This window comes from Mesorhizobium sp. CNPSo 4684 (genome assembly GCF_057784315.1).
In genome coordinates, this window is record NZ_JBWLUX010000011.1 from 1 (window position 1) to 57,531 (window position 57,531).

The following is a 57,531-nucleotide window of genomic DNA, read 5'->3' on the forward strand; positions in this document are numbered from 1 at the left end:
GCCGGTCAGCCACCCCACCACAAACCGAAGCCGCTCATCCATGATGCCAGTCTCTCGCCAAACCATCGCCGGTCCTCCCGGCGAGGGAGAAAACTGTCACCCATCTAATCGGTCCATTCTGTTACCCATCTATCCGGTTCGGACACCGGCACCTTCTCCCCGTATAGCGACGGGGAGAAGGGAGACGCTCTGGCAACACTCCCTCTCTTCGGTTAGCTTCGCCAAAATTCCTTGGCGGAAGGATGAACCTTTTTGGACCGATCGGCGACAGAGCAGACAGGAGCCAGGCGGCTCGACCGGCCATGACGGCAGCGACGGAGACTGATCGCGCGCTTGTCGACCGGGTCGCGAAGGGCGACCGTGCCGCTGTTCGGCTGCTGTTCATGCGTCACCACGCGCGGGTCTACCGCTTCGTGGCGCGCCAGACGGGATCGGAAATGATGGCCGACGATATCGCAAACGAGGTCTTTCTTGAGCTGTGGCGCCAGGCGCCCGGCTTCGAGGGACGCTCGGAAGTCTCGACCTGGCTGCTCGGCATCGCCCGCTTCAAGGCGCTGTCGGTGCTGCGCAAGAAAAAGGAAGACTGGATCGACGATGACGATGCGGCGCAGGTCCCTGACAGCGCCGACACGCCGGAAGTCGCGACCATGAAGGAAGACAAGGGCGCCGCCTTGCGGCGCTTTGTCGATGCCTTGCCGGAAGAACACCGCTCGGTGATCGACCTTGCCTATTACCACGGACAATCGGTGACGGAGATCGGCGAGGTGCTCAACATCCCGGTCGCCACCGTCAAGACCCGTATGTTCTACGCCCGCAAAAAACTCGGCGAAGCCCTCAAGGCCGCCGGTTACGATAGGGGGTGGCCATGAGCAATCCTGAAGATATGAGTGCCGCTGAAAAAATGTCGCGCCGCGACGAAATGGAAACGCTGCTGCCGTTCTACCTGAACGGCTCGCTGGAGGGCTCCGACCTCGAAGCCGTCGAGGAATGGCTGGCGACCGATCCGGCCGCGATGGCGGCGCTTAACGAAGCCGAGGCCGAATTCGCCGGCACCACCGCCGCCAATGAGGCGATCCGGCCACCGGCCGATGCGCTTAGCCGCTTTGCCAAGGCGCTCGACGCCGAGGCCGGGCCGTCACGCGCGCCGGCGGGCCGGTCGTGGCTGGCGCAGGCGCTCGATCGCTTCATGGCGGTGCCGGTCGGTGTCGCCTGGGCGGCGGCCGCTGTCTTGTTGGCGCTGGTGGTGGTGCAGTCCTACGTGTACACCAGCGGCAAGGGCAATGATTTCGAGATTGCCGGGGCCGAGGACGAGCTGGCGAAACTGCCGTTCGCGCTGGTCAAGTTCAAGCCGGAGGCCAGGATGTCCGACATCGCCGCCTTCCTCGACCGGAACGGGCTGAAGATCGCCGGCGGGCCGACCGCTTCGGGCGTCTTCCGCATTGCCCTCCCGGTCAAGACCGGAGCAGACTATACCAAGTTGCTCGGCCTTATTGCCGCCCAGCCTTTCGCTGAGACTGTGATCGAGGGAAGGAAACCGGTTGATGGCAGCTAAGGCGGTCATTCGATTTGCAGTCCTTGCGGCGGCGATGACAATCGCCGCCGTGCCCGCTTTAGCGCAGACCAACGACTCCAATGCCGGCCGCACAAAGACCGACTGCACCGACACGACCGGTGCGGCGGCAGCCGACTGCCCCAAGGACGACAGGGGTGGCGGAGCAGGCGGCGGCCAGGGCGCTGTTGTCCTTCCGGCGCTGATCGTCGACCTGTTTCCCAATCCGCCCGCTTCCGCGGCGCCGGTGCCGACGCCACGGCCGTCAGCGCCGCCTGCCGACACCCAGGCCGGACCGCCGGCCGGTGGGCCCATCGTTTCGCCGACCGATCTTGTCGCGACCGCGCCGCGGCGTGCCATCGCCGGCGCGTTCGTGCCCGAGGAGGTGCTGGTGACAGTCGATGGTGACGCCGGCGCCGTTCAGCAAATCGCCGCCTCCTTCGGCCTCGAAGTGCGCTCGCAGCGCCAGTCGCGGCTGCTCGGCACCACGCTGGTGCGCTTCGGCATTCCCGACGGCCGCCCGGTCGGCACCGTGCTGGCGCAGCTGGCCGCCGACGGCCGCACCCAGCGGCGCGAACCAAACCATATCTATTCGCTGCAGCAGGCGGCCGGCATCGTCAACTATGCCTTCGAGCGCATCCAGCTCGACAACAAGCAAGCCAGCGGCGAGAACGTGCGCGTCGCCGTCATCGACACCGGCATCGACGACACCAATCCGGCGCTGTCCGGCGTCATTGCCGACCAGTTCGACGCCATGCCGGAAGTTCCGATCGAAAAGCGCGACCATGGCACCTCGGTTGATGGGCTGATTGCCGGTGTCGGCGCGCTCGAAGGCATGGCGCCCGGGGCCAGGATCTATCATGCGCGCGCCTTCGAAGACGGCAGATCGACCATGGATGTCATCCTGTCGGCGCTCGACTGGGCGGCGGAGCAGAATGTCAGCATCATCAACATGAGCTTCGTCGGCCCCAAGAACGATTTGCTCGCCACCGCTTGCCGCAATGCGCGCGGGCTTGGCATCATCCTGGTTGCGGCGGCCGGCAACAACGGGCCGAAAGCGCCCTATGGCTACCCCGCCGCCTATCCCGGCGTCATCGCGGTGACCGCCACCGACGCCAAGGACGGGCTGATGCCGCAGGCCAATCGCGGCGCCTACGTCTTCATCTCGGCGCCCGGCGTTGAGATGGTGGCGCCGAGCGGCGCCGGCTCGGACGTGGTCACCGGCACCTCGTTTGCCGCCGCGATCGTCTCCGGCGCCATCGCCAATTTGATCCACGCCGCACCCGAGCGCTCGGCCGACGACATCGAAAAGGCGCTGGCCGCCACCGCCCGGGATCTCGGCCCGAAGGGCCGCGACAAGGATTTCGGCTATGGGCTGCTGGACATCAAAGCGGCCGAAGCGGCGAAATAGTGCGGTCACTTCACATGGCCAGTGCGCGCAGAGACATCTGGCGTGTCCTGTCGAGGTAGTCGGTCAGATGCGCGGTTAGTTCCCGCGCGTCGTCTTCGGCGCCGTGAATGAAGCTCGATTTCCGGCGACGCAGATACGGCAGTCCCACCACATAGACCCCTGGAACGTCAGCAACGCCTCGATCGTGCTTCAGATCGCCCTTGCGATCGAAGATCGGCAAATCCAGCCACGAAAAGTCCGGCCGAAAACCGGTGGCCCATAGCACCGTGCGAACGTCTTCGCCGAGTTTGAGCTTCAGTTGCGGCGCCGCGTCGATTGCCGTGGGGGCAAAGCGCTCGATGGGGCCGATGCCGGACGGTGCATTCGCCTCTGCCCATTCGTCGATCGATGCGAGCAGCCGGTTCATCTTCAGGTCGGCAAGCGCGCAGACGTTGCGAAGCGTTCCTGAAAACTGGGCTGTTGCGTCGCGAATGCCCATCAGGCGTCCGACGATTTTAACGCCTTGCCCCTGCAGGACATTGAGGTCGAGCGTGGCGCGGTCTGATGCGCCGACAAGCTGCGGCGACGGTACTCTTCGGGCGCGGTCGGGGTCGTCTGCGTCTTCGATGCGCTGGTCAAGCACACCCGTTGCAAGCATCCACCATTGAATATCGCGACCTCGATAGACGCGCGGCAGCCGGACGTGTTCGCCCACCGCGAGCGTGACAGGCCGGCCGCTCAGCTGGATCTCCTGCGCCAATTGCAGACCTGTCGCCGATGCCCCAACCACCAGCACCCCGCCAGGGACAAGCTGCTCGGGATTGCGGTAGGAGTGAGCCGAGAGCTGTTCGATGGCGGCTGGAATGGCCTCGGCCAGTCGCGGAACAACCGGCTTGTTGAAGGCACCCGTGGCGAGCACCACGGCTCGGCACAGCCAGCCCCCATTTTGGGTTTCCACCCGAAAGCCGTGGCTGCTCTGCTCAACTCTGTTGACTGCGGTGCGCGTTAGAACCGGTGCTGATGTGTATGTGGCGTAGTCGGAAATGAAATCGGCGATCTGCCCGGCGCTCATGTAGCCGTCCGGGTCGTCGCCCTGGTATGGGTAGTCGGGGAGCCGCGCCATCCAGTTGGGCGTGAGCAAGTGCAGCGAATCCCAGCGCTCCGTGCGCCAGCTATTCGCGACCTCGCCTCGCTCGAGAACCACATGTCTGAGCGAGTGCTGGCCCAGCAGATAGCTTATCGCCAGGCCTGAGTGACCGGCACCGATGATGACGACGTCAACGGTGCCGGCGATCCCGCGCGATGCGCTTTTGCTCATCAGGACTTGCTCGAGGTGACCGTTACATCGGTCGGGTTGGTGATCACGTCAAAGACGGCTGAGCGCTTCTGCGACTGCGCGACAAGAGCGGCTATGTCTTCCGCGCTGGCGTCCGCGTCGATGTCGTAGTGCACCTTGATGCCGTCGAAACCATTGCGCACGTCCGGATCGATGCCGAGGATGCCCTGGATATTCATGCCGGCTTCGAGCGTTGCCTTGACCGAGTGGAGCTGGATGTTGCGGTTTTGCGCGACAGCGGCGATGCCCGCGGTGAGGCAGCCGGCCAGTCCGACCAGCACAAATTCGACGGGTGTCGCACCCTTGTCCTCGGACGCAAAGATTTCCGGGTGATCGGACTCGAACTTGTAGGTCTGGCGATGCTGCTGTTCTGCGCCCAGGCCGAAGAATCCATCGACTGTGGCTCGGTTGTGGGTCCCTTTGACCCATTCACTCGTCGCGCGCCACTTGAAACGGGCGGCCTCGGGGGCATCCTTCAGCGCCTCGCGGGCGCCAAGCAGGGCGGCTACGTTGACACCATTTGTGGCGGTTTCCATGTGTTTGGTCATAGGTCGTACTCCTGTTGACAGGTGAGGGTCCGGCTTACAGCGGACGGAATGTCTTCCCACGGGCGTGTTGTACGCAGCATGGGAGTGAGCGTGGAATCGCCCGGCGAAGCGCTGTGCTGGCGTAACTCCTCCAGCCGAACTCCAGCGATCGCCGAGGCTGGGGTGGCGCCTCGTTCAGAGGATCCTGCCCCAGCTGTTTGATGAGAGCCTTTTTTGGCGCGGTGTAACCGGCCAGCCAATGTCCTTTTGAATTTCCAATGGCAGGCTGTTCAGAACGCGTTCGGACTTTCGTGCTTCACGGGCGTTTTTGATGGCCGCCCCGTAGCGCGCGACCGTTTCAAACATTGACATCTTCTTCTCCTGTAGAGCTTTCGGCGCCTCGGGATATACCCAAGGAGCCGCTCAACAGTCTGTTAAATGCTCCACATTTGTATCTGCAAGGTTGCACCAAAACCGACGTTCGGTAACAAAATCGCAAATGACCTACGCGAGGGATTTCGGCTACGGGTGGCCGGACACGAAGGCGTCGACGAAGAAGAAGTGGCGGATACGCGCGGCCAATTCAGAGGGCCGGACCCAACCGGACAGGACTTCCATCATAAAAGCGTGACAGCCGGAAGCGGCTGAGGTCGTGTCCGGTCTCGTTTCCCTGGATCATGTCGGCAACGACGCGACCTATGCCAGGCCCGATCCCGAAGCCGTGGCCGCTCATTCCCGTCGCGACGAAAAGGCCGCCGACTGCCTCTACCCGATCCACGACGGGGACGACGTCGGGCATGGCGTCGATCATGCCACCCCAGCTTGCCTTCAGGCGAACCGTCTCGAACTGCGGAAAGAGGTGCTTGAACTTGCGTTCTATCGAACGCTGACGGGCCCGTTCAGGGGCCGGGCTGAGCACACGCATTCTCTCGAAAGGGCTGCGCGAATCCGGCGCCCAATCGCGCGGCGTCGACCAGGCATCGGGGTAACCTGACGGCGCGAACGGAAAGTAGCGTGTTCCCAGCGGATTGTCCCTGAGGGCCGCAAGGTATTTGGTGGCGTGACGGAATGCGTCCGGCCCCACATAGTGCAAATGGCTGCCGCCCGCGGCGAGCGTGTAGCCGCCATCCTGCCGGCGCCTGAAAGCGATGTGTTCGTCAGTCGCCGCACCTGCATAGATCTCGGGCAAGGGCTCCGTTGCGGCGACGGTTACCCTGACGCTGAGCTGGGGGATGGAGACGCCATGTCTTCTCAGGAACAGAGACGACCAGGCGCCACCCGCAACCAGCACGGTGGAGGTCTCGATATACCCCGCCTCGGTCCATAACCCTCGGACCCTGCCGGCCGAGATCTCGAGGGTTCGCGCTGCGCAATTCTCGACGATTTTGACACCCTTTCGGACGGCAAGCCGGGCAAGTGCCGGCACCGCCAGCCAGGGCTCCGCACGCATGTCGGAGGGCGTCGTCATCGCGCCCTTGAATCTGCGCGACATGCCTTTGATGAGCTTCGCGGTTTCGTCACCGTCCAGGAGACGCGTGTCGAGCGCATGGATCGCGGCGATCTTCATGAACGCTTCGAAGCCGGCCATGTCCTTGTCCGAGTTTGCCAGATAGGTCACGCCTGCCTGGGTCAGGCCGATGTCTTCGCCGCATTCCTCAGCCAGCTGCCGCCACAGGCGAATAGCCTCGATGACGATGGGCACCTCGTCGGCGTCCCGTCCCTGCTTTCTGATCCAGCCCCAGTTGCGGGATGATTGCTCTGCCGCAACGCGTCCCTTTTCCAGCAGCGTCACCCCAATGTTGCGCTGCGCCAGGAAAAGCGCTGTCGTCACGCCGATAACACCGCCGCCAATGATTACCACCTCCGACGTCTTCGGCGGTGGGCCAGGATGCTGGATTGGATCCGCTTCGGAGAACGGGAAGGTGGGCAAATGGCGCATCCCTGTAGGCTGGTCGATGGCTTACGGTTGACACCCTGTAGAAGCCAAATCAAGGACAGACCCAGGCAGACCGTTGTCCCACGACAATTCAATCTATCTGCAGTCAACCTCCGCAAGGGGTCGAATTCGGCCCAACGGACTGATGGGATTGACCTCAGCTCGGCGCCCCCGCCACCGAGCCCCTGACCACCAGGTCGACCGGCCAGACCTCGCCTCGCGCGCCTTCTTCAAGGCCGGAAATGCGCGCCGCCAGCCGCTCGGCGATGCGGGCCCCGGCGAGGCGGATGGACGAGCGTGTCGTCGACAGCGGAACGGAAAAATTCTCCGGCTTCAGGCCGAACTCCTGCGCTGCCTGGCTTGCGGGTTGACGATATCGGCATGCCCTTCGCCGCTCATCATCGCCCACAGGTTCTTGGCCGCATGCCAGCCGATGGCCTGTGTTCCTTCAGTCGTCCAGGCGGCGACATGCGGTGTGCACAAGACGTTGGGTAGCGAAAACAGCGGATCGTCGGTCTTCGGCGGCTCCTGGTCGAACACGTCGAGAGCCGCACCCGCGATTTGGCCATTGGCCAGCGCTGCTCGCAGGGCCGTGTAGTCGATCAGCGATCCGCGCCCGGTATTCACGACGATAGCTGACGGTTTCATCTTCGCGAACGCGGCAGCGTTTAGGATGTGATGGTTATCCGGGCTCGGCGTTGCGTGCAGCGTCAGGAAGTCGGATTGCTCCACCAGGGTGGAGAAGTCAACGAGTTCGATGCCTGGAGGCGCTTTCTTCAGGAAGGGATCATAGGCAAGGATGCGAGCCTCCCAGCCGGACAGCCGTTGCGCCACGCCACGGCCGATGCGGCCTAGGCCGAGGATGCCGACGGTGGCGCCGCGCAGCGTCGCGCCATGTGTCAGGCCGCGCCACCCGCCACGCCGCATGAATTCAGGCGTCCACGTGCCAAGTTGTTTGGCAACCGCCAGCATCAGGGCGACCGCGTGCTCGCTGACCGTGAAGATCTGAAAATCGTTCGGCGTACTCGAAACCAGAATGCCGTGCTCGGTGGCGGCGTCGATGTCGATGCTGTCGACGCCAATGCCATATTTTGAAATGTAGCGCAGATCCGGAAGCGCCTGCATCACGCGCCTGGTGATGCGGGTGCCGCTTGCCCCCATCAAGGCGACACAGCCATGTGCCTTGGCAATCAGCTCATCCTCGGTGAAGCGCTTGAACGGCATTTCCCAGAGCGCATTGCCGAAAATGACGTTGACCCCACGCTCGCGCAGCCAGTCTAGCGAGGCGTCAGTCGGGTCGTAGCGTTCAAATGCGAGAACCCTGGGCAAGCCTTGAGCGCTCATGATGGTGGCGATCTCCTCGAATACCTTCGAATTGTCCCGACGGAACAGTTCTTGCCGATTTCAATCCGCTTCGAAGCGCCGTCCGGGCTGGTTGGTACGTCGGCCGCGGAAGATGCGCTGGCAGGTGTTGGACAGATGCGTGCGCAGTCGCCGCGTTGCCGGGCAGCGGCTTGAGTGCTCAACCGCGATCGCTGCCGGAGGGGCGCAACGCATCTTAAGCATGCTTCTTTCCCAGGGCATATCGGACCCACGACCTAAGCCTCGCACACGACCGTCCAAAAAAATAGCGCAGCAGAGATCCTGCATTCACTTTTCCTGGCTATAGCGGGAATATCTCCGCCTCAGTTGGCGGTGTTGGTCGAGGCGCGAAGTACGCGGTCGGTGCCGTCGAGCGCGATCTGGTCGCCCAACTCCCATCGCGCCAGGAGCAGGAGTGCATCGCGTCCGCTTTCCGGGACGCAAGTATGTCTGCTCAACGGCTGATGTTAAGCGCGTGGGGGCCATTCGCGTCGTGGAAGACGGACGTAGGCTTTGGGTCGAGTTCGATCGCTACAGGTGATTGAGTTCTGCCCCCTAACCCGGCGCGCCTGCCACCGAGCCCCTGACCACCAGGTCGACCGGCCAGATTTCGCCGCGCGCCCCCTCTTCCAGCCCCGATATGCGCGCCGCCAGCCGCTCGGCGATGCGGGCCCCGGCGAGGCGGATCGACGAGCGTGTCGTCGACAGCGGAACGGAAAAATTCTCGGGCTTCAGCCATGGGAAGACGTCGTCATGGGCGATCAGCGACAGGTCGCCGGGAATGGTCAGGCCAAGGTCGCGCACCGCGCGCACGACGCCGAGCGACATGATCAGGCTGGAGCAGGCGATCGCGGTTGGCGGTTCGCTCTGTTCGAGCAGGCGCCGCGCGGCGCGATAGCCGTTCTCCTCGGTCATCGTCACCGAGCAGACGTGACGCTCGCCGAGTGTCAGGCCGCTGGCGGCCAGCGCGCGACGCATGCCGCGCTCGCGGTGAATGGCGAAGGTCTCGCGGTCGTCGCCATTGATCAGCGCCAGCCGGCGATGGCCGAGCTGCACCAGCAGCCGGGCCGCCTCGTGGAAGGCGCCCTCATTGTCGATGTCGGTGAACGGATAGTCGAAATCGAAGCCGTCGCTGCGGCCATGGACGATGAAGGGAATGCCCAGCGTGTTGACCAGCGCCACCCGCCGGTCGGCCGGCCGCGGCGAGGAGATGTAGACGGCGTCGACCTGGCGGTTGGCGACGATGCGGCGATAGGTGGTCTCCTGGTCGTCGGCGTCAGCCGGCGACAGAACGAGGTCGAGTTCGTGCGAGCGGGCATAGTCGCCCAGGCCGGAGAGGAACTCGACAAAATGCGGATCGATATCGACCGAGGCGCCGGTCGGCAGGACATAGCCGATCATGCCGGTCTTGCCGGTCGCCAGCCGGCGCGCGCTCGGGTTGGGCCGGTAGCCGTGGCGCTTGGCGGCATCCACCACGCGCCGACGGGTTTCCTCGTTGACCTCCGGATAGCCGTTCAGCGCACGGCTGACCGTTGTCTGCGACAGAGCCAGCATATGGGAGAGCTGTTTCAGGTTCACTGGGAGGCCTCCAAGCCTCAAAGCGCTTTTAATTTTGAATCCGCTCGGGCGCCATGAAGGGCGCTGCCGAACCATGGGACCATACGCACTGGTCCGGCCAGTTTGAAGCATAATACGCTGCTGCATCGCCAAAAAACTATGCTGCAGTGCACTTTATCAAGTGTTGCAGCCCGAAATTAAATCGATTAGCCGCTACCCTCTTGACTTCCGTTGGATTCAATGGCGAGATCAAAAAAGACCAAAGCGCTTTGGAAGACTCTTTCGAAAGGTTGCGGTTCCTTTCCGAGTGAGTCACAGTCCTGCGGCGTCGGCGGGCGGAATGGAGGTTCCGTCCGGGTGTATGTGACCACTGGGAGGAATGCGATGAAGAAGATGCTTCTGCTTGGCGCCGCGTTTGCAACGCTCGCTCTGAGCCTGCCGGCGCAAGCCGAACTGAAATTCAAGCCGGGTGAAGACAAGCGCTTCAACTGGGCCAACTACGAAGAGCTGAAAAAGGTCGATCTCAAGGGCGAGACGCTGACCATCTTCGGACCCTGGCGCGGCGAGGACGAAGGTCTCATCCGCACGGTTCTCGAGTATTTCCAGGAAGCCACCGGCGCCGAGATCAAATACTCCTCGTCGGAGAATTACGAACAACAGATCGTCATCGACACCCAGGCCGGCAGTCCGCCCAACATCGCCGTGCTGCCGCAGCCGGGCCTGATCCAGGATCTGGCCTCCAAGGGCCTGCTGACGCCGCTCGGCGACGACACCGCCAAATGGGTCAAGGACAATTACGGCGCCGGCCAGTCATGGGTCGACCTCGGCACCTTCAAGGACAAGGACGGCAAGCCGGGCTTCTTCGCCTTCCCCTACAAGGCCGACGTGAAATCGCTGGTCTGGTACTCGCCGGACAATTTCGAGGAAGCCGGCTACAAGGTTCCCAAGACCCAGGAAGAGCTTGCCGACCTCGAGAAGAAGATCATCGCCGACGGTGGCACGCCGTGGTGCATCGGTCTCGGCTCGGGCGGCGCCACCGGCTGGCCGGCGACCGACTGGGTCGAAGACATCATGCTGCGCACCCAGGCGCCTGACGTCTACGACAAGTGGGTGAAGAACGAGATCCCGTTCAACGACCCGGCGGTGGTCAACGCCATCGACATCTTCGGCAAGATCGCCACCGACGACAAGATGGTCGATGGCGGCGCCAAGGCGGTTGCCGCGACCGACTTCCGCGACAGCCCCAAGGGCCTCTTCTCGGTGCCGCCGAAATGCTACCTGCACCATCAGGCCTCGTTCATCCCGACCTTCTTCCCGGAAGGCACCAAAGTGGGCCAGGATGCCGACTTCTTCTACTTCCCGCCCTATGCGTCCAAGCCTGAACTGGGCACGCCCGTGCTCGGCGCCGGTACGCTCGCCATGATCACCAAGGATTCGAAGGGCGCGCGCGCCTTCATCGAATTCCTGAAGATGCCGCTGGCGCATGAAATCTGGATGGCTCAGGGCGGCTTCGTGACGCCGCTCAAGTCGGTCAACAAGGATGCCTATGCCAGCGACGCGCTGAAGAAGCAGGGCGAGATCCTCGCCAATGCCTCGACCTTCCGCTTCGACGGTTCGGACCTGATGCCGGGCAAGATCGGCGCCGGCGCCTTCTGGACCGGCATGATCGATCTGGTTGGCGGCAAGTCGGCCCAGGATGTCGCAACCGACATCCAGAAGAGCTGGGACGCGATCAAGTAATCAGCGGCCAAGCAATCAGCGGCGAGTCAGCAGCCGCTTCGGCTGCAAGTTCAGGACTTCCTCCACAGACTGGATCCGGGCCCTGTTGGCCCGGATCCGACCGGCGCCGTACGCCGGACCGATTTGCGTTCGTTCGTTCCGAATAACTTAAATCGGCGCATTGCCACATCGCCAGGGCTGTTCAAAGCCCGGCCGATCATGCGCAGGGAGAGGGACCCATGGCTGCTCAGATCTTATCGGCCATTTTTGTCATCATCATCGGCGTCGGCGGCTGCGTCGCCTATTTCTGGGGCGCCAACAAGCTGGTCGACCTGATTTTCCCGTCGCGGGGCGTCGCCGGGGCTGCGGCCATCGACAATCTGCGCCGGCAAGGGCTGGTGCGTCCGTGGCTGTTCGTCGGCCCGGCGATAATCATCCTTACCGTCTATCTGATCTATCCGGTGGTGGCGACGCTCTGGCTGTCCTTCCTCGACCGCGGCGGCCAGCATTTTGTCGGCTTCGCCAATTATGAATGGGCGTTCGGCGACCGCGAGTTCCGCAACTCGATCCTCAACAACATCATCTGGCTGGCAGTAGTGCCGGCGGCGTGCACCTTTCTCGGGCTGATCATCGCAGTGCTCACCGACAAGATCTGGTGGGGCACGATCGCCAAGAGTCTGATCTTCCTGCCGCTGGCGATCTCCTTCGTCGGCGCCAGCGTGATCTGGAAATTCATCTACGAGTATCGCGGCGAAGGCCAGGTGCAGATCGGCCTGCTCAACTCGATCATCCAGTATTTCGGCGGCCAGCCGCAGGTCTGGATATCGCTGCCGTTCTGGAACAATTTCTTCCTGATGATCATCCTGATCTGGATCCAGACCGGCTTTGCCATGGTCATCCTGTCTTCGGCGCTGCGCGGCATCCCCGAGGAGACGCTCGAAGCCGCGGTCATTGACGGCGCCAATCCGTTCCAGATTTTCTGGAAGATCATGGTGCCGCAGATCTGGGGCACCATTGCCGTGGTCTGGACGACGATCACCATCCTGGTGCTGAAAGTGTTCGACATCGTGCTGACCATGACCAACGGCCAATGGAACAGCCAGGTGCTGGCCAATCTGATGTTCGACTGGATGTTCCGCGGCGGCGGTGATTTCGGCCGCGGCGCCACCATCGCCATCATCATCATGATCGCGGTCATCCCGATCATGGTCTGGAACATTCGCCAGGCGAACAAAGAGACGGGAGGGCATTGAGATGGCCGTCGCGACCGGAAAATCCTTTGCCAGCCGATTCGGCGTCCACATCGCCGTGCTCATCTTCGTCGCCATCTGGACCGTGCCGACGCTCGGCATCCTGGTCTCCTCGCTGCGCGACAAGGACCAGATCATCGCCTCGGGCTGGTGGAATTCGTTCTCCAGTTCCACCCAGACCGAAGCGGGCCGGTTGCCGCCGGCCTCGGCGCAGGTCGAGAAGGACGGCAAATTCGTGCTTGCAGGCAACATCTTCGGCGACGCTGCCGCCCGCAACATCAGCGCTTTCGGCGTCAAGTCGGCGGCACCGACGCAATATCCGGCCGGCACGACTGCCGATCTCGGCGATGGCGTCACCCTGCAGCTCAATGCCGACGGCACGTTCGTCATGTCGTCGCCGAAAGCCTTTGAGGGCGACCGCGGCCAGCGCGTCTATTATGCCTCGTCGGCGCCGCCGAAATTCACCACCGACAATTACGACACGGTGCTGTTTTCCGAAGGCATCGGCCGCTCCTTCATGAACTCGCTGACCGTCACCATTCCGGCGACCGTCATCCCGATCCTGATCGCGGCCTTCGCCGCCTATGCACTGGCCTGGATGCGCTTTCCCGGCCGCGCGCTGCTGATCGCCGTCATCATCGGCCTGCTGGTCGTGCCGCTGCAGATGTCGCTGATCCCGTTGCTCAAACTCTACAACGGTGTCGGCACTTTCTTCGGCGTGCCGTCGAAAACCTATCTCGGCATCTGGCTGGCGCATACCGGCTTCGGCCTGCCCTTCGCCATCTATCTCCTGCGCAGCTATATTGCCGGCCTGCCGCGCGAGATCATGGAATCGGCTCGCATCGACGGCGCCAGTGATTTCGAGATCTTCGTCAAGATCGTGCTGCCGCTGTCGTTCCCGGTGCTGGCCTCCTTCGCCATCTTCCAGTTCCTGTGGGTTTGGAACGATTTGTTGGTGGCGATGGTTTTCCTCGGTACCGAGGGCGATCAGATCGTGCTGACCGCCAAGCTCAATGCACTGCTCGGTTCGCGCGGCGGCGACTGGGAGATCCTGACGACATCGGCCTTCGTCACCATCATCGTGCCGCTGATCGTGTTCTTCTCGCTACAGCGCTATTTCGTCCGCGGGCTGCTGGCCGGCTCGGTCAAAGGAGGTTGAGACTGATGCAATCCGCTTTGAAGGCGACCTCGAAACCCGATCTCGCCGTCGATCGCGACTGGTGGCGGGGCGCGGTGATCTACCAGATCTATCCGCGCTCCTACCAGGACTCCGATGGCGACGGCATAGGCGACCTCAAGGGCATCATCCGCAGGTTGCCCTACATCGCCTCGCTGGGTGTCGATGCCATCTGGATTTCGCCCTTCTTCAAGTCGCCGATGAAGGATTTCGGCTACGACGTCTCGGACTATTGCGACGTCGATCCGATGTTCGGCACGCTCGCCGATTTCGACGCGCTGGTGGCGGAAGCCCATCACCTCGGTCTCAAGGTGATGATCGACGAAGTGCTGTCGCACACGGCCGACATCCATCCATGGTTCAAGGAAAGCCGCGCCAATCGGGCTAACCCGAAGGCCGACTGGTATGTCTGGGCCGACGCCCGGGCGGACGGCACGCCGCCCAACAACTGGCTGTCGATCTTCGGCGGCTCGGCCTGGCAGTGGGACACCAGCCGCCAGCAGTATTATCTGCATAATTTCCTGTCCGAGCAGCCGGACCTCAACTTCCACAATCTGGAAGTCCAGGACGCGCTGCTCGACGTCACCCGCTTCTGGCTGGAGCGCGGCGTCGACGGCTTTCGCCTCGACACCATCAATTTCTACTTCCACAGCCAGGGGCTGGAGAACAACCCGCCGCTGCCGCCGGAAGAGCGCAACGACCAGACCGCACCCGCCGTCAATCCGTACAACTACCAGGACCATCTCTACGACAAGAGCCGGCCGGAGAACCTTGCCTTCCTCGAACGGTTCCGGGCGCTGCTCGACGAATATCCGGCGACCGCCGCCGTCGGCGAAGTCGGCGATTCGCAGCGTGGGCTGGAAGTGGTGGCCGCCTACACGGCCGGCGGCAAGCGCGTCCATATGTGCTATTCCTTCGACTTCCTGGCGCCGGAAAAGATCAGCGCCGCCAAGGTGCGTCAGGTGCTGGAAGCCTTCGGCAAGGTTGCCAGCGACGGCTGGTCATGCTGGGCCTTCTCCAACCATGACGTGATGCGTCCGGCTTCGCGCTGGGCCGCCGATGAGGCCGATCCGGCGGCCTATCTCAAGGTGATCTCGGCGCTGCTGATGTCGCTGCGCGGTTCGGTCTGCCTCTATCAGGGCGAGGAGCTTGGGCTGGGCGAAGCCGAGCTTAAGTTCGAGGATCTGCAGGACCCCTATGGCATCCGCTTCTGGCCCGAATTCAAGGGCCGCGACGGCTGCCGCACGCCGATGGCGTGGGATGCAACCGCCAGCAATGCCGGCTTCTCGACGGCCAAGCCCTGGCTGCCGGTACCGGGCAAGCATTTGTCGCAGGCGGTCAACGTGCAGCAGGGCGACGCCGCTTCGCTGCTCGAGCACTACCGGCGCTTTCTCGGCTTCCGCCGTCAGCATCCGGCGCTGGCCAAAGGCGACATCGAGTTCATTGAAAGCGAGGGCGACACCGTCGCCTTCACCCGCCGCGAGGGCAATGAGCAGATCGTCTGCGTCTTCAATTTGGGCAGCAGTCCGGCCGAGGTCGATCTCGGCCAGGCGCTGCAGCCCTTGGCCGGGCACGGTTTTTCGGGACAATCCGGCACAGGTTCGATCCGCCTCGGCGGATACGGCGCCTGGTTCGGGCGCGTCGACTGAGTTTTGACGAAACGGAATTTCTTGAGGAAATCTGGGTTCTGTAGGGAAATCACTGGGAGGAAATCATGGCCGATGTCACGCTGAGACAAGTGAAGAAATCATACGGCAATCTGCACATTCTCCATGGCATCGACCTCGACATAAAGTCGGGTGAGTTCATCGTCTTTGTCGGCCCGTCGGGCTGCGGCAAGTCGACCTTGCTGAGGTCCATCGCGGGGCTTGAGGAGATCACCTCCGGCGAGCTGAAGATCGCCGGCGAGGTGGTCAACGATGTGCCGCCTTCGAAGCGCGGCATCGCCATGGTGTTCCAGTCCTATGCGCTCTATCCGCACATGACCGTCTACGACAACATGGCCTTCTCGATGAAGATCGGCAAGGAAAGCAAGGCCGAGATCGACAAACGGGTACGGCAGGCAGCCGAGATCCTGCAACTGACCAAATATCTCGACCGTCTGCCCAAGGCGATGTCGGGCGGCCAGCGCCAGCGCGTCGCCATCGGCCGCGCCATCGTGCGCAACCCGAAAGTGTTTCTGTTCGACGAGCCGCTGTCGAACCTCGACGCGGCACTGCGCGTCGCCACCCGCATCGAGATCGCCAAGCTGAAGGAATCGATGCCGGCTACAACGATGATCTACGTCACCCACGACCAGGTCGAGGCGATGACGCTGGCCGACCGCATCGTGGTGCTGAAGGACGGCCATATCGAGCAGGTCGGCACGCCGATGGACCTCTACAAGAAGCCCGGCAATCTGTTCGTCGCCCAGTTCATCGGCTCGCCGGCCATGAATATCTTGCCGGCGACAATCGACAAGACCGGCGACCCGACCATCGTCAGCCATGTCGGCGGCCGCAAGGCGACGGTGCCGATTGCGACGCCGGCGTCGGCCAAGGGCGCGGCGGTCAGCTTCGGCGTGCGGCCGGAAGATCTGTCGGTCGCCACCGGCACGGAGTATCTTTTCGAAGGCGTGGTGGACTATGTCGAGCAGCTCGGCGAGGTCCAGCTGGTCTATGTCGACATCGGCCGCGCCGACCTGCCGCTGGTGACCAAGCTGCCCGGCAATGTCGAGGTCAAGCGCGGGGCGAAGCTGCGGCTGACTGCGGATGCCGGCGACCTGCACATCTTCGACGCCGACGGGCATTCCTTCTCGCTCAAGCCGGTGGAAGTGAAGGCGGCCTGAGATCGGCGCGTCGTACCGGCATGAAAAAAAAGAGCGGCGGGCCAAGCCCGCCGCTCTTTTTTCAAACTTCGCCTGTTAGAGCAATTCCAGGAAAAGTGTGAGCGGTTTTCCGTCCGGGAATTGCGAAAAACAAACAGATAGAGCGGTTCGCCGTTTCTGTGAAACGGTGAAACGTTCTAGCGATTACCGAAGAGGTTCCGGTCGCTGCCGTGCGGGGCGGACTTCTGTACGTCGCCCGACGAGTTCAACAACTTGTAGACCGGCGAACCGGTGTTGGGCACCGACGACGTCCGGGTGTTGTCGACGTTGACGGTCGCCTGGTTGTCGACGGCGCTAGAGCCGACATTGTCGTTGCGGGCATAAGCACTGCCGGCGGCAACCAAAAGCGCAGCGGCAGCAAGAGCGATCTTCTTCATGTCAAGTCTCCTGAATTTTCATCATGTGGCAGAGCGGCTGGTGATGACGCCGCTCTGCAGCTTGTTCGATGTTCGACTGGGATCGTTGTTCGAAAAACTCTGAGGTCAGATCCCGATCGTTTGTTAGCGACCGAAGAGGTTACGGTCGGCGCCCTGTGCGGGAGCCTGAGCAGCCGGATCCGACTTCGCAACCGAAGCCGTGTGGCCACTATCGGTCGACGTAACCGCAGGCTGGTTGGCGCCGTTCGAACCATAGTTGTCACTGGCGGCGAAAGCGCTGCCGGAAACGGCCAGAACGGCGGCGGCAGCAACGATGATCTTTTTCATCTTAAATACTCCTGAATTTCTTCGAGATCCCGAGAGCGGCGGACAGGCCGCCACGCTTCTGTTTGGATCGGGATCAGCTGTTAACGGCCGAAGAGGTTGCGGTCGCTGCCCTGAACGACGGGCTGCTTGTCAGCGGGCGCCGACTTCTGAATGGAAGCCGTATACGAGCTGTCAGCCGCGGCAGCGGGCTGGTTCGCACCATTGGAACCGTAATTGTCGCTACCAGCGAAGGCGCTGCCGGTGATGGCCAAAACGGCGGCGGCAGTAAGGATGATCTTTTTCATTTTTAGTACTCCAGTTTTGCTGTCCGTCTAGCGGCGTGTGGTGGGAGCAATTCGCGTCGTTCGGACAGCCCCGATGTGGGAAAGCCATAGGCTGGTTTCCAATCACGAAGTTGTTCCGGCTGGGCCATGATTTCACCTCTTGTAATTTTGATAAGCATGCCTACCATCTCACTTTATGTAAATAATACAAAGGCTTATGTGACCATGCCGTCTGGCTCACCGAGTGTGTCCGGGCGTCAGCGTTCACACCGTCCTGCACGCATTGTCAACAGAAACGAACCGTTCGGTTCGATTTTAGAAACTGCTAATAGTCACTTTTCGATACCGTTGACGTGTTTTCCCTTGGTCGGCAGGCTGATTCGAGGTGATTTGCGAGGGCCGCGATCCGCCCCGAAAACAACACCGTCAGCCCCACGATCGTCTGCCGCCGCGTTGTCGCGCGTGTCGCGCCGCATGGAGACGATGTCGCTTTCATGCCGATGTCGCGATCGCTGCCGTGATTAGATGATCCCATCTCAGGTGCCGCTTCGTGACGACGGAGCGGAGAATTGGGAAGCCGGTCAGAATCCGGCGCTGCCCCCGCAACGGTGGTGGAGTTCAAGTCGCAACGGGAGACCACTGGGCGAGAAGCCTGGGAAGGTGTCGCGATCGTCCGCAAGGACAACTCCAGAGCCCGGAAACCAGCCCGAGATGCTTGAACTCGACTGATCGCGGTGGGCGGTCAAGAGGTGGATAGCGCATGCCCGGCGTCGCGCCGGCCTGCGGCCGATCCTTCCTCCATCACCACCAAGTTCAGTCCTTAAACCACGAGGACAGAACTATGGATGCGCGCAACGACATGCTGAGGCTCTTGAACGGCCGCAAGCAAGGCTTTTCGCTCGAGCAACCCTTCTACACCGACCCGGACTATTTCAAGCTCGACATGGAGCTGATCTGGTATCGCGACTGGCTGTTCGTCGGCCATGATTGCGAACTGCCGAAGCCCGGCAGTTATATCACCGTGCAGATCGGCGACTATCCGGTGGTGCTCGTCCGCGACCAGAAGGGCAACATCAACGCCTTTCACAATTCCTGCCGCCATCGCGGCAGCCGCGTCTGCAACACCGAGAAAGGCACGGCGGCAAAGCTCGTCTGCCCCTATCACCAGTGGACCTACGAGCTCGACGGCCGACTGCTGTTCGCCCGCCAGATGGCCGAGGGTTTCGACAAGAGCCAGTTCGGCCTAAAGCCGGTCGCCTGCGAAAGCGTGGCCGGGTACATCTTCATCTGCCTGGCGAAAGAACCCGCGGACTTCGCGCCGATGCGGGCCATGATCGAGCCCTACCTCAAGCCGCACCGGCTGAGCGAAGCCAAGATCGCTTTCGAATCGACCATCGTCGAGAAGGGCAACTGGAAGCTGGTCTGGGAAAACAACCGCGAGTGCTACCACTGCGCCGGCAACCATCCCGAACTCTGCAAGACCTTCCCGGAAGCGCCGACGGTAACCGGCGTGCAGGGGGCCGACAGCGATCCGGAGATGCTGGCGCATTGGGCGAAATGCGAAGCGGCGGGCCTGCCGAGCAAGTTCCGCATCGATCCGGCCGGACAGTACCGTGCAACCCGCGCGCCGCTGCTGAGCGATGCCGTGAGCTATACGATGACGGGAAAGCGCGCGGTGACGAAGAACCTCTCCGACACTGTTGCCGCCGACCGCATCGGCACCTTGATGCACTACCACTATCCGACGACCTGGAACCACATCCTCATCGACCATGCAGTGACCTTCCGGGTGCTGCCGATCAGCGCCACGGAGACCGCGGTGACGACCAAGTGGCTGGTGCACAAGGATGCGGTCGAGGGCGTCGACTACACCATCGACGAACTCACGCATGTCTGGACCGAGACCAACGACCAGGACCGTCGCATCGTCGAGGAGAACGCCTTCGGCATCCTGTCTCCGGCCTATGAGCCGGGCCCCTATTCGGAGCTGCATGAGGGCGGCGTGATCCAGTTCGTCGAATGGTACGCAGCCTTCATCGGTCCGCGCCTTGCCGAAGGCGGCCGGCCGGCGCTGCGCAGCGTCGCGTGAGTTCATGTCGCCCAAAAGTGTATTGCGGTTTTGGGATAACGACATGAGCAGAGCAAAAAGGACAGAGGGATGAATGCGATGACGGATCTTGGGCTCTATCGCCATCTCGACCAGATGGCGCCGTGGAATGACAGGCTGCAGGTGCTGGAGGTGATCGGCGTCAGCGACGAGGCGCCTGACGTCAAGACCTTCACCTTCCGCTCCGACAACCAGACCTGGTTCCGCTACAAGCCGGGTCAGTTCGTGACGCTGGAGCTGCCGACACCGGACGGGCCGCTGATGCGCACCTACACGCTGTCGTCGTCGCCGTCGCGGCCGTTCTCGATCGCGGTGACGGTCAAGGCGCAACCGGGCAGCATCGGCACGCGATGGATGTTCGACCATCTGACGCCCGGCTCGCACGTCAAGGCCTATGGACCGGCCGGCGACTTCTCGTTGCACAGCCACCCGGCGGCCAAATATCTGTTCATCTCGGCCGGCTCCGGCGTGACGCCGATGATGTCGATGCTGCGCTGGCTGAACGACTGCGCGCCGTGGACCGATGTCGGCTTCGTCAATTGCGCGCGTCGTGCGGAAGAGATCATCTTCCGCAAGGAACTCGAACTGCTCGGCGGTCATATGCCCGGCCTGTCGCTCGGCTTCATGATCGAGGAGCGCTCGAGCCGTGAAGGCTGGTACGGCCATATGGGCCGCATCGACGCGATCCGGCTGCCCTTGCTGGCGCCTGATTTCCGCGAGCGCGAGATCTTTTGCTGCGGTCCCGATCCCTTCATGCGCGCCGTGCGCGGCATGCTGGATGCCGCCGGCTTCGACATGATGAAATATCATCAGGAGAGCTTTGCCGCGCCCGCGGTGGAGGAAATCCCGGCGCCGTTTGCGTCTCCCGCTGAAGAAGGCATCACTGCTCCTGTCGAAGCCGTGACGCCGATCCGCTTCTCGCTTTCGGAGGTCGACGCCGATTGCGTCGCCGGCCAGACCGTGCTGCAGACGGCGCGCGCCTCGGGCGTGCGGATTCCCGCTGCCTGTGAATTCGGCCTGTGCGGTACCTGCAAGGTGAAGAAGGTCGCGGGAACCGTCGAGATGAGCCACAATGGTGGCATCCTCGACCACGAGATTGATGACGGCTTCATTCTTGCCTGCTGCTCGAAACCGCTGTCGGCGCTCGAAATCGAGGCCTGAGCGGCGCCGCCCGCTCAGATGCCATAGCGCTCGGTGCGAATGATGTCCGCTGATATGCCGGCGTCGATCAGCGCCTGGGCGGCCGCCGACACGAAGGCGTTCGCGCCGCAGACGAAGGCGAGCGCCGGCGGTTGCGGCAGCCGCGCCTGCGCCTGCATGACCATTGCCGTGTCGATGCGCCTTGAATAGTCGGACGGACGCTGTGCGGCCTCGCGCGTCAGCGTCAGCACCAGGTCGAAACCGTCGCGGCGGTCGTCGAGGCTGATCAGCTCGTCGCGGAAGATCACCTCGTCCCAGACCCGCACCGAAAACATCAGCGCGACCGGCACCGCCGATTTGCGCAAGGTCCGGTGACGCACCATCGCCATCAGCGGCACCACGCCGGAGCCGCCGCCGACCAGAAGCAGCGGCCCGCCATCGCTGTCGGACCAGACAAAATGGCCGCCAAGCGGTCCGCGCAGCTCGATCTCGTCGCCGACCGCCGCCACCTCGTGGAAAAAGGGCGAAACCTCGCCGTCGTCGAGTTTTTCGATCGCCAGCTCGATCGCGGCGCCGCTCTCCGGCGCCGAGGCGATGGAATAGGAACGGCGCGCCTGATAGCCGTCAGGCGCCGTCAGCCGGACGTCGACATGCTGCCCGGCGCGATAGGCGAAAGGTCGCGACAACGCGAAGAAGAAACTGGTGACGCGCGGCGTGCGCTTTTCGATGCGGGTGATCCTGGCTGTCTGCCAGGGCGATAGCGGCGCCGATGCCTCGCTCATGGATCGCCGCTATAGCGCTGCTCACGCCACGGATCGCCATAGATGTGATAGCCGCGCAATTCCCAGAAGCCCGGCTCGTCGCGTTCGGTGAACTGCAGACCGTTCAGCCATTTGGCCGACTTCCAGAAATAGAGATGCGGCACCAAAAGCCGCGCCGGCCCGCCATGGTCGGCCGGGATCGGCTTGCCTTCATAAAGCAGCGCCACCATCGCCTTGCCGGTGGTGAGATCCTTGGCCGGCACGTTCGTGGTGTAGCCGTCATACCCATGCGCCAGCAGGAAGCCGGTCGGCGCTTCTATGCCGGCATCGGCAAGAATGTCGTCGACCAGCACGCCTTGCCAGGCCGTATCGAACTTGGTCCAGGCGGTGACGCAATGGATGTCGCGCGTCATCTTGGTCAAGGGCAGCGCGTTGAACTCGGCCCAGTTCCATTTCTTGATCGGGCGCGGGCCGTGCTTGAGCGTGAACGACCAATCCTCGGTGCGCACGCGCGGCGTTGGCCCGGCGGACAGGACCGGAAAACCCTGTTCCAGATATTGCCCGGGCGGGATGCGCGTGTCGGTTTCCGTTGGAGGCTTTCGACCGGAAGAAAAACCGCGAGTGACCATCGGGACCTGTCCGTCTGCTGGGATGCAGCTGCAGTGTTCTCGAAGATGCCGCCACGGGCAACAGGAATTTTGGCGGCGCGGGGCGGCAGGCCTACCGGCGGTGCCGGCGAGCCTGCCGCATCATGCCTTAGCCGGCGGCGAAGGGTACGGCGACGAAGATCTGCGCATCACCGCGGTCGACCAGAAGCAGCACCGACTTGCGGCCCGACTTGCCCGCCTCGGCGATCGCCTGGTTGGCCTGTCGTGCGTTGCGCACCGGAGACTGGTCGACGGCGACAATGACATCGCCCGGCTGCAGGCCGGCATTGGCGGCCGCCTTGTCCGGATTGACGCGCTCGACCACGGCGCCGCGTTGGTTGGACGCCAGGTTTAGCTCCTCGCGGATATCAGGCGTAAGGTCGGTCAGGCCCAGGCCCAGCGAGGGTACGCGAAGCGCCTGGCCGGCCGAGGGCTTTTGATTGTCTCCCTCGGTCGACGCGGTCTTCACATCGTCGCTGTTGCGGCCGACATCGGCTGATATTTGTACCGTCTTGCCGCCGCGCCAGACGTCGAGCGTTTCCTTCGCGCCGGGCGCGACATCGGCGACTGCCCGCGACAGGTCCTTGGGATCCTTGATCGGCTCTCCGGCGAAGCTGGTGATGACGTCGCCGGTCTTGATGCCGGCCTTTGCCGCCGGCGATCCCTCGGTGACCTCGGAGACCAGCGCGCCGCCGGGATGGTCGAGGCCGACCGCACCGGCTACATCCGGCGTCACCGGCTGGATCTGGACCCCGAGATAGCCGTACTGGATGTTGCCACCCTTCATCAGCTTGGCGACAACTTTTTGCGCCTGGTCAGATGGAATGGCGAAGCCGACGCCGACACTGCCGCCATTGGGCGAATAGATCGCCGTGTTGATGCCGACGACATTGCCGGCGACATCGACCAGCGGGCCCCCGGAATTGCCGTGGTTGATCGGGGCGTCGATCTGGATGAAATCGTCGAACGGCCCGCTATTGAGGTCGCGGCCGCGCGCCGAAACGATGCCGGCGGTGACCGTGGTGCCGATGCCGAACGGATTGCCGATGGCGAGCACCTGATCGCCCGGCATGAGCTTGTCGGAATCGCCCCATTTGACCGTCGGCAGCGGCTTGTCGGCCTTGATCTTGAGCACGGCAAGATCGTTCTTGGCGTCGTGGCCGACCAGCTTGGCGGGAAGTTCGGTGCCGTCGTCGAGCGTCACCTTGATCGAAGTGGCGCCGTCAATGACGTGGTTGTTGGTGACGATGGTGCCGTCGGCGTCGACGATGAAGCCGGAACCCAGCGCCTCGGCACGCTGCGCCTGCTGTGGCGGCGTCTTCGGCATCGGGATGCCCTGGTCGCCGAAGAACTGGCGGAAATAGTCGTCGAAGGGCGAATTGCCGCCGAAAGATTGTTCCTCGCTCATGTCTTGCGGCTGCGCCTTCATGACGGTGGTGACCGTCACCACCGCAGGTTTATCGACGGCCACGATTGGGGCGAAGGAGCCGTTGGGGGCCGTTATCCCGGCGACAGGGGTCTGGGTGGTGGCAACTGTGGAGCCAGCACTTTGGGCGAAAGACGCGACGAAGGGACCGACGATCAGCGCAGCGCCCAGCAAGGCTGCGACGCGATGTCTGCGAATTATGTCTGACATGGTCGTTTGTCCGGGCGAGAGATGATCCGGCGCCGTGGCCGTTCCGGGAGAGAATCGGCCATCGGCGTGTCGGCGGTCGCGGTTGCCCGTCTCGCCTGGCATGGCAGCCGGCCGGATCGACAGCCCTGCATCTAGGGTAGGGATCGGCCCGATTTAGGGTTTTTGCGCCACCTTACGAAGATTTAATTTCCACTCACATTTTCGTTAGACGGCGGGCAAGCCACCCTCAACGCCCTTCTGTGCGTCTGAGATAAGCGGTAGCGATCTCGCGCATTCGATTGCCGTCGAAGCTCGGCCCATGGCCGCCATGACCGAGGCGGACAGGCAGCTCGATGAGCCGCTGCATGGTGCGGCGATAGTCGGGTTTGGAGGAGTCCGGCAGGTCGTCGATCAGCATGGAATCGTAGATGGCGTCGCCGGCAAAGAACAGGCCGTCCGCCTCGTCGAAGAGCGCGATCGAATCCGGAGAATGGCCGGGCAAATGCAGCACGCGGAACTGCCGGTCACCGAGGTCGACGATGTCGCCTTCGTCCAGTGTGCGCGTCAACGGCGCCGGCGGGATCTTGTAGTCGGCCGCCGTCCAGCCTGGCCCCGGCAATTTCGACACGGCACCGTCGAGATTGGTGAACATGTAGGCGTAGGTCACCTGCTCGTTCATGGTCTCGAAATGCTCGGCGCTGTGCCGCGGCCCGGCCCGCAGCGGAAACTCGTGCAGCGAGCCGACATGGTCGAGATGGATGTGGGTGGCCACAGCGATGAGCGGCTTGCCCTGCGGCGTATCGATCTCAGGCGCCAGTGGGCAGATGCCCATGCCGGTGTCGACCAGCAGGTCGGCATCGCGTCCCCTAAAATGCCAGATGTTCGCGCGCACGAAATCATGCACGAACGGTTCGGTCAGCATCGTTGTGCCGGCGTCGACGACGGTCTTGCCGAACCAGTCACCGACGACACGCTGGCCGCCAAAACGGTCGCCCATCAGACGAAGGGCTTTCCGACCTTGTATTTTTCCGGCACCAGCCGCTTCAAATAGGCCATGCCGGCTTCCGACAGCTGGTTGACGTCGGGCTTCATGAAATCGTCTGGCATATGGCGCGTCTTGCCGGCGACGTTTTTGAGCGGCACCTTCTTCAGCACGGTCTTCGTGCCGTCATACTGCAGCGCCACCGAGCCGCCGCCTTCCCCGGCAACGGCAACCGCGAAGGCGCCGGCGTCGAAGGCCTCCTGCGCGTCGACGGCGCTGATCGCCCCGATATAGCCGCGCGGCATGTAGCCGAGCGCATCGACGCGGGCACGCTTGCCCGGCAGGCCTTCGGCGAGAGCCCGCTCGAGGGCGGCCGGCAGGTCGCTGCCCGACAGCTTGACGTTGCCATGGGCGTCGCGCTCGAGCTTATCCGGCGGCACCAGGCTCTCGACCAGCGCCTTGCCGTCGGCCGTGCTGACGCCTTCGGAGACGGCGACGATGCAGCGCTTGTGGCGGTCGAGCGAGGCGCGCACGTCGTCAATAAAGCCGGCGGCCGAGAATGGCCGTTCCGGCACGTAGACGAGATGCGGGCCACTGTCGGGATCGAGCTGCCAGGCGGCGGCTGCGGCGGTGAGGAAGCCGGCATGCCGGCCCATGACGATGCCGACATAGATGCCGGGCAGCGCGCGGAAATCGAGATCGACGGACAGGAAGGCGCCGGCAACGAATTCGGCCGCCGAGATGAAGCCCGGCGTGTGGTCGTTCTCCTCGAGATCGTTGTCGATGGTTTTTGGCGCATGCACGAAAGCGATGCTGCCGCCGGCGGCGTCGGTCAGGATCTGCTGGGTGCCCGACGTGTCGTTGCCGCCGATGTAGATGAAGGCGTCGGCGCCCGCCTTCTTCAGGCCACTGAGGATGACCTCGCAATAGGCGGCATCCGGCTTGTCGCGCGTCGAGCCGAGGGCGGCGCTCGGCGTTCCGGCGATCAGCCGCAGCCGATCCTCGGGGATAGCCGACAGGTCGACATAATTGCCGTCACGAATGCCGCGCACGCCATGGATGGAGCCCAGCACCTTGGCGCCGGGATGGCGCTTGCGGATTTCCAGCGTGGCGCCGACGACCGTCTGGTTGATGACGGCAGTCGGGCCGCCGCCCTGTGCGATGACAAACGTTCCAGCCATGCTTGATGTCTCCCGGCGCGATGGTTTTCAGGCACCTTGGCCTAGCTTGCCGCATCGCGCAACGAGAGTTTCGAGTGGCGCCAAACCGCCGCAGAAGGATCAGACGACGACGACCGGGTTCTTCTTGGAAACGCGGCTGTAGAGGTCGATGATGTCCTGGTTGATCAGGCGGACGCAGCCCGACGACATCGCCTGGCCAATGCTCGCCCATTCGGGCGAGCCGTGGATGCGATAGCCGGTGTCCTTGCCATCCTGGTAGATGTAGAGGGCACGCGCACCGAGCGGATTGGTGAGGCCACCGGGCTGGCCATTTTGCCACTTCACCAGTTCCGGCTTGCGCTGGATCATCTCCGGCGGCGGCGTCCAGGTAGGCCATTCCTTGCCGTACTGAATGTTGGCGCGGCCGGACCAGCGGAAGCCGTCCTTGCCGATGCCGACGCCGTAGCGGATGGCGTCGCCGCCCTCCTGTACGAGGTAGAGCTTGCGCTCCTGCAGATGGACGACAATGGTGCCGGGCGCCTCGCCGGTCTCGTTGACGACAATCTGCCGGCGGAACTCCGGCTTGACCTTCTGATAGGGCACCGCCGGCACTTCGAAGCCGCCGTCGGTGAGTGCGGCGTACATAACGTCTGGGCCGGTGATGTTCTTGTCGACACTGATTGCGGGGCGGATCGGCCGCACCGAGCCGGTGACCGTGTCGTCCAGCTGCAGCTGCGGCAGTTCGAGCGTCGCGGTGCTGCAGCCGGCCATGCCGAGCAGCGCCATGGCGCCGGCCCCTGACAGGACGAAGCGGCGGGAATAAAGATGTTCGGTTTCGATTGCGTCGCCATTTGCAGGCGGCGTCAGATTCTGCGGCAACTCACGCATGCACCCAAACCCTACGCTGACGGCGGGAAACACGATCCGGCCGGATAGCACGCAGTTTCGCCAAACATGGTTGAAAAAGGGTGAAGGTCTTCAGGCTTGCCTTAACCCTATACCCTGTATGCCTATGTCGCCGCGCGAAACGGCACGCCGCGCATTTTTTGAGATGGCTCTTTACATTCCCGCGCACCCGAGGATTTATCCTTTTCTTTGCGCTCAAGGAGACAAAGATGTCGTTCGAAAACTGGGCCGCCTTCGCCGCCGCCTCCACCGTCCTGCTGATCATTCCCGGCCCGACCATTCTCCTGGTCGTGTCCTATGCGCTGGGCCAGGGCTGGCGCACCGCCTTGCCGATGGCGGTCGGCGTGGCACTGGGCGACTTCACCGCTATGACATTGTCGATGCTCGGCATCGGCGCCCTGCTGGCCGCATCGGCGACTGTGTTCACCATCCTGAAGCTGATCGGCGCCTGCTATCTGATCTATCTCGGCATAAAACTGTTTCGCGCCGGCGGCGCGCTGAAAGCCGAACCGCGCACCGACGCCGCGTCGGCGGCCAAGATGATGGCGCATGCCTGGCTGGTCACTGCGCTCAACCCGAAAAGCATCACCTTCTTCGTTGCGTTCCTGCCGCAGTTCCTCAACCGCGAGGCCGAATTCTGGCCGCAGATGCTGATCTTCGAGACCACCTTCCTGGCGCTCGCCTTCGCCAATGCCTTCGGCTACGCGCTGATTGCGGCGCGCGCCCGCAACGTCGTGCGCAATCCCAAAGCGATCCGCATCTTCAACCGCACCGGCGGCACGCTGCTGGTCGGCGCGGGGATAGCTACCGTGGCGATGCGTTCAGGTAACTAGGATTCGCGGAGTATCAAGGGCCGGCATGGCAGTGAAGGATACATTCGGCCTGACATTTTCGGGCGCGACCGAGACGGGGTTTTTGCCCTACAGTCAGGCTGTCCGTGAATTGCAATGCTTTATCGGCGACCCCGTCGCTTCCGTCGATCGTGCCATTGCGGCCGACCCGGGCTTCGTCATGGCGCATGTGTTCAAAGGCTATCTGTTCGGCCTCGCCACCGAGCGCGAGGCAACTGCGCTGGCCAAGGCATGCCACGAAACGGCGCTGCCGCTTGCCGCGACCGCGCGCGAGCGGGCGCATGTCGCTGCCCTAGGCCATCTCGCCGCCGGCCGCTGGCACGAGGCCTCGCGCTTGCTTGAAGATATCGCCATCGACTTCCCGCTCGACGCGGTGGCGCTGCAGACCGGACACCAGATCGACTTCTTCACGGGCAACGCCCGCATGCTGCGCGATCGCATCGGCCGCGCCCTGCCGTCCTGGCAAGAGAATATGCCGGGCTATCATGCCATTCTCGGCATGCAGGCCTTTGGACTGGAGGAAATGGGCGATTATGCGCGGGCCGAGAGGCTAGGCCGGCAGGCTGTCGATATCGAGCCGCGCGACGGCTGGGCGCAGCATGCTGTCGCCCATGTCATGGAAATGCAAAGCCGGCAAAGGGACGGCATCGCCTGGATGCGCGCCAATCCCGAGGCGTGGACGAAAGAGAGTTTCCTGCAGGTGCACAACTGGTGGCACCTGGCGCTGTTCCACTACGATCTCGGCGAGACCGAAGAGGTGTTGGCCCTGTATGACGGGCCGATCTACGGCACGCCATCGACGATGGCGCTCAATATGGTCGATGCCTCGGCAATCCTGTGGCGGCTTTATCTCGGCGGCGTCGATGTCGGCGACCGCTGGATAGCGCTCGCCGCCAACTGGCCCAAGGTCGGTGCCGGCAATTACGCCTTCAACGACGCCCATGCCATGATGGCCTTCGTCGGCGCCGGGCTCGAGACGCCAGCCAAGACCTTGCTTGAGGCACAGCGCGAGGCGATGCGCGGCAGCGACGACAACGCTGCCTTCACCAGGGATGTCGGCCATCCGTTGACATTGGCCATCAAGGCTTTTGGCGAGGGCAATTACGCCGAGGCGGTGCGCCTGATCCGGCCGATTCGCTCGATTGCTCATCGCTTCGGCGGCAGCCATGCCCAGCGCGACGTGATCGACCTGACGCTGATCGAGGCGGCGTTGCGCGCCGGCGACACAGCATTGGCACGGGCGCTGGCGGCTGAGCGTCAGCTGGCTCGGCCGGACAGACCGCTGTCGGCGCTGTTTTCTCGACGGGCCGCCAATTTGTCAGAGAATTGACCCGCAGCGGATCTTGTTTTAAAAACTGGCCAAGCCAGATTTTTTCGAGGCCCGAAAAAATTAATGGCAGTGGAGGAATGCATGTATCTCGGCCTCGATCTCGGTACGTCGGGCGTCAAGGCGCTGTTGATCGATGCCGGGCAAACCGTCATCGGCTCCGGCCATGCTTCACTTGACGTATCGCGGCCACATCCCGGCTGGTCCGAGCAGAATCCGGCCGACTGGGTCCGAGCCTGCGAGACCGCTATTGCCGAGCTGAAATCAGCGCATCCGAAAGAGCTTGCCGCCGTCAAAGGCATCGGCCTCTCCGGCCACATGCACGGCGCAACCTTGCTCGACGCCGGCGATCAGGTGCTGCGCCCCTGCATATTGTGGAACGATACGCGCAGCCATGCCGAGGCGGCCACGCTCGATGCCGACCCGCGCTTCCGCAAGCTGACCGGCAACATCGTCTTCCCCGGCTTCACCGCGCCAAAACTCGCCTGGGTGAAGAATAACGAGCCGGCTGTCTTCGCCAAGGTGGCGAAGGTGCTGCTGCCCAAGGATTTCCTGCGATTCTGGCTGACCGGCGAGCATATGTCGGAAATGTCCGACTCGGCCGGCACCTCATGGCTCGATGTCGGCAAGCGGCGCTGGTCGCCGGAACTGCTTGCCGCCACCTCGCTCGACGAGAAGCAGATGCCATCGCTGGTCGAAGGCACTGAAAAGGCTGGCGCCTTGCGCGCCGATCTCGCCTCCAAATGGGGCGTCCAGGCTGGCATCCCGATTGCCGGTGGCGCCGGCGACAATGCGGCTTCGGCCTGCGGCATGGGCACGGTCGGCGCCGGCCATGCCTTCGTTTCGCTGGGCACGTCCGGCGTGCTGTTTGCTGCCAATGCCTCCTACCTGCCGAACCCGGCCAGTGCGGTCCACACTTTCTGTCACGCGCTGCCCAACACCTGGCACCAGATGGGCGTCATCCTGTCGGCGACGGATTCGCTGAACTGGCTGTCGGAGGTATCGGGGAAGAAGGCCGGCGAATTGACCGCCGAACTCGGCGAGGCGCTGAAGGCGCCGAGCGGTGTATCGTTCCTGCCTTACCTCTCGGGTGAGCGCACGCCCTACAATGATTCCGCCATTCGCGGGTCTTTCACCGGCCTGGCGCATGAATCGAGCCGTGCGGTGCTGACGCAAGCGGTGCTTGAAGGCGTTGCCTTTGCCTTCCGGGACAGTCTCGAAGCCTTGAAGACAGCCGGCACGATCTTGACCAGGGTGACGGCGATCGGCGGCGGCTCGCGCTCGCGCTACTGGCTGAAAGCGGTCGCTACGGCGCTGCAGGTTCCGGTGGATATTCCGGCAGACGGCGATTTCGGCGCTGCCTTCGGCGCGGCGCGACTCGGGCTGATCGCGGCGACGGGGTCGGATCCGCTGGCGGTATGCACGGCGCCGAAGACGGATGCCACGATCGAACCGGATGCTGGGCTTAGTGGGGCGTACGCAGATGCCTATCAGCGCTATCGGGCGCTGTATCCAGCGATCAAGGCTGTGACCGCGTGACTAGGCGCGAGGCACCCCCCTCTGCCCTGCCGGGCATCTCCCCCGCAAGGGGGGAGATCAGCAGCTTGGGCGGCTATGCCAGTCTTGCAAGGTGGGTGATTGGCGAAGGCGGGAATGCTAGCCAATCTCCCCCCTTGCGGGGGAGATGCCCGGCAGGGCAGAGGGGGGTGCCTCGCGCCCACGTTAGGCCGAACAGGTCACTGCGCCGGAACCTTGTCGAGAAACCCGGTGACATTCTTCAGCCGCCCATTCTCGATGACACCGATATCAGTACCTTCGATAACAGACGGCACACCCTCCGGCCCAAGATTCCACGAGAAGCGGATCGTGTCGCCAAACCCGTCCGGTGTGCCCTTCAGCGAAAACCGGAAGCCGGCAAAACGCTGCTGCACGCCATCGATGAGTGCGGCCACACCCGCATGGCCGTCGCCCTGCATCAGCGGATCGCGGTAGCTGACATCTTCGGTGAAGGTAGCCTTGAGCAGTTCGGCGCGGCGATCCGCATCGGCCTCGTTCCAGGCGGTGATGTAGTTTTGAGCGATCGTGTTGAGGTCGGTCATGGTCTGTCTCCTTCGTTGAGTGGCTTTGACACCAGCCTTTTCACCCCTTGGCAGAACGAAACCAATTACGCCTGAGGTAATCAGCGCGAACTATTCGAGAGAGGACAGAAATCATGAGCAGCGGATTTTTCGGCGACATCAAAGCAATCAAGTATGAGGGGCCGGATTCGACCAATCCGCTGGCCTACCGCTTCTACAACCCGGATGAGGTCGTCGCCGGCAAGCGGCTGGAAGACCATCTGCGCTTCGCCGTCGCCTACTGGCATTCCTTCGCCTGGCCGGGCGGCGATCCCTTCGGCGGCCAGACCTTCGACCGTCCCTGGTTCCCCAAGGCGGGCGGCATAGACACGATGGAACTGGCCAAGCTGAAGGCAGACGTCGCCTTCGAGATGTTCTCGCTGCTTGGCGCGCCGTATTTCTGCTTCCACGACGCGGATGTACGCCCGGAAGGCAAGGATTTCTCCGAAAGTGCCGCGCGGCTTGACGAGATCGCCGACTATTTTGCGGCCAAGATGAAGAAGACCGGCGTCAAGCTGCTCTGGGGCACGGCGAACCTGTTCTCCAACCGCCGCTTCATGTCGGGCGCCGCCACCAATCCAGATCCGGATGTCTTTGCCTATGCGGCGGCGACGGTGAAGAGCTGCATCGACGTCACCAAGCGGCTTAAGGGCGAAAACTATGTGCTGTGGGGCGGGCGAGAGGGCTATGAGACGCTGCTCAACACCGACCTTGCCCGCGAGCAGGAGCAGGCCGGACGCTTCCTCAGCCTGGTCGTCGACTACAAGCACAAGATCGGCTTCAAGGGCACGATCCTGATCGAGCCGAAGCCGCAGGAGCCGACCAAGCACCAGTACGACTATGACGTCGCCACCGTCTATGGCTTCCTCAAGCGCTTCGGCCTGGAGAAGGAAGTAAAACTCAACATCGAGCAGGGCCACGCCATCCTCGCCGGCCATTCCTTCGAGCACGAACTGGCGCTGGCCAATGCGCTGGGCGTCTTCGGTTCGATCGACATGAACCGCAACGACTATCAGTCGGGCTGGGACACCGACCAGTTCCCCAACAATGTGCCGGAGATGGCGCTGGCCTATTATCAGGTCCTGCAGGCCGGGGGCTTCAAGACCGGCGGCACCAATTTCGACGCCAAGCTGCGTCGCCAGTCGCTCGATCCGCAGGACCTGCTGATCGGCCATATTGGCGGCATGGATTCGTGCGCACGCGGTCTGAAGGCAGCCGCGAAGATGGTCGAGGACAAGGCGCTGTCGGGTCCGCTCGCCGAACGCTATGCCGGCTGGAACACGGCAGAGGCCAAGGCGATGCTGTCGGGCAAGCGCACGCTGGAAGACATTGCAGAGCGCGTCGTGAAGAAGAAGATCGAGCCGCAGCCACGCTCCGGCCGCCAGGAACTGCTGGAAAACATCGTCAACCGCTACGTCTGAGACCTGGTACCTTGGGCTGACATAAGCCGCGCGTGGCCGAAAAGCCGCGGCGGCTGACCTCTGCCAGTCAGCCCGCAGCACGCTCGCCAAAGTGCGTGGTAAGATCGCGACGGCGCACCCAGCGGAGTCTGATTTGACCATGCCTTCTTCTACCACCAAACGTGCGCTGATCACCGGGGCGGGTGCTGCTGACGGCATCGGCATTGCCATTGCGCGACAGCTCGGCCTTGCCGGTCATGCCGTTTTCCTGAACGGTGCCAGCGCGCGTGTACTCGATCGCGCCGCCGAGCTTTGCGCCGAAGGCATAAATGCCAAAGCCGCGGTCGCGGATCTCACCATCGCAGCCGAAGTCGCGCGGCTACGGGCTGATGTCGGCGCTGTCGACATCCTGGTCAACAATGCCGGCATGGGCTCGCTGGCATCGCCCTCGGCCGATAAGGCGTTTCTCGCCATGACCGAGGCCGACTGGGACCAAGGGATCGACGTCAGCCTGAAGACCGTATTCCTGGTCACCCGCGCGTTTTTGCCGGCGATGGTAGAGGCGGGCTATGGGCGCATCGTCAATGTGGCGTCGGTTACCGGGCCGCTGGTGTCTTTTGAAGGCACATCAGCCTATTCCGCCGCCAAGGCCGGCATGGTCGGCCTGACGCGCACGCTGGCGCTCGAAGTGGCGAAACGCGGCGTAACAGTCAATGCCGTGGCCCCCGGCTGGATCGAAACGGGTTCGTCGAGCGCAATGGAGCGGCAAGCTGCCCTGCACACGCCACCGGCGCGGGCCGGGCGACCGGACGAGGTTGCCGCAGCGGTGGTGTTCCTGGCATCGGAAGGTGCCAGCTACGTCAACGGCGCCCTGCTGGTGGTCGACGGCGGCAACAGCCTTCAGGAGCGCAAGGGCTGAATCCGAAACGACCGGTCTCGTTCACGATCGGTCGCGGGTTACGGAAAGCATTGGAAATAGCATCGCCAACGCATTTGCCGAGCGCGCCTTCATGAAGAAGATCGAACCGCAGCCAAAGTCCGGCCGCCAGGAACTGCTGGAAAACATCGTCAACCGCTACGTCTGAGGACGAAAGCCGATTCGTCGTGCTCAAGGGCGGCTGGATGGCATCCCGGCCGCCCCGGAATGAGGTTTGCGCACGACCCTATCCGGCGACATGCTTTTGCCCTTTGCCGCCCCTCAATGACCTCGCTCTTGCCTTCAAACTGCCGTCACGTATCTCGTATAAAAGGACCGTTGTGGCGGGTGAAAAGGAAGGAGGCGAACCGATATGCAGCACGAACGCGAAATCGACGCCCTGCTCTCATCCGGCGAGACTGGATCGATCATCGACCGGCTGATGGCGCTGCCGCATTCGAACGACGGCGCCCGCAAGACAAATGAATGGGACCGCGCGGTCGCCGCGCGGCTGGAGACGGCGCTGGCCAGAAGCATGCGCTCGCGCATTGTCGGCGAAGGCCGCGACGCCGCCTGATTCTTCCGGCAATTCTTCCGCGGCCTGATACTTCCTTGGTTTGACGAACGGAGACCGTTTCTCCATCCTGCACCGATGATACGCGCGGTGCTCCTGGATCTTCTGGGTGTCGTCTATGACGGCGACACCCAGATCGCTGGTGCAGCGTCCGCGGTCGAGCGGCTGCGACGGGCTGGTTTGCCGCTGCGTTTCGTCAGCAACACGACACGTGCGCCACGCGGCGCAATCATCGCGCAGCTTGCCGCCATGGGCATCAAGGTTGCGGATGAAGAATTGCTGACACCGGCGCGCGCCGCCGTCGAATGGCTGCGCAAACATGACCGCCAGCCACATCTGCTCGTCCATCCCGATCTGGAGGTCGAGTTCTCCGGGCTTGAAGGTGGGAGTGGGCGCGCCGTCATCGTCGGCGATGCCGGCGAGGCCTTCGACCATGCCAACCTCAACCGTGCTTTCCGCGAGCTGATCGCCGGCGCGGATTTCGTGGCGCTTGCCGTCAACCGCACCTTCAAGGACACGGACGGACTGCTCAGCCTCGACACCGGCGCCTTCGTCGCGGCGCTCGAATTCGCCAGCGGGCGAAGCCCTGTCGTACTCGGAAAGCCGTCGCCGGATTTCTTCCACTCGGCGCTCACCGATCTGAATTGTCCGGCCGCCGATGCGGTCATGATCGGCGACGACGCGGAGAGCGACGTCGCTGGCGCACTTGGCGCCGGGCTCGGCGCGGCGCTGCTCGTGCGGACCGGCAAATATCGCCCCGGCGACGAGACCCGCTTCAATCCGGCGCCCACGGCGCTGGTCGACGACGTCGCCACCGCGACCGACTGGATAATCAGCCACGCCGCAGCCTGACCGGTGCTTCGCCGAACGCTCTTGAAAACGCTCTGGAAAATGCCGCGGCGGACGAAAATCCCGTCCGCCCGGCAATATCCGCCATGGCGATCCGCGTGTCGACCACCAGCCGCCGCGCAGCGCCCAGCCGCAGTCTGAGATAGTAGGCGCCGGGCGTCTCGCCGATCGATTTGCGAAAAATGCTTTCCAATGTTCGTGCCGTCACCCCGGCGCGTTTCGCCACCGCATCTATGGTCAGCGGCTGGTCGACATGCGATTCCATCAGCCGGATCGCTTGCGCCAGCCGCGGGTCATAGCCGTCGAGCCGGCCGAGCGAGACCAGCGGTTGCGCATCGGTCGCGGCGCGCGCCTGGTCGTAGATGAAGACGCTGGCGACATCGAGCGCCACGGCCATGCCGAGGCGGGTGCGGATCAGATGCAGCATCAGGTCGAAGGTCGGCGACGCCCCGCCCGAGGTGAAGACGGGCCCATCGATGACGTAGCGGTCGGGACGGACATCAACGCCGGGAAAGGCCGACGAAAAATCCTCCATGTCTTCCCAATGGGTGGTGGCGCTGCGCCCTTCCAAGAGACCCGCCCGCGCCACCAGCCAGGTGCCGGCCTCGACGCCGCCACAGGCACGGACCGCGCGGGCCGCACGGCGCAGACCGGAGAGCAGCGCTGATGTCGCGTAATTCTGGGTGCCGAAGCCGGCGACAACGACAAGCACGTCGGTTGGCTCTGTTGCATCGAAGCGGCCGCTGACCGCCACCGGCAGGCCGCATGTGGTGACCGGCGCCTCGCCGGTGACCGAGACCAGTTTGAAATCGAACAGTGTCTCGCCGGAAATGCGGTTGGCGGCGCGCAGCGGGTCGACGGCAGAGGCGACGCACATGATGGACGAGCCGGAAAACACCAGCAGCGTCACCTTGAGAGGCGAGCGTTCCGAGCGAAAGATGGTCGGTTTTTCGCTTTTGATCATGGGAGCTTCGTAAATCGCAAAACAGTCCCCCGCAAGTCCGATCATTGTTGGCCTGTTCTTGTGCATGTCGTTATCCCAAAACCGGTTCCCACTTTTGGGCGACATGCACTGCTGATGTTTGGGAGGAAAGTTCCATGCCGCTCGCGATGAACCGTGAGGTTTTCATTACCTGTGCCGTGACCGGATCCGGCGGCTCGCAGGACCGCTCGCCGCATGTGCCGCGCTCGCCCAAGCAGATTGCCGATTCGGCGATCGATGCGGCCAAGGCCGGTGCTGCCATCGTCCACTGCCATGTCCGCGACCCTGAAACCGGCAAGCCCCGCCGCGATGTCCATCTCTACCGCGAAGTGACCGAGCGCATCCGCGACGCCAATGTCGATGTGGTGCTCAACCTCACCGCCGGCATGGGCGGCGATATGGTGTTCGGTTCGCCGGAGGCGCCATTGCCGCTCAACGAAAAAGGCACCGACATGGGCGGCGCCACCAACCGCATGGAACACGTGCGCCAGTGCCTGCCGGAAATCTGCACGCTGGATTGCGGCACCATGAACTTCGCCGAAGCCGACTATGTCATGACCAACACGCCCGGCATGCTGCGCGCCATGGGCGGCATGATGACGGCGCTCGGCGTCAAGCCGGAGATAGAAGCCTTCGACACCGGCCATCTCTGGTTTGCCAAGCAGCTCGTCGAGGAGAAGGTGCTCAACGCCGATGCGCTGGTGCAACTCTGCATGGGCGTGCCGTGGGGTGCGCCCGACGACCTCAACACCTTCATGGCGATGGTCAACAATGTGCCGTCGACCTGGAACTGGTCTGCCTTCGCCATCGGCCGCAACCAGATGGCCTACGCAGCAGCGGCGGTTCTCGCCGGCGGCAATGTCCGCGTCGGGCTCGAAGACAATCTATGGCTCGACAAGGGCGTGCTGGCGACCAATGCGCAACTGGTCGAGCGCGCCGCCAGCATCGTCACCAATCTCGGCGCCCGTATCCTCGGGCCGGAGGAAGTGCGCAAGAAGCTGAACCTGACCAAGCGGGCGCCGATCGCAGCCGCTGCGTAAAACGGGAGCGGATCATGGCTACCGTCAAATTCACCGCGATGAAGGATGGCGACAAGGACGATTACGAGTTCCTGACCGCCCATGAAATCGACTACGCCGCCAAGACCGGCGAGCGGCTGCTCGACGCGCTGGTGCAGCTCGACGAAGGCCTGTCCGGCTACAAGATCACAAGGCTCGGCCATTCGCTGCAGGCGGCGACGCGGGCGTGGCGCGATGGCGCCGACACCGACTGGATCGCCTGCGCGCTGCTGCACGATATCGGCGATATCTACGCGCCCTACAATCACGACGAATACGCCGCTTCGATCCTGAAACCTTTCGTGCGCGAGCAATGCACCTGGGTGGTGGAAAAACACGGCGATTTCCAGCGCCTCTATTACGCCCACCATCTCGGCGGCAACCGTCACGCCCGCGACCGCTTCGCCGGCCATGCGTATTTCGACGATTGCGATCAGTTTTGCGAACGCTGGGACCAGTCGAGCTTCGACCCCGACTATGAGACGCTGCCGATCGAATTCTTCCGGCCCTTCGTGCTCGAAGTCTTCGCCCGCAAGGCCTACGACGTATCGGTCATTCGCGCCGGCGAGCGCGTGCCCCTCATCGACCCACAAACAGCCAAGACAAGAACCGGAGCCTGACCATGAGCATCATCAACAAGGCGGCCGCCATTGGCGGCGGTGTCATCGGCGCCGGCTGGGTGGCGCGGCTGCTGCTCAACGGCATCGACGTGTCGATCTTCGATCCGGACCCGGAAGCGTCGCGCAAGGTCTCGGAAGTGATGAAGGGCGCGCGCCGCGCCTACAAGCAGATGGTTCCCGGCGGCCTGCCTAGGGAAGGCAAGCTGACCTTCGCCAAGACCATTGCCGAGGCGGTGGCGGACGCCGATTTCATCCAGGAGAGCGTGCCGGAACGGCTCGACCTGAAACATCGAGTGCTGGCCGAAATCGATCTTTATGCACCCGCTAACGCCATCGTTGGCTCGTCGACCTCCGGCATCAAGCCGACCGACATGCAGGTGGCGATGAAGAAGCATCCGGAGCGACTGGTTGTCGGACATCCCTTCAACCCGGTCTATCTTCTGCCGTTGGTCGAGATCGTCGGCGGCGAACAGACGTTCCCCGAGGCAATCGAGGTTGCGAAAGAAATCTATGCCTCGATCGGCATGAAGCCGGTGGTGATCCGCAAGGAGATCGAGGCCTTTGTCGGCGACCGCTTGCTGGAAGCCGCCTGGCGCGAGGCGCTGTGGCTGATCAAGGATGGCATCTGCACCGTCGAGGAGCTCGACGATATCATGCGCTACGGCTTCGGCCTGCGCTGGGCGCAGATGGGCATGTTCCAGGTCTATCGCGTCGCTGGCGGCGAGGCCGGCATGCGCCACTTCATGGCGCAGTTCGGGCCGTGCCTGAAATGGCCGTGGACCAAGCTTATGGACGTGCCGGAGTTCAATGACGAACTGGTCGACCTGATCGCCACCCAGTCGGACGACCAGGCGCATGGCCTGTCGATCCGCGAGCTGGAAAAGATCCGCGACGACAATCTGGTCGCGATCATGGACGCTCTGTCGAAACAGAATAAAGGCAAAGGCTGGGGCGCCGGCGCCTTGCACAAGGACTACACCAGGCAGCTGGCCAAGCTGGCGGCGAAGAAGCCGGCCGCTTCCAAGGCTGCCGAAAAGGCCAAGGCATCGAAGCCGGTGAAGAAGGTGGAAAAGCCGAAGAAAAAGAAGAAAGGCTGAAGACCATGGATTTCGGGCTTTCGGAGGAACAGAAGCTCATCGTCGAGACGACGCGTGCGTTCGTCGAGAACGAGCTTTACCCGCATGAGCGTGAGGTCGAGCGCACCGGCGTGCTGCGCCGCGAGCTGATCGAGGAGATCAAGGTCAAGGCGATCGAAGCCGGGCTCTACGCCGCGAACATGCCGGCCGATGTCGGCGGCGCCGGCCTCGATACGGTGACCTGGCTGCTCTACGAAAAGGAGCTCGGCCGCGCCAATTACGCGCTGCACTGGACCTGCGTCGCGCGTCCCTCCAACATCCTGCTCGCCGGCACGCCGGAGCAGCGGGAAAAATACCTGTTCCCTTGCATCCGTGGCGAAAAGTGGGACTGCCTGGCGATGACCGAGCCCGGCGCCGGCTCCGATTTGCGCGGCATGAAAGCGACCGCCGTACAGGACGGTGACGACTGGGTGCTCAACGGCACCAAGCATTTTATCAGCCATGCCGATCTTGCCGACTTTGCCATCGTCTTCATGGCTTCCGGCGAGGAAGAAACGCCGCGTGGCAAGCGCAAGAAGATCACCGCCTTCTTCGTCGACAAGGGCACCAAGGGTTTCACGGTGCGCGACGGCTACCGCAACGTCTCGCACCGCGGCTACACCAACGCCATCCTTGAATTCGACGATTGCCGTTTGCCCGCGAGCCAGGTGCTCGGCGAAATGCACAAGGGCTTCGAGGTCGCCAATTCCTGGCTCGGCGCCACCCGCCTGCAGGTCGGCGCCACCTGCCTTGGCCGCGCCGAGCGAGCGCTTGGCCATGCCATCGAGTATTCCGCGCAGCGCCAGCAGTTCGGCCAGCAGATCGGCAAGTTCCAGGGCGTGTCGTTCAAGCTGGCCGACATGGCGACCGAATTGAAAGCTGCGGACCTGATGGTGTTCGAAGCCGGCTGGAAGTACGATCAGGGCACCGTGACCGATCAGGACATGGCCATGGCCAAGCTGAAGGCTACCGAAATGCTCGCCTTTGTTGCCGACGAAGCAATCCAGATCCATGGCGGCATGGGGCTGATGGACGACCTGCCGCTGGAGCGCATCTGGCGCGATGCGCGCGTCGAGCGCATCTGGGAAGGTACTTCGGAGATTCAGCGACATATTATTTCGCGGGCGCTGCTGCGTCCGTTCGGAGCATAGAGCATGATGTACCCCAACCGGGGTCCGGTTTTGGGGAGAAGATCATGCTCAAACGAAAAGATGGCCATGCATAAACTCGAACGTCTCCTGCGCCCAAAATCCATCGCCGTGTTTGGCGGGGCGCAGGCCGCTACCGTCGTCGCGCAATCGATCAAGATGGGCTTTGCCGGCGAGATCTGGCCCGTGCATCCGACCAAGGACGAGGTTGCCGGCCGCAAGGCCTATCGTTCTGTTGCAGACCTTCCCGGTGCGCCCGACGCCGCCTTTGTCGGCGTCAACCGGCACTTGACCATCGAGGTGGTCAAGGCGCTGGCCGAACGTGGCGCCGGCGGCGCCGTCTGTTTTGCTGCGGGCTTTCTCGAGACCGAGGCTTATGATGACGATGGTGAGCGGCTGCAGGCCGAACTGGTCGCTGCTGCCGGCCAGATGCCGATCATCGGCCCGAACTGCTATGGCCTGATCAACTATGCCGACGGCGCGTTGCTGTGGCCCGACCAGCATGGCGGCATCAGGCTGCCCGAAGGCGCAAAGGGCGTCGCCATCATCACCCAGTCGTCCAACATCGCCATCAACATGACGATGCAGAAGCGCGGCCTGCCGATCGCTTTCCTGATGACCGCCGGCAACCAGGCGCAGACCGGCCTGTCCGAAATGGCGCTCGGCCTGATCGAGGACGAGCGCGTGACGTCGCTCGGGCTGCACATCGAGGCCTTCGATTCGGTAGCCGGCTTCGAGCGGCTGGCGGCGCGAGCGCGCGAACTGAAGAAGCCGATCATCGCCATGAAGGTCGGCCGCTCCGAACAGGCCAGGCAGGCGACCGTCTCGCACACCGCATCGCTGGCTGGCTCAGACGCGGCCTCCGGTGCCTTCTTGCGAAGGCTCGGCATTGCGCGCGTCGATTCCATCCCCGCCTTTATCGAAGCGCTGAAGCTCTTGCATGTCACCGGCCCATTGCCCGGCTACCGGCTGTCATCGATGAGCTGTTCGGGTGGCGAAGCCTCGGTCATGGCCGACAGCGCCGAGGGTCGCTGGGTCAATTTCCCGGAGCTCACCAGCAAGCACCGCGCCCATGTCAAATCGACGCTCGGGCCGCTGGTCGCGGTTGCCAACCCGTTGGACTACCACACCTTCATCTGGAACAACGAGCCGGCGATGACCGCCACCTTCACCGCTATGGTGTCGGGCGGTTTCGATCTCAACATGCTGGTGCTCGACTTCCCGCGCCCCGACCGCTGCTCGGTCACCGACTGGTGGGCGACGCTGCGCGCCTTCGAATCGGCGCTGAAGACCAACAAGGCGCATGGCGCGATCGTCTCGTCGCTACCGGAAAATCTGCCGGAGGAATACACCGCCGAGCTGATGGCGCGGGGCATGGTGCCGTTGTTCGGCATCTCCGAAGCCATGGACGCCGCAGGCGCAGCAGCCTTCATCGGCTGGGCCTGGGCCGAGCCGCAGGCGCAGCCGATCGACACGTCAGCCGCGGGCGCTGCCGAAGGCGGCCATGTGACGCCTGACGAGGCCGAAGCCAAGGAGCGACTGATCAAGGCAGGCCTGCCGGTGCCGAAGGGCGAACGTGCCGCCAATGCGGTCGACGCCGTCATCTCGTCGATGGCGCTCGGCTTCCCGGTGGCGCTGAAGGCGCTCGGCGTCACCCACAAGTCGGAAGTCGGCGCTGTCAGGCTGAACCTGAGGGATGCCGAATCCGTCAGCACGGCGGCGCATGATCTCCTGCCGCTCGGCACCGGGCTCTATGTCGAGCGCATGGTGCGCGACGGCGTCGCCGAACTGATCGTCGGCTTCACCCGCGACCCGATGTTCGGCGCCGTCATGACGCTGGGCACTGGCGGCGTGCTGGTCGAGTTGTTGCGCGACAGCGTCACCTTGATGCTGCCGGCGACGCGCGACGATATCGAGGCGGCCCTGCGCCGCCTGAAACTGTTCCCGCTGCTTGAGGGCTATCGTGGCCGGCCGAAAGCCGATGTCACTGCTGCCATCGAGGCCATCGCGGGCATTGCCAGCTTCGTGCAGAAGAACGCCGGCGAGATCGAGGAACTCGACATCAACCCGCTGATCGTCTGCGCCGAGGGCAAGGGCGCCTGGATCGCCGACGCGCTGCTGGTGCTGGGAGAGAAGAAGAATGTCTGACGTCATTTCGACCCGCCGCGAGGGCACTATCCTCGAGGTCACGCTCGACCGGCCCAAGGCCAACGCGATCGATCTGAAGACGTCGCGGCTGATGGGCGAGACGTTCAAGGCGTTCCGCGACGATCCGGAGCTTCGCGTCGCCATCGTCAAGACCGCAGGTGACAAGTTCTTCTGCGCCGGCTGGGATTTGAAGGCCGCCGCCGGCGGCGACGCGGTCGATGGCGACTATGGCGTCGGCGGCTTTGCCGGCCTGCAGGAGCTGCGCGACATGAACAAGCCGGTCATCGCCTGCGTCAACGGCATGGCGGTCGGCGGCGGCTTCGAGTTGGCGCTGTCCTGCGATCTCATCTACGCCTCCGACCATTCCTCCTTCGCACTGCCCGAAATCCGCGCCGGCACGCTGGCTGATGCCGCGACGATCAAGCTGCCCAAGCGCATTCCCTATCATGTCGCCATGGATCTGCTGCTCACCGGCCGCTGGATGGATGTCGCCGAGGCGCATCGCTGGGGGCTGGTCAACGAAGTGCTGCCCAAGGAAAAGCTCGAAGACCGTGTCTGGGAGATTGCAAGGCTGCTGGCCAGCGGGCCGCCGCTGGTGTTCGCCGCGATCAAGGAGACGGCGCGGGTGGCCGAGGCGCTGACCTTCCAGGATGCGATGAACCGCGTGACGCGCCGGCAATTGGCGACCGTCGATGCGCTTTATGGGTCAGACGACAATATGGAAGGTTTTCGCGCCTTTGCGGAAAAGCGCGATCCGGTGTGGAAGGGGAAGTAGCCTCTTTACCCTCCCCTCGATGGGGAGGGTCGGACCGAAGGTCCGGGGTAGGGTGATGCGCCGCCACCCACCGTTTCGCGGCGACCTCCCCCAAGGGAGGTAAAGGAACAGCATGACCGACTACAAAATCCTCATCGACGCCGAGACCTGGGCCTTCATCGAACGGACCAATTCCTTCTACCCGCCCGACACGATCGACTACACCATCGCCCAGCAGCGCGCGATTTATGACCGGATGTGCCGCGAATTCTTTGCCGGCTATCCCGATGGCGTGACGGCGGAAACGACCATCACTGCCGCGCACGATATCCCGATCCGCATCTATCGCAGCGGTACCCCGAACAAGGCGGCGATGGTGCTCTACATCCATGGTGGCGGCTTCATCCTCGGTGGGCTCGACAGCCATGACGATGTCTGCGCCGAATTGTGCGCCCATACGGGCTTCGAGGTGGTCTCCGTCGACTACCGCCTGGCCCCTGAGCATCTGCACCCGGCCGCCTTCGACGATGCGCTGCATGCCTTCGAATGGGCGGCCTCGACGTACGACCGCCCCGTTGTGCTCTGCGGCGACAGCGCCGGCGGCAATCTCTGCGCGGCCGTTGCCCACGCAACGCGCGGCCATGCTAAGCGGCCAATCGGCCAGGTGCTTATCTATCCCGGCCTCGGCGGCGACCGCTCGAGGGGCTCCTACGTGACGCATGCGGAAGCGCCGATGCTGACCATGCGCGATCTCGAATTCTACAAGCACGTCCGCACCGGCGGCGCGGACGGCTCCGGTGACATCGCTTTGTCGCCGCTCGCCGACGCGGATTTCACCAACCTGCCGCCAACCGTGCTCATCACCGCACAATGCGACCCGCTGTCGTCCGATGGCGAGGCCTATCGCGACCGCGTCCTCGCCGCAGGCGGCCACGCCACCTGGTTCGACGAGCCGGGGCTGGTGCATGGCTATCTCCGGGCCAGGCACACGGTCGGCCGGGCGCGCGCCAGCTTCAACCGTATCGTCGAGGTGGTCTCGGTGCTGGGCCGAGGCGGCTGGACCTGGTGATCATTCGCCGACAATCTGCCTGAAAAATAAAGTCGTTCGCCGCTTCTGTGAAATGGCGAACAGTCCCAGCCGCCGTTTTGCATGAACCTTTCCGCTTCCGCCTGCGACTGACGCTCAGGCGCCGCATGGTGCGGGGCCGGAAAGGATGCCCCAATGACCAGGACCCCAGAGACTGGCAGGTCTCCGGGAACAACGGGAGCTCAGCGCGACCATCGCCTTCGGGACGGGGTCGATGCGCTGGGCTTCCGGCTGATTCCGTTGACCCTGCACAGGAGCCGGCGTATCGTGAGGATGAGGAAAGCAGACAATTCGATCAGGGACGAACGTGCCGGAACGACGCGCCTTGCCCTGATTCGGCCGGCCGGACCGGAAGTTCCTCCCGAAAACTTCGGGGGGAGTTTTATGTCCTGCGATCGCGGCACGTCCATGCCATCTCCACGCGGCGGTTTGCGCCATTCGCTCCATCTGGCCGGCGGTCTGCTTGCCCTGGCGCTGAGCGCCACGCTTTGGCTGGGCACAGCTGCCCGGGCGCAGGAAACCCAGATCATCTATCCCGGCTCGATGACCGTGACCGGATTTTCCGGCACCGTTATTCCCAATTTCGACGAAGGGTTGCCACCCGGGGTCGACCCGGTCGATGAGACCTTTATCGACACGACGCGCGCGACCTTGCGCGTTTTCGACGTTTCAGCGCTGGGCGGACCGGCCTCCGGCCAGCTTGTCTACACGCCGCCGCCCTTCGAGGTGACCGCCGACCAGATCGGCCAGGTGTTCGCCATTACCTATGATGACGGCGTGCGCGACGGCGTTCCGTCAGGCATCCCCAACCTCTATGCCGGCGCCAGCTCGCTGCACGGCATCCGCATCGTCACCCCTGACGAAGATGCCGACGGCCGCCCTGAGCGGCAGCGCCGCGGCACGGCCGGCGCCGTCTTCATGGACGGCCAGTTCGGCACCGAAAACGGTGGCGGTCCCGGCACGATCTGGAAGATCGACGGCATCACCGGCGCCGTCTCCAGATTCGCCGACATCGACCCCAACAGCGGTCCTGGCATCGGCGACGTCAGCTTCGACAGCAATCACCGCGAGTTCTTCGCCAGCGACCTCGACACCGGCCTCATCCACCGCATCGCGTCCGACGGGACGCTGATCGACACGTTCGACCATGGCGTTGCCGGGCGGCCGGCGCATGGGCTCGCGCCCGTCGCCGACGACGGCGCGGTAATGGACATTCAGGGCGCCGCCTTCGATAGCGAAGACCCCGACACCTGGGGCTATACGCAGGACGAGCGCCGTGTCTGGGCGGTCGCCTATCACGGCGGCCGGGTCTACTACTCGGTCGGCGAAAAGGCCGAGATCTGGTCGGTGGGCATTGCCCGCGACGGCAGCTTCGCCGGCGATCCGCGCTGGGAACTGACGGTCAAGGCCGACAAGGACTACGCCGTCACCGACATCGCCTTCGACGTCAAGGGCTTCATGTACCTGGCGCAGCGCGGTCCGGTGGAAAACCGCTACGATTACAGCCAGTTCGCCGATTCCGGCAAAGGCGAGGTCATCCGTTACTGGCGCGAAAACCCGGACGATCCGGCGACGGAATCGGAGTGGGTGGAAGAGCCGCAGGAATATGCCGTCGGCTTCCCGCAAGGCAACCGGCAGTCGGCCGGCGGCCTTGATCTGCAATATGGCTATGACGCCGACGGCAATCTCGACACCGGCGTCTGCACCGACACGCTGGTCAACACCGGCGACAAGCTGCGCGACAGCCCGACACTGGCCGACCAGCTCGCCGCCGGCGGGCCGCTCGCCGTACACGGCGTGCAGATCACGCCGACGCCGCTGGTCAAGCCGGCCAACGTGCCGCCCTTCGGCTCGTGGTTCGTCGATTTCGACGGCTATTTCGAAGACCCCGAGGTGGAAGGCCATGTCGGCGACGTCGAGGTCTGGCACCCCTGCGAAGGCCGTGCCGGCTACTATGAAGAAATCCCCGGCGGTTACCTGCCGCCCTTCTATCCGCCGGACTTCCCACCGCCCGGCGATCTGCCTCCATGCATCGATGTCGAGGATGTCCAGTTCTACTGCACGCCTCGCGGCCTCCAGGCCGACCTCTATCTCCATGACCATGCCGGCTTCGGCGGCGATTCGATCAAGGCCCAGTCCAGGACGCCAGGCGTCGGGGTGACATCACCCCAGTCGCATGCGCCCGGCAAGCCTTACACGGTCGACATCACCGGCCACTATCCGGGCGACACAGTCGATGTCGGGCTCTGCTTCTACAGGCAGTCCGACAAGGACAAGGGTGGCTACTACCCTTGCTGCAAGATGACTTTGCCGCTCAGAACCCCAGCCGTCAGCTGCGAACGTTGAGGAGGGAGAGATGAACATTTCTGCACTTTCCCCCACCGCGACGCGCAACCAGAAAACCGTCATGGAGACCATCATGAGACCCCTGTCATACGCCAGGCGCGGCGCGCGCTGGCTGATGGCGGCCGGTATCGCGGTCGCCATGTACACCCCTGTGGCAAGCCACGCCGAAGACGCCGTCCCGATCACGCCGGAACTGCGGCTCGACCTCGATAATTCGAAAATCATCACTCCGAGGCCGGAACGGGTCGTGCCGTTCTTCACCAAGAAAGGCACCCAGCGGAGCTGCGACTACGTCGTCTACTCCCTGACTTTCGGCCTGCGCGGCGATGCGCAAAGCTTTGCCGACCCGGGCATGATTGCCTTGTTGAAGAAGCTCAAGATCGAGTTCAAGGACCAGCTTCCGCACGGCCTGTCGATCGTCAGCGCGCATGTGTCGGGCGACGGCACGGACGCTGCGGGCGGCCCGCTGCCCGGCGTCTCGATCAGCACCTCGGCCGATCCGAACGATACAGCAACCGTGTCCGATTTCCGGCTCTCCGCCGCCGATCTCGACGGTGCGGGTGCTGCCAACGAACGCGTCATCAACTTCCAGATCACGGCCAAGATCGACCACGCGGCGTTTCCCTCGCCGACGATCATCGACAATCAGGGCCTGATCAAGATTACAAGCGGAGCCGGCACCGGGATCATCATCCCGTCGCAGGATCCGGGCAAGCCCGACGATGGCGACTACAAGACCGGCGTGAAGACCTCGATCCGGATCGATCTCAGCAACTGCGACAAGCGGCCTCCGCCTCCCGACCGGGAATGCTTCAAGGTGGAGCGCGGCACGGTCGATTGCGTGCCCGGCGGCGGCGCCTTCATCTATCACATGCCTGTCGGCCCGGAGATGGGCGGCAAGTGGGTGCAGGTGTCGACGACGACGCCCGGCATCACCATCATCCCCGACACCCAGCTGGTGCCGGCGGGCGGCGGCGTGCTCAACTGGAAGATCGTCGGTGCATCGCCTGGCGACGTCATCCACCTCATCGTCACCGGCATCGAAACCTATGCCGGCCCGGAGGAGGGTTGGGGCCTGTGCTGCACGCAGACCATCGACATCGTCATCCCGCGTGACGTGAGATGTCCGCCCAAGGACAAGGAACCGGACCTCAAGGTCGAGAAACGCGCCGATGTGACGCGTTGTACGATGGGCGGCGGCTGCGACTTCACCATCCGGGTCACCAATGTCGGCGACGGGCCGTATCACGGCAAGATCGTGCTCGACGAGGTGACGCTGCCGGCCGGCTCGACGCTGGATTCAGGGCCCAATCCGCCCTGGGTCTGCGTGCCTGGCGTGACCCCGATGACGTGCACCTATCCGGTGACCACGCTCAATCCGGGCGCCTCCGTCGACCTCAAGCTTGGCTTCAAGCCGGCGGGCGGCTGGCAAGGCAGCGCACTGCGCAACTGCGCCACCTACAATTACGGCGCCAGCGGCAAGCCGCTGTTCGGCAGCCAGCAGAACGATCGTGGCTGCGCCTCGATCCCGATCTGCCGGCGTGGCGACCGCGACCGCGATTGCCGGCCGCCGGTCGACAAGAAGGTCGACCTGATCCTGAAGAAGCGTGCCCGCATTCCGGTCTGTACGCCCGACGGCATCTGCTACTTCGTGATCGACATCATCAACAATGGCAGCGTCCCCTATAATGGGCCGCTGACGGTCATCGACAATTATCCGGGCGGCGCGCCGGCCTCTTCGACCTTCGGCCCGTCTCCGCCCTGGACATGCGGACCGAACGGCCCCGGCCAGTTCCGCTGCGACAATGCCGGCATCGTGCTGATGCCGGGCGCCTCGACACCGATCGTCGTCAAGGCGGTGATGCCGGCCGGCTACCAGTCGGACTCGGTGGAAAACTGCGCGGCGCTGAAGCCTGTCCCCGGTGAGGTCGACCTCACCAACAACAAGGCTTGCGCCAAGGAACGCTTCCGGCATCCCAATGGCGGCAAGCCAACCTTGCGCATAACCAAGGTGTGCAGCGGCTCGCTGGCTGGCGCGGCGGTGGTTTCCTGCCGCATCACCGTCATCAGCCTTGGCACCTCCGCCCCCACCGGTCCGGTGCGGGTCAACGATGCCGCCACGCTGATCTCGGGCGGCGCGCCGGTCCAGATCCAGACCGTCACACCCGACGGCGCGGATTGGGCGTGCGGAGCGGTTCCGGCCAATGCGCTGTCGTGCCAGATTCCGGGCGCCGTGATGACGCCTGGAACCAGCCGGCACTTCGACGTGACGGTTTCGGCCAATGGCGCGTTCGAGAACTGCGCACGCGGCTCGTACGGCCCGGCGCCGGGAGACGACGTCGTCTACCCGTTCGGCCAGGCCTGCGCCAAGGGCGGTGGCACCTCCACCATCAGCGTCAAGAAGACCGGCGATGCCGAGTGCCAGCCGGGACAACCTTGCTCGTTCGAGATCACCATCACCAATGACGGCCAGACCCCATTCTCTGGTCCGGTCCGCATCGGCGATGCGATCGGCGTGGACGGGCTCGGCCGGCTGGAAGGCGTTGCGATCACGTCGATCGAACCGCCCTTCGGTTGCTCGCCGGAACCGACGACGCTGCCTCTGTCGTGCATCGCCAACCTGACGCTCGGCGCCGGGGAAAGCCACGTGCACACTGTCACCGTGGCCCTTCCCGACGCCCCGCTGGCCAACCTGCAGGGCAATGTCAGCGGCCAGAACTGCGTCGGTGTCTTGTCTCCTGATACCAGGGTGCAAGGCGGCGACATGCTGTCCGGCGATCAGACCAACATCCAGGGCGGTCGCGGCAGGGCCTATGCGTGCCATCCCTTCACCATCAAGCGTGAGGTGAAGAAAGAGTGCTCGCCGGGCTTTGTGATGAACGACGCCGGCCGGTGCGTGTGTCCGGAAGGCACCACCTTCCGCAACGGCCAGTGTTCGCCCGGCGGTGGCGTCATCATCGAGCCAAAGCCAAGGCCCTGCGTGCTGCTCAAGGGCCAGATCCGCACCGAGGACGGACGCTGTGTCTGCCCACGCGGAACCGAGCTCGAGAACGGCGCCTGCGTCAAGATCGACAAGCCGGGCTGCACCATCCCCGGCTCGGTTCCGACGTCGGACGGCAATGGCTGCTACTGCCCGGACGGCACGCATCTCGACCGACAGGCAAATGCCTGCGTGCGCGACAAGCAGAAGCCCGAGCAGTGCACCATCCGCGGACAGGTTCATGACGCCGACGGCGATTGTGTCTGCCCGCGTGGTACCGAGGTGCGCAATGGAGCCTGCCGGCCGATCCGGCCGAAGCCAGAGCAGTGCACCATCCGCGGCCAGGTTCATGACGCCGATGGCGATTGTGTCTGCCCGCGTGGGACCGAGGTGCGCAATGGAGCCTGCCGGCCGATCCGGCCGAAGCCAGAGCAGTGCACCATCCGCGGCCAGGTTCATGACGCCAATGGCAATTGCGTCTGCCCACGCGGCACCGAGGTGCGGGACGGTGCCTGCCGGCAGAAGCGGCCTGTGCTGGAACAGTGCGACATACGCGGCCAGGTCCACAACAAGCGCGGCGAGTGCGTTTGCCCGCGCGGCACCCAGGTGATCGACGGCGCATGCCGCAAGCCGAGGCCGGAACAATGTGCCCCGGGCTCGGTGATGATCAACGGCCAGTGCCAACCGATCAGGCGGCGCTGCCCGGAAGGCACGATTGGGCGGTATCCGAACTGCAGGGCCATCCGGCAACAGCCATCGCTCGATCCGAGCCTGTTGCTCAATCCGGGGATTCTTCAGCAGTTCGTGCCGAACCGCACGCAGCAGCCGCAGGTACAGCCGCAGAGGGATCCGACGGCCAACTTCAAGCCGTAGGTTCTGGATATGAGCCAGAAATAGAACCCCCGCCGGAGCGATCCGGCGGGGTTTTTCTTTCAGGCGGCAGAGTTGTCGATCCTCACACTGCTCCAGGCCGAATCTCAGCTGGCGGGCGCGTAGCGCAGCAGCGTCACGCCCTGGGCAAGGCTTTGCGTGCCGAGAGGCTGCAAGGTCAGCGCTAGGCCGGACTGGAAGTACGGCTTGCCGCCGCCCAGCACGACCGGCTGTATGTAGAGCCGGAATTCGTCGATCAGGCCCGCGCGCGCGAATTGTGCGGCAAGATCGGCGCCGCTGACGGAGATTTCGCCCTCCGTCTGCGATTTGATTTCACTTGCAACGGTTTCGACATCGCCACTCACCAGCCGGGCATTGGGTCCGACGTCGCGAACCGTCGTCGAAAACACGATCTTCGGGGTCTTTTGCCAGGCATCGGCAAAATCCCGCTCGACCTCTCCCCCGGTTTGGCGCTCCGGACTGTCCCAGAAGCGCATCGCCTCATACATCCGGCGTCCGCAGAGCGCGATCGCGGTCCGGCGCATCTCGTCGTTGAAATGTCGGTGCAGTTCTTCCTCGGGCACCGGCAAGCCGATGTCGCCCGACGGTCCCTCGATAAAGCCGTCCAGCGACGTCAGCATGGAGTAGACGATCTTTCCCACATGTACCTCCGTTCGATGCCTATAGGCTATATATCTGATTGCGATTTGCAATCAGATATATAAGAGCGAACGGACTGAGGTGGATCACCCGGGAAGGCCAACACTCGGACCAGCAATTATGTTCTGTCACTGTGAACCTTAGCTCCGGCTGGGGTGACCCACTCCTGAAGGAACACTTTCAGGAGAGAGAGAATGTCTTCACCCCGCTATATCTTTCGCAACACGGCGACCGCTGTTGCCTTAATCGCAGCCGCGCTCGCCAGCACGTCGGCCCTTGCCGAGCAGGCCAACATCAAGTCGATGTCCTTCGACACGCAGAGCGCCAACACCACGCTCCATGTCGTTTCGAGCGACAAGCAGAGATGGGACAGGCTGAAGAGCGGCACCGTCCAGTTCTGGGGCCACATGAAGATCGATACACGCTGGCCCGGCTACGTTCAGGATGTCGGTGTCGCACTCGGCGTCTGCGGACCCGGCCAATGCGGCCCGTTTCCGCCGATCTGGAGCGCGGCTCCAGTCAGCCGTGACTACGACCACCAGGAAAACTTCGCTTTTGATGCGGCCAATATACCCCTGTCGTCGGACACCGGCATAGCCGTCGTGCCCTATGGCGACCAGATCATCGCCAGGTGCAACCAGCACCTGCAGGCCGACGGTCCGACGAAATCCTATTCGTTCAGCCACACGTTCGACGCCAGCTTCACGGCGCTTACCGACAAGGCGCTCGACATGGGCAATGCCGTCGCCGAAACCCAGCAGGGCAGCTGGCCCTATCCGCTTTTCGATTCGAACTACGCCGCGCATGGCACCTTCCAGGTGCAGGTTGTCTGCGACCCGGTGATCAAGCCCGATGCCCAGGACGTCGCTGCCGATTTCGGCAAGTTCGAGGTCGAGAACGTCAAGCTGTTCCTGACCACCTACCAGTCGAACCAACCGGGCTCGACCCCTGGCACGGTCTGTCCCTCGCTGAAGGTTACCAGCCGGGCGCAGGCCAACCAGGCCGGACCGGTCTCGATGCGCATCTGGCGACAGAAGGACGGCGGACCGGTCACCTCCGAGTTCAAGCAGGCGTGGGCATCGTACGACGCGAGCAAGAATGGCTATTTCGCCAACTATGAGACGTGGGAGAACGTCGGCGCCACGGCCTATTTCCAGTACAAGACCGAGATCGTCGGCAACGGACCGTTCGAACCCTTCGACGGCTGGAAGGACATCACGGTGCATTGCACCGGCGCCGGCGGCGGTGGTTTCACCGACGCACCGCAGGCCGATCCCGACAACCCGCCGGCAAAGGCCGACTGGCAGGGCGAAGTGACCGTTTCCGACAGCGCAGGAGCAAGAAAACTCTGCCCTCGCAAGGGTCAGGTGGCATTCGAGGCGAGCCGCGACGAGCCCGGCGCGTTTCACTACCGGATCGGCTGTTCGAACGGCGCCTTCTTCACCGGCACCACGGTCGCCTTCAATGATGGCGGCGTCTTCAAGGCCAGCGCGGCACATGATCTCAGCATCGTCAGGACCCGCTCGATCCAGTGCACGCTGCAGGAGATCAAGCAGAACGGCTCCATCGCCAGCGTCGATACGGACAACGAGGACTTCACCTGCATAAAGCGCACCTCCGAACCGGAGGCCGACGATCTCGTCTCGAGCACCCGTCCGGACTTCGGCAAGCCGAGACTGCCGCCGGTCGTCGTCGATCCCGGCCGCAAATGCCTGCCCAGCCAGACATTGCTGCGCGGCAGATGCATCGACAAGCCGATCGTTGCCGCGTGCAAGAGCACCGAAAAGCTTGTCAACGGCAGGTGCATCGGCGTCAGCATCCACTGTCTGCCAGGCTATCGTCAGGTCGGCTTGAAATGCGTGAGGAACCCTGTCGTCGCAGACCAGTGCAGACGCGACGAATTGCGGATCAACGGCAAATGCGTGCGCAAGCCTCCTGTGATCATCGACTGCAAACGCGGCTACCACCTGGCCGGCAAGGCATGCGTGAAGGACGCCATCATCACCACTGGCTGCCGGACGACCGAAAAGCTTGTGCGTGGACATTGCGTGCCCAAGCCACCCGTCAAGACGTTCAATCTGCAGAGATTGAAGCAAGGCAGCGGCAAGCTGTTTGCGCCGGGATTGGCCAAACCGCGGCGTCACGTGAACTGAAATTTGACGCTACAGACCTGGAGAGGCGGCCCACTGCCGCCTCTCTGCATTGTGTGATCAGCCGCTCACACCGGATTCCTGTCGACAAGCGGCGTCGAGACGATTAGGGCGGAAGCAAGCTCAACAACGGGAAGCGGACATGGCCAGCAAGACCCTGATTGCGCCATCGGTGCTGGCGTCGGATTTCTCGAAGCTAGGCGACGAGGTCGAGGCGGTGGCCGCGGCCGGCGCCGACTGGATCCATCTCGATGTCATGGACGGGCATTTCGTGCCCAACATCACCTTCGGCCCGCCGGTGATCAAGGCCATCCGCAACCGCACCAAGGCATTCTTCGACTGTCATCTGATGATTGCGCCGGCCGATCCCTATCTGGCCGCCTTTGCCGATGCCGGCTGCGACGGCATGACCGTGCATGCCGAGGCTGGGCCGCATCTCGACCGTTCGTTGCAGACCATCAAGGGTCTCGGCAAGAAGGCTGGTGTGTCGCTCAATCCGGCGACTCCGGAAAGCTCGATCGAATATGTGCTCGACCGGCTCGACCTGATCCTGATCATGACCGTCAATCCGGGCTTTGGCGGCCAGGCCTTCATCCCGGCCATGGTCGACAAGGTCAAGCGGGTCAAGGCGCTGATCGGCAACCGGCCGATCCGCATCGAGATCGACGGCGGCGTGTCGCCGGAGACGGCTCCCCTGGTTACATCAGCCGGCGCCGACGTGCTGGTGGCAGGCGCCGCCGTCTTCAAGGGCGGCAGCGTCGAGGCCTACCGGGCCAATATCGAAGCCATCCGAACCGCGGCCGACCGGGCTGCCGGCTGACATCAGTTTCAGGAAAAATCGCGACAGCTCTGACCTCTCGGCCTGATCTTTCAGCCGGCGAGATGTCCCGGAAAGCGGTCAACTGGCGGCAGTCGCCGGAACTTACCGTCGCGGCGAGCGGCGCGATCACAGCATCTGGCAGCAAAATCTAGTGGACGAATGCCGAGGGCGTGTTCATTGCGGGAACGGCAAGTTCGGCAACCTGACGTGCGTTAAGAAAAAATTACCCGTGTTCCTGATCTCACAACCATGTCGCGAAGACGCGAGTCGCGAGGTAGCACAAAGGTTCTTCACAAGAACAAGTTTTTCACGATATTCGTTACTTACTCGAAGTAAGATGCGCACAACCTTCCTCTTTAAGTCGAATATCGGGATCTTTCCCTTGAGGCATGGATGCCTTACGAGGTACAGTAGATTCGCAGAGGAATCGTTTGCTTCGCGAACGGGCTGGCGGAGCATGGGAGAGCGACAGGAGTCATATTGACCTACGGATCTGCCGATATGAGCGAAGGCGCCGGCGCCAAGAGCACGCTCGCCAGCACGGTCTACCAACAGCTTCGCGACGATCTCCTGCGCGGTGTGTTTGAAAGTGAAAGCAAGCTTCGTGTCGAATGGGTGGTTTCCCGTTACGGCGCCGGCGCTTCGCCGGTTCGCGAGGCTCTCAACCGGCTTGCTTCGGAAGGCCTGCTTGGCCGGCACGACCAGCGCGGTTTCTTCATCATGCCGGTCAGTGCCCCGGAACTCGAGGAATTGACACGCACGCGCTGCTGGCTGGAAGAGCGGGCGCTGCGTGAATCCATTGCCAACCGCACCGGCGAATGGGAAGAGCAGTTGGTGCTGGCCTTGCATCGGCTGGCGCGCGCCCAGCGCCGTTTGCCGGAAGATCCGTCCTCGAACAATCCGGAATGGGAAAAGCTGCATCGCGCCTTCCATCGGGCACTGATCGCAGGCTGCCGGTCGCACTGGCTGATCGGCTTTTGTGACCAGCTTTCCGATCAGGCCTCCCGCTACCGGCTGATCTCCCAGGACGGGCCCGAGCGCGACGATATCGGCGAGCATCGCCTGATTGCCGAGCGCACCGTGGATGGCGATGCCGATGGCGCCGTCGAAGCGCTGCTCAACCACTACCGTTTGACGGCAGCCATGTGCATGGAGCGCTTCAACGAGAGCGGCGATCTCCGGACAAGCAAGGCGTTGCGCGGCCGCAGATAGCAACACTTGCGGTTTTTTCGATTCGAAATCTGCCTGCAGCGGTGTTCCGAAAAGCGGTTGTTCTTTTTCGGGGCCATGCGCTAGGGAAGACGCATGAGCAATCACCTGTTCGATGCCTTCCGCGACCGCATGCCCGCGCCCGGGCGCACCTTGATGGAGACCGATGACGGGCGTTCGATCCGCTATGGCGACATGCTGTCGGGGTCGGCGCAATTGGCGCAGGCACTGAAGCATTTGGGCGTCGAGCCGGGCGACCGAGTCGCGGTGCAGGTCGAAAAAAGCCCCGAATGCATTTTCCTTTATCTGGCCTGCCTGCGCGCCGGTGCGGTCTTCCTGCCGCTCAACACCGCCTACACGTTGACGGAGCTCGGCTATTTCTTCGGCGATGCCGAGCCGCGGCTGGTCGTCTGCGACCCGGCGCGGGCCGGCGATATCGCGCCGCTGGCAAAGACTTCGGGCGCAGTTACCGCCACACTCGGCCGCAACGGTGAAGGCTCGCTGACCGAACTGGCTGCGCAACAGCCCGCGGATTTTGACGATATGGCGCGCGAGCCGGACGACCTCGCGGCGATCCTCTACACATCGGGCACGACCGGCCGTTCGAAGGGCGCCATGCTCAGCCACGAAAACCTGGCCTCCAACGCGCGCGTGCTGGTCGAGCAATGGCGCTTCACGGGAGAAGACGTGCTGATCCATGCACTGCCGATCTTCCACACGCATGGCCTGTTCGTCGCCACCAACGTCGCCCTGATGGCCGGCGCCTCGATGCTGTTCGAGCAGAAATTCGACGCCAGCCGCATCGTCTCGCTTCTGCCGCGCGCCACGGTGCTGATGGGCGTGCCGACCTTCTATACCAGGCTCTTGCAGCAGCAGGGGCTCGACACGCAGGCAGCGAAGAATATCCGCCTGTTCGTTTCCGGCTCGGCGCCACTGCTCTCCGAAACGCACAAGGCCTGGCGCGAGCGCACCGGCCACGCGATCCTCGAACGCTACGGCATGACCGAGACCAACATGAACACCTCGAACCCGTACGAGGGCGAGCGCCGCGCCGGCACGGTCGGCTTTCCGCTCCCCGGCGTTTCGCTGCGCATCGCCGATCCCGACAGTGGTGCTGCGCTAGCCCAGGGTGAAGTCGGCATGATCGAGGTGAAGGGGCCGAATGTCTTTTCCGGCTACTGGCGCATGCCGGAGAAAACCAAGGCGGAATTCCGCGCCGACGGCTTCTTCATCACCGGCGATCTCGGCCTTATCGATGCCGACGGCTACGTCCACATCGTCGGCCGTGGCAAGGACCTGATTATTTCCGGCGGCTACAACATCTATCCGAAGGAGATCGAGAGCGAGATCGACGCGCTGGCCGGAGTCGCGGAAAGTGCGGTCATCGGTCTTGCCCATCCCGATTTCGGCGAAGGCGTCACCGCTGTCGTGGTGCGGGAGCCTGCCTCGCAGATTACCGGGGCCGAGATCGTTGGCGCCATTGCCGGCCAACTGGCGAAATACAAGCATCCGAAGCAGGTCATCTTCGTCGATGAATTGCCGCGCAACACGATGGGCAAGGTGCAAAAGAACCTGCTGCGCGAAACCTACAAAGGCCTCTACGGCCGTTAAGAAGCCGGCTAATCACTTCGCTTCAGGCAATCCACTGTCACCTGTTCGCGGTTCGGTAGTGCCGTACCTACCTGCGCGGCTTTGGGGTGCCGGAACCCCACAAAGCGCGGTTCAGTAGGCTGCGTTTGCGCTTGCGCGGGATGAGGTCGACGTCGCTGACGAGCTTGGCGCCGCCCTCACGCCTTTCCAGGGTGATCTTGCGGCTGTGGAAGGCTTCGAGCTCCGCGCGGTGCGCCACGCTGATGATGGTGACATCAGGCAGTTCGCGGATCACCGTCTTCATCATCGTGTCCTGGCTCTTCTCGTCGAGCGCCGAAGTCGCTTCATCCAGCACCACGATATCGGGGCGATGCAGCAGCAGGCGCGCGAAGGCGAGGCGCTGCTTTTCGCCACCCGACAGCGTCTGGTCCCACGGCGCGTCTTCCCTGATCCTGTCGCTGAGATAGGCAAGCCCCACCTTGTCGAGGGCAGCCTTGATCTGCTTGATCGTCCACTTGTCCGCCGCCGCGGGATAGGCGACCGCGCGGCGAAGCGTGCCGGTGGGGATGTAGGGGCGTTGCGGCAGCATGAACAGGCGCCTGTCGGCGTGGAAATTGACGCTGCCGCCGCCCCATGGCCACAGGCCCGCGACTGCCCGCACCAGCGTCGACTTGCCCGAACCAGATTCGCCAGCCACCAGCACCCGCTCGCCCGGCTCGATCACGACCTCGGTTTCCTTGACCACGGAGGTGCCGTCGTCGAGTGTCACGGAAAGATTGTCGAGGCTGAGGATGGCGCCGTCTTCGGTTTCGCCCCGGTTGATGCGTCCGAGCGCATCGCTCTGCTCGGCGCGCTCGAGCCCGTCGAGCGACATCATCAGCGAGGCAATGCGCCGCGCGGAGGCGTTCCAGTCGGCGAGACGCGGATAGTTGTCGACCAGCCAGCCGAACGCGCCTTGCACGATGCCAAAGGCAGACGCCGCCTGCATCACCTCGCCAAGCGTCAT

Annotated in this window: 50 protein-coding genes, 2 pseudogenes and 1 riboswitch (1 of these 53 only partly in view); of the genes and pseudogenes, 31 read left to right on the forward strand and 21 right to left on the reverse strand. The window is 63.6% G+C overall.

What is annotated here, in order from left to right:
- Positions 1-302: 302 nt before the first annotated feature.
- From AC04SG_RS11740 to AC04SG_RS11750, 3 genes are read left to right on the forward strand one after another with little or no spacing between them, the layout of a single operon-like run.
- Positions 303-869 carry a sigma-70 family RNA polymerase sigma factor gene (locus AC04SG_RS11740; RefSeq protein ID WP_488551153.1) on the forward strand — a complete coding sequence of 189 codons (567 nt, stop codon included), beginning with the start codon at positions 303-305 and terminating at the stop codon, positions 867-869.
- Positions 870-883: 14 nt separating this feature from the next.
- Positions 884-1,552, forward strand: coding sequence for an anti-sigma factor (locus AC04SG_RS11745; protein ID WP_488551276.1), 669 nt, complete (start codon positions 884-886; stop codon positions 1,550-1,552).
- Positions 1,542-2,960: a S8 family serine peptidase gene (locus tag AC04SG_RS11750; protein ID WP_488551154.1), complete on the forward strand. Its 1,419-nt coding sequence runs from the start codon at positions 1,542-1,544 to the stop codon at positions 2,958-2,960. Before AC04SG_RS11745 ends, AC04SG_RS11750 begins: the two co-directional genes overlap by 11 nt.
- Before the next feature lie 10 nt (positions 2,961-2,970).
- Here the strand turns inward: AC04SG_RS11750 and AC04SG_RS11755 are convergent, their stop codons facing one another.
- The 8 genes and pseudogenes from AC04SG_RS11755 to AC04SG_RS11790 all read right to left on the reverse strand — a co-directional run bounded on the left by AC04SG_RS11755 (position 2,971) and on the right by AC04SG_RS11790 (position 9,678).
- Complete coding sequence (locus tag AC04SG_RS11755; RefSeq protein WP_488551155.1) at positions 2,971-4,257, reverse strand: NAD(P)-binding domain-containing protein; 1,287 nt, start codon at positions 4,255-4,257, stop codon at positions 2,971-2,973.
- Positions 4,257-4,823: an OsmC family protein gene (locus AC04SG_RS11760; RefSeq protein WP_203277682.1), complete on the reverse strand. Its 567-nt coding sequence runs from the start codon at positions 4,821-4,823 to the stop codon at positions 4,257-4,259. Before AC04SG_RS11760 ends, AC04SG_RS11755 begins: the two co-directional genes overlap by 1 nt.
- Positions 4,824-4,997: 174 nt before the next feature.
- Positions 4,998-5,174 (reverse strand): hypothetical protein, encoded by a 177-nt coding sequence (locus AC04SG_RS11765; RefSeq protein ID WP_192255001.1) that lies wholly within the window; start codon positions 5,172-5,174, stop codon positions 4,998-5,000.
- A 211-nt stretch (positions 5,175-5,385) separates the two neighbouring features.
- On the reverse strand, positions 5,386-6,732 hold the full coding sequence (locus AC04SG_RS11770) for an NAD(P)/FAD-dependent oxidoreductase (RefSeq protein ID WP_488551156.1): 1,347 nt from the start codon (positions 6,730-6,732) through the stop codon (positions 5,386-5,388).
- A gap of 163 nt (positions 6,733-6,895) precedes the next feature.
- Positions 6,896-7,075: pseudogene (locus AC04SG_RS11775) on the reverse strand (transcriptional regulator); the annotation flags it as partial.
- Positions 7,072-8,082, reverse strand: coding sequence for a hydroxyacid dehydrogenase (locus AC04SG_RS11780; protein ID WP_488551157.1), 1,011 nt, complete (start codon positions 8,080-8,082; stop codon positions 7,072-7,074). The pseudogene AC04SG_RS11775 and the gene AC04SG_RS11780, both read right to left, overlap by 4 nt.
- 341 nt (positions 8,083-8,423) lie before the next feature.
- Positions 8,424-8,558 (reverse strand): hypothetical protein, encoded by a 135-nt coding sequence (locus tag AC04SG_RS11785; RefSeq protein ID WP_488551158.1) that lies wholly within the window; start codon positions 8,556-8,558, stop codon positions 8,424-8,426.
- Positions 8,559-8,655: 97 nt separating this feature from the next.
- A complete protein-coding gene (locus AC04SG_RS11790) occupies positions 8,656-9,678 on the reverse strand; it encodes a substrate-binding domain-containing protein (RefSeq protein WP_488551159.1) in 1,023 nt (340 codons plus the stop codon).
- 363 nt (positions 9,679-10,041) lie between these two features.
- Between AC04SG_RS11790 and AC04SG_RS11795 the strand changes: the two genes are divergently transcribed.
- The 5 genes from AC04SG_RS11795 to AC04SG_RS11815 all read left to right on the forward strand — a co-directional run bounded on the left by AC04SG_RS11795 (position 10,042) and on the right by AC04SG_RS11815 (position 16,630).
- The gene (locus AC04SG_RS11795) at positions 10,042-11,397 is read left to right on the forward strand and encodes an ABC transporter substrate-binding protein (RefSeq protein WP_192249306.1); all 1,356 of its coding nucleotides are present in this window, start codon (positions 10,042-10,044) and stop codon (positions 11,395-11,397) included.
- Positions 11,398-11,615: 218 nt separating this feature from the next.
- The gene (locus AC04SG_RS11800) at positions 11,616-12,629 is read left to right on the forward strand and encodes a carbohydrate ABC transporter permease (RefSeq protein ID WP_488551160.1); all 1,014 of its coding nucleotides are present in this window, start codon (positions 11,616-11,618) and stop codon (positions 12,627-12,629) included.
- A 1-nt stretch (position 12,630) separates the two neighbouring features.
- The gene (locus tag AC04SG_RS11805) at positions 12,631-13,785 is read left to right on the forward strand and encodes a carbohydrate ABC transporter permease (protein ID WP_488551161.1); all 1,155 of its coding nucleotides are present in this window, start codon (positions 12,631-12,633) and stop codon (positions 13,783-13,785) included.
- A 5-nt stretch (positions 13,786-13,790) separates the two neighbouring features.
- On the forward strand, positions 13,791-15,452 hold the full coding sequence (gene bglA, locus AC04SG_RS11810; protein WP_488551162.1) for a beta-galactosidase BglA: 1,662 nt from the start codon (positions 13,791-13,793) through the stop codon (positions 15,450-15,452).
- A 65-nt stretch (positions 15,453-15,517) separates the two neighbouring features.
- A complete protein-coding gene (locus AC04SG_RS11815; RefSeq protein WP_436257745.1) occupies positions 15,518-16,630 on the forward strand; it encodes an ABC transporter ATP-binding protein in 1,113 nt (370 codons plus the stop codon).
- Positions 16,631-16,806: 176 nt separating this feature from the next.
- Here AC04SG_RS11815 and AC04SG_RS11820 read toward each other — a convergent pair whose 3' ends face one another.
- The 3 genes from AC04SG_RS11820 to AC04SG_RS11830 all read right to left on the reverse strand — a co-directional run bounded on the left by AC04SG_RS11820 (position 16,807) and on the right by AC04SG_RS11830 (position 17,657).
- Positions 16,807-17,046, reverse strand: coding sequence for a DUF680 domain-containing protein (locus AC04SG_RS11820; RefSeq protein WP_488551163.1), 240 nt, complete (start codon positions 17,044-17,046; stop codon positions 16,807-16,809).
- Between the two features lie 123 nt (positions 17,047-17,169).
- Positions 17,170-17,373 carry a DUF680 domain-containing protein gene (locus AC04SG_RS11825; RefSeq protein WP_477338578.1) on the reverse strand — a complete coding sequence of 68 codons (204 nt, stop codon included), beginning with the start codon at positions 17,371-17,373 and terminating at the stop codon, positions 17,170-17,172.
- Positions 17,374-17,453: 80 nt separating this feature from the next.
- Positions 17,454-17,657, reverse strand: a complete 204-nt coding sequence (locus AC04SG_RS11830) for a DUF680 domain-containing protein (RefSeq protein WP_192249327.1) — start codon at positions 17,655-17,657, stop codon at positions 17,454-17,456.
- A 500-nt stretch (positions 17,658-18,157) separates the two neighbouring features.
- Positions 18,158-18,360: riboswitch (cobalamin riboswitch) on the forward strand.
- A 117-nt stretch (positions 18,361-18,477) separates the two neighbouring features.
- On the opposite strand from AC04SG_RS11830, the gene AC04SG_RS11835 reads away from it, so the two are divergent.
- Both AC04SG_RS11835 and AC04SG_RS11840 read left to right on the forward strand, forming a co-directional pair.
- A complete protein-coding gene (locus tag AC04SG_RS11835; protein WP_488551164.1) occupies positions 18,478-19,725 on the forward strand; it encodes an aromatic ring-hydroxylating oxygenase subunit alpha in 1,248 nt (415 codons plus the stop codon).
- 78 nt (positions 19,726-19,803) lie between these two features.
- Positions 19,804-20,904: an FAD-binding oxidoreductase gene (locus tag AC04SG_RS11840; RefSeq protein WP_488551277.1), complete on the forward strand. Its 1,101-nt coding sequence runs from the start codon at positions 19,804-19,806 to the stop codon at positions 20,902-20,904.
- Between the two features lie 14 nt (positions 20,905-20,918).
- Here AC04SG_RS11840 and AC04SG_RS11845 read toward each other — a convergent pair whose 3' ends face one another.
- The 6 genes from AC04SG_RS11845 to AC04SG_RS11870 form a co-directional block, all read right to left on the reverse strand.
- Positions 20,919-21,665, reverse strand: coding sequence for an FAD-binding oxidoreductase (locus AC04SG_RS11845; protein WP_488551165.1), 747 nt, complete (start codon positions 21,663-21,665; stop codon positions 20,919-20,921).
- A complete protein-coding gene (locus AC04SG_RS11850) occupies positions 21,662-22,273 on the reverse strand; it encodes a molybdopterin-dependent oxidoreductase (RefSeq protein WP_488551166.1) in 612 nt (203 codons plus the stop codon). Before AC04SG_RS11850 ends, AC04SG_RS11845 begins: the two co-directional genes overlap by 4 nt.
- 127 nt (positions 22,274-22,400) lie before the next feature.
- Positions 22,401-23,927, reverse strand: coding sequence for a DegQ family serine endoprotease (locus tag AC04SG_RS11855; protein WP_488551167.1), 1,527 nt, complete (start codon positions 23,925-23,927; stop codon positions 22,401-22,403).
- Positions 23,928-24,153: 226 nt separating this feature from the next.
- A complete protein-coding gene (locus AC04SG_RS11860) occupies positions 24,154-24,903 on the reverse strand; it encodes an MBL fold metallo-hydrolase (RefSeq protein ID WP_488551168.1) in 750 nt (249 codons plus the stop codon).
- On the reverse strand, positions 24,903-26,069 hold the full coding sequence (locus AC04SG_RS11865) for a diphosphate--fructose-6-phosphate 1-phosphotransferase (RefSeq protein ID WP_488551169.1): 1,167 nt from the start codon (positions 26,067-26,069) through the stop codon (positions 24,903-24,905). The genes AC04SG_RS11860 and AC04SG_RS11865 overlap by 1 nt, the downstream gene beginning before the upstream one ends.
- Before the next feature lie 99 nt (positions 26,070-26,168).
- Positions 26,169-26,936 carry a L,D-transpeptidase gene (locus AC04SG_RS11870; protein ID WP_488551170.1) on the reverse strand — a complete coding sequence of 256 codons (768 nt, stop codon included), beginning with the start codon at positions 26,934-26,936 and terminating at the stop codon, positions 26,169-26,171.
- A gap of 227 nt (positions 26,937-27,163) precedes the next feature.
- Between AC04SG_RS11870 and AC04SG_RS11875 the strand changes: the two genes are divergently transcribed.
- From AC04SG_RS11875 to xylB, 3 genes are all read left to right on the forward strand, one after another.
- Positions 27,164-27,787, forward strand: coding sequence for a LysE family translocator (locus AC04SG_RS11875; protein WP_192249347.1), 624 nt, complete (start codon positions 27,164-27,166; stop codon positions 27,785-27,787).
- A gap of 25 nt (positions 27,788-27,812) precedes the next feature.
- Positions 27,813-29,135 carry a tetratricopeptide repeat protein gene (locus tag AC04SG_RS11880; protein ID WP_488551171.1) on the forward strand — a complete coding sequence of 441 codons (1,323 nt, stop codon included), beginning with the start codon at positions 27,813-27,815 and terminating at the stop codon, positions 29,133-29,135.
- An 81-nt stretch (positions 29,136-29,216) separates the two neighbouring features.
- Complete coding sequence (gene xylB / locus AC04SG_RS11885) at positions 29,217-30,671, forward strand: xylulokinase (protein WP_488551172.1); 1,455 nt, start codon at positions 29,217-29,219, stop codon at positions 30,669-30,671.
- A 197-nt stretch (positions 30,672-30,868) separates the two neighbouring features.
- Here the strand turns inward: xylB and AC04SG_RS11890 are convergent, their stop codons facing one another.
- Entirely contained in the window at positions 30,869-31,231 is a 363-nt protein-coding gene (locus tag AC04SG_RS11890) for a nuclear transport factor 2 family protein (RefSeq protein WP_488551173.1), read from the reverse strand.
- 113 nt (positions 31,232-31,344) lie between these two features.
- Here AC04SG_RS11890 and xylA point away from each other — a divergent pair, with 113 nt between their 5' ends.
- The 5 genes and pseudogenes from xylA to AC04SG_RS11915 all read left to right on the forward strand — a co-directional run bounded on the left by xylA (position 31,345) and on the right by AC04SG_RS11915 (position 34,991).
- Entirely contained in the window at positions 31,345-32,670 is a 1,326-nt protein-coding gene (gene xylA / locus AC04SG_RS11895) for a xylose isomerase (protein WP_192249359.1), read from the forward strand.
- A gap of 139 nt (positions 32,671-32,809) precedes the next feature.
- Positions 32,810-33,568 carry an SDR family NAD(P)-dependent oxidoreductase gene (locus tag AC04SG_RS11900; protein ID WP_488551174.1) on the forward strand — a complete coding sequence of 253 codons (759 nt, stop codon included), beginning with the start codon at positions 32,810-32,812 and terminating at the stop codon, positions 33,566-33,568.
- 73 nt (positions 33,569-33,641) lie between these two features.
- Positions 33,642-33,734, forward strand: a pseudogene (locus AC04SG_RS11905) (hypothetical protein); the annotation flags it as partial.
- Between the two features lie 204 nt (positions 33,735-33,938).
- Complete coding sequence (locus AC04SG_RS11910) at positions 33,939-34,142, forward strand: hypothetical protein (protein WP_192249363.1); 204 nt, start codon at positions 33,939-33,941, stop codon at positions 34,140-34,142.
- Positions 34,143-34,229: 87 nt separating this feature from the next.
- Entirely contained in the window at positions 34,230-34,991 is a 762-nt protein-coding gene (locus AC04SG_RS11915; RefSeq protein ID WP_488551175.1) for a TIGR01458 family HAD-type hydrolase, read from the forward strand.
- Here the strand turns inward: AC04SG_RS11915 and AC04SG_RS11920 are convergent.
- A complete protein-coding gene (locus AC04SG_RS11920) occupies positions 34,972-35,952 on the reverse strand; it encodes a GlxA family transcriptional regulator (protein WP_488551176.1) in 981 nt (326 codons plus the stop codon). The two genes, AC04SG_RS11915 and AC04SG_RS11920, sit on opposite strands and share 20 nt — an antisense overlap.
- 134 nt (positions 35,953-36,086) lie before the next feature.
- Between AC04SG_RS11920 and bcoG the strand changes: the two genes are divergently transcribed.
- From bcoG to AC04SG_RS11965, 9 genes are all read left to right on the forward strand, one after another.
- Positions 36,087-37,010 carry a 3-dehydrocarnitine:acetyl-CoA trimethylamine transferase BcoG gene (bcoG, locus tag AC04SG_RS11925; protein WP_112565604.1) on the forward strand — a complete coding sequence of 308 codons (924 nt, stop codon included), beginning with the start codon at positions 36,087-36,089 and terminating at the stop codon, positions 37,008-37,010.
- A 14-nt stretch (positions 37,011-37,024) separates the two neighbouring features.
- Positions 37,025-37,648: an HD domain-containing protein gene (locus tag AC04SG_RS11930; RefSeq protein ID WP_488551177.1), complete on the forward strand. Its 624-nt coding sequence runs from the start codon at positions 37,025-37,027 to the stop codon at positions 37,646-37,648.
- A gap of 2 nt (positions 37,649-37,650) precedes the next feature.
- A complete protein-coding gene (locus AC04SG_RS11935) occupies positions 37,651-38,745 on the forward strand; it encodes a carnitine 3-dehydrogenase (protein WP_488551178.1) in 1,095 nt (364 codons plus the stop codon).
- Between the two features lie 5 nt (positions 38,746-38,750).
- The gene (locus tag AC04SG_RS11940) at positions 38,751-39,914 is read left to right on the forward strand and encodes an acyl-CoA dehydrogenase family protein (RefSeq protein WP_488551179.1); all 1,164 of its coding nucleotides are present in this window, start codon (positions 38,751-38,753) and stop codon (positions 39,912-39,914) included.
- 66 nt (positions 39,915-39,980) lie between these two features.
- A complete protein-coding gene (locus AC04SG_RS11945) occupies positions 39,981-42,059 on the forward strand; it encodes an acetate--CoA ligase family protein (protein ID WP_488551180.1) in 2,079 nt (692 codons plus the stop codon).
- Entirely contained in the window at positions 42,052-42,834 is a 783-nt protein-coding gene (locus AC04SG_RS11950; protein ID WP_112567435.1) for a carnitinyl-CoA dehydratase, read from the forward strand. Before AC04SG_RS11945 ends, AC04SG_RS11950 begins: the two co-directional genes overlap by 8 nt.
- 112 nt (positions 42,835-42,946) lie before the next feature.
- On the forward strand, positions 42,947-43,882 hold the full coding sequence (locus AC04SG_RS11955) for an alpha/beta hydrolase (RefSeq protein WP_488551181.1): 936 nt from the start codon (positions 42,947-42,949) through the stop codon (positions 43,880-43,882).
- Positions 43,883-44,308: 426 nt separating this feature from the next.
- On the forward strand, positions 44,309-46,246 hold the full coding sequence (locus AC04SG_RS11960; protein WP_488551182.1) for a hypothetical protein: 1,938 nt from the start codon (positions 44,309-44,311) through the stop codon (positions 46,244-46,246).
- 10 nt (positions 46,247-46,256) lie between these two features.
- A complete protein-coding gene (locus AC04SG_RS11965) occupies positions 46,257-50,099 on the forward strand; it encodes a DUF7929 domain-containing protein (RefSeq protein WP_488551183.1) in 3,843 nt (1,280 codons plus the stop codon).
- A gap of 104 nt (positions 50,100-50,203) precedes the next feature.
- Here AC04SG_RS11965 and AC04SG_RS11970 read toward each other — a convergent pair whose 3' ends face one another.
- The gene (locus AC04SG_RS11970; RefSeq protein ID WP_488551184.1) at positions 50,204-50,758 is read right to left on the reverse strand and encodes a dihydrofolate reductase family protein; all 555 of its coding nucleotides are present in this window, start codon (positions 50,756-50,758) and stop codon (positions 50,204-50,206) included.
- A gap of 192 nt (positions 50,759-50,950) precedes the next feature.
- Here AC04SG_RS11970 and AC04SG_RS11975 point away from each other — a divergent pair, with 192 nt between their 5' ends.
- The 4 genes from AC04SG_RS11975 to AC04SG_RS11990 all read left to right on the forward strand — a co-directional run bounded on the left by AC04SG_RS11975 (position 50,951) and on the right by AC04SG_RS11990 (position 56,546).
- On the forward strand, positions 50,951-52,909 hold the full coding sequence (locus AC04SG_RS11975; protein ID WP_488551185.1) for a hypothetical protein: 1,959 nt from the start codon (positions 50,951-50,953) through the stop codon (positions 52,907-52,909).
- 139 nt (positions 52,910-53,048) lie between these two features.
- The gene (gene rpe, locus AC04SG_RS11980) at positions 53,049-53,726 is read left to right on the forward strand and encodes a ribulose-phosphate 3-epimerase (RefSeq protein WP_488551186.1); all 678 of its coding nucleotides are present in this window, start codon (positions 53,049-53,051) and stop codon (positions 53,724-53,726) included.
- A 480-nt stretch (positions 53,727-54,206) separates the two neighbouring features.
- Entirely contained in the window at positions 54,207-54,938 is a 732-nt protein-coding gene (locus AC04SG_RS11985; protein ID WP_488551187.1) for a GntR family transcriptional regulator, read from the forward strand.
- A gap of 93 nt (positions 54,939-55,031) precedes the next feature.
- A complete protein-coding gene (locus tag AC04SG_RS11990) occupies positions 55,032-56,546 on the forward strand; it encodes a malonate--CoA ligase (protein WP_488551188.1) in 1,515 nt (504 codons plus the stop codon).
- 67 nt (positions 56,547-56,613) lie between these two features.
- Here AC04SG_RS11990 and AC04SG_RS11995 read toward each other — a convergent pair whose 3' ends face one another.
- A protein-coding gene (locus AC04SG_RS11995) for an ABC transporter ATP-binding protein/permease (RefSeq protein ID WP_488551189.1) crosses the window boundary here: on the reverse strand, positions 56,614-57,531 show its 3' end. 1,116 nt of this gene lie beyond the right edge of the window; 918 of the gene's 2,034 nt are visible here — the last part of the coding sequence; its start codon lies off the right edge, out of view; its stop codon occupies positions 56,614-56,616.

Bases quoted from the DNA above. Each gene is read 5' to 3' on its own strand.
- AC04SG_RS11740 (WP_488551153.1), top strand. From the start codon at position 303: ATGACGGCAGCGACGGAGACTGATCGCGCGCTTGTCGACCGGGTCGCG.
- AC04SG_RS11745 (WP_488551276.1), top strand. From the start codon at position 884: ATGAGTGCCGCTGAAAAAATGTCGCGCCGCGACGAAATGGAAACGCTG.
- AC04SG_RS11750 (WP_488551154.1), top strand. From the start codon at position 1,542: ATGGCAGCTAAGGCGGTCATTCGATTTGCAGTCCTTGCGGCGGCGATG.
- AC04SG_RS11755 (WP_488551155.1), bottom strand. From the start codon at position 4,257: ATGAGCAAAAGCGCATCGCGCGGGATCGCCGGCACCGTTGACGTCGTC.
- AC04SG_RS11760 (WP_203277682.1), bottom strand. From the start codon at position 4,823: ATGACCAAACACATGGAAACCGCCACAAATGGTGTCAACGTAGCCGCC.
- AC04SG_RS11765 (WP_192255001.1), bottom strand. From the start codon at position 5,174: ATGTCAATGTTTGAAACGGTCGCGCGCTACGGGGCGGCCATCAAAAAC.
- AC04SG_RS11780 (WP_488551157.1), bottom strand. From the start codon at position 8,082: ATGAGCGCTCAAGGCTTGCCCAGGGTTCTCGCATTTGAACGCTACGAC.
- AC04SG_RS11795 (WP_192249306.1), top strand. From the start codon at position 10,042: ATGAAGAAGATGCTTCTGCTTGGCGCCGCGTTTGCAACGCTCGCTCTG.
- AC04SG_RS11800 (WP_488551160.1), top strand. From the start codon at position 11,616: ATGGCTGCTCAGATCTTATCGGCCATTTTTGTCATCATCATCGGCGTC.
- AC04SG_RS11805 (WP_488551161.1), top strand. From the start codon at position 12,631: ATGGCCGTCGCGACCGGAAAATCCTTTGCCAGCCGATTCGGCGTCCAC.
- bglA (WP_488551162.1), top strand. From the start codon at position 13,791: ATGCAATCCGCTTTGAAGGCGACCTCGAAACCCGATCTCGCCGTCGAT.
- AC04SG_RS11815 (WP_436257745.1), top strand. From the start codon at position 15,518: ATGGCCGATGTCACGCTGAGACAAGTGAAGAAATCATACGGCAATCTG.
- AC04SG_RS11820 (WP_488551163.1), bottom strand. From the start codon at position 17,046: ATGAAGAAGATCGCTCTTGCTGCCGCTGCGCTTTTGGTTGCCGCCGGC.
- AC04SG_RS11825 (WP_477338578.1), bottom strand. From the start codon at position 17,373: ATGAAAAAGATCATCGTTGCTGCCGCCGCCGTTCTGGCCGTTTCCGGC.
- AC04SG_RS11830 (WP_192249327.1), bottom strand. From the start codon at position 17,657: ATGAAAAAGATCATCCTTACTGCCGCCGCCGTTTTGGCCATCACCGGC.
- AC04SG_RS11835 (WP_488551164.1), top strand. From the start codon at position 18,478: ATGGATGCGCGCAACGACATGCTGAGGCTCTTGAACGGCCGCAAGCAA.
- AC04SG_RS11840 (WP_488551277.1), top strand. From the start codon at position 19,804: ATGACGGATCTTGGGCTCTATCGCCATCTCGACCAGATGGCGCCGTGG.
- AC04SG_RS11845 (WP_488551165.1), bottom strand. From the start codon at position 21,665: ATGAGCGAGGCATCGGCGCCGCTATCGCCCTGGCAGACAGCCAGGATC.
- AC04SG_RS11850 (WP_488551166.1), bottom strand. From the start codon at position 22,273: ATGGTCACTCGCGGTTTTTCTTCCGGTCGAAAGCCTCCAACGGAAACC.
- AC04SG_RS11855 (WP_488551167.1), bottom strand. From the start codon at position 23,927: ATGTCAGACATAATTCGCAGACATCGCGTCGCAGCCTTGCTGGGCGCT.
- AC04SG_RS11860 (WP_488551168.1), bottom strand. From the start codon at position 24,903: ATGGGCGACCGTTTTGGCGGCCAGCGTGTCGTCGGTGACTGGTTCGGC.
- AC04SG_RS11865 (WP_488551169.1), bottom strand. From the start codon at position 26,069: ATGGCTGGAACGTTTGTCATCGCACAGGGCGGCGGCCCGACTGCCGTC.
- AC04SG_RS11870 (WP_488551170.1), bottom strand. From the start codon at position 26,936: ATGCGTGAGTTGCCGCAGAATCTGACGCCGCCTGCAAATGGCGACGCA.
- AC04SG_RS11875 (WP_192249347.1), top strand. From the start codon at position 27,164: ATGTCGTTCGAAAACTGGGCCGCCTTCGCCGCCGCCTCCACCGTCCTG.
- AC04SG_RS11880 (WP_488551171.1), top strand. From the start codon at position 27,813: ATGGCAGTGAAGGATACATTCGGCCTGACATTTTCGGGCGCGACCGAG.
- xylB (WP_488551172.1), top strand. From the start codon at position 29,217: ATGTATCTCGGCCTCGATCTCGGTACGTCGGGCGTCAAGGCGCTGTTG.
- AC04SG_RS11890 (WP_488551173.1), bottom strand. From the start codon at position 31,231: ATGACCGACCTCAACACGATCGCTCAAAACTACATCACCGCCTGGAAC.
- xylA (WP_192249359.1), top strand. From the start codon at position 31,345: ATGAGCAGCGGATTTTTCGGCGACATCAAAGCAATCAAGTATGAGGGG.
- AC04SG_RS11900 (WP_488551174.1), top strand. From the start codon at position 32,810: ATGCCTTCTTCTACCACCAAACGTGCGCTGATCACCGGGGCGGGTGCT.
- AC04SG_RS11910 (WP_192249363.1), top strand. From the start codon at position 33,939: ATGCAGCACGAACGCGAAATCGACGCCCTGCTCTCATCCGGCGAGACT.
- AC04SG_RS11920 (WP_488551176.1), bottom strand. From the start codon at position 35,952: ATGATCAAAAGCGAAAAACCGACCATCTTTCGCTCGGAACGCTCGCCT.
- bcoG (WP_112565604.1), top strand. From the start codon at position 36,087: ATGCCGCTCGCGATGAACCGTGAGGTTTTCATTACCTGTGCCGTGACC.
- AC04SG_RS11930 (WP_488551177.1), top strand. From the start codon at position 37,025: ATGGCTACCGTCAAATTCACCGCGATGAAGGATGGCGACAAGGACGAT.
- AC04SG_RS11935 (WP_488551178.1), top strand. From the start codon at position 37,651: ATGAGCATCATCAACAAGGCGGCCGCCATTGGCGGCGGTGTCATCGGC.
- AC04SG_RS11940 (WP_488551179.1), top strand. From the start codon at position 38,751: ATGGATTTCGGGCTTTCGGAGGAACAGAAGCTCATCGTCGAGACGACG.
- AC04SG_RS11945 (WP_488551180.1), top strand. From the start codon at position 39,981: ATGCATAAACTCGAACGTCTCCTGCGCCCAAAATCCATCGCCGTGTTT.
- AC04SG_RS11950 (WP_112567435.1), top strand. From the start codon at position 42,052: ATGTCTGACGTCATTTCGACCCGCCGCGAGGGCACTATCCTCGAGGTC.
- AC04SG_RS11955 (WP_488551181.1), top strand. From the start codon at position 42,947: ATGACCGACTACAAAATCCTCATCGACGCCGAGACCTGGGCCTTCATC.
- AC04SG_RS11960 (WP_488551182.1), top strand. From the start codon at position 44,309: ATGCCATCTCCACGCGGCGGTTTGCGCCATTCGCTCCATCTGGCCGGC.
- AC04SG_RS11965 (WP_488551183.1), top strand. From the start codon at position 46,257: ATGAACATTTCTGCACTTTCCCCCACCGCGACGCGCAACCAGAAAACC.
- AC04SG_RS11975 (WP_488551185.1), top strand. From the start codon at position 50,951: ATGTCTTCACCCCGCTATATCTTTCGCAACACGGCGACCGCTGTTGCC.
- rpe (WP_488551186.1), top strand. From the start codon at position 53,049: ATGGCCAGCAAGACCCTGATTGCGCCATCGGTGCTGGCGTCGGATTTC.
- AC04SG_RS11990 (WP_488551188.1), top strand. From the start codon at position 55,032: ATGAGCAATCACCTGTTCGATGCCTTCCGCGACCGCATGCCCGCGCCC.